The sequence below is a fragment of the Embleya sp. NPDC025285 genome, from assembly GCF_055558835.1.
In genome coordinates, this window is sequence record NZ_JBVHLU010000049.1 from 1 (window position 1) to 55,397 (window position 55,397).

Annotated in this window: 56 protein-coding genes and 2 tRNA genes (1 of these 58 running past the window's edge); 39 read left to right on the top strand and 19 right to left on the bottom strand. The window is 66.6% G+C overall.

Annotated elements, in window-relative coordinates; translation table 11 throughout:
* Nucleotides 1-129: 129 nt before the first annotated feature.
* Nucleotides 130-1,239 carry an ABC transporter ATP-binding protein gene (locus tag ACZ4FV_RS28740; RefSeq protein WP_395864331.1) on the bottom strand — a complete coding sequence of 370 codons (1,110 nt, stop codon included), beginning with the start codon at nucleotides 1,237-1,239 and terminating at the stop codon, nucleotides 130-132.
* Between the two features lie 235 nt (nucleotides 1,240-1,474).
* On the opposite strand from ACZ4FV_RS28740, the gene ACZ4FV_RS28745 reads away from it, so the two are divergent.
* Nucleotides 1,475-2,506, top strand: coding sequence for a LacI family DNA-binding transcriptional regulator (locus tag ACZ4FV_RS28745; protein WP_395864329.1), 1,032 nt, complete (start codon nucleotides 1,475-1,477; stop codon nucleotides 2,504-2,506).
* A 70-nt stretch (nucleotides 2,507-2,576) separates the two neighbouring features.
* Here the strand turns inward: ACZ4FV_RS28745 and ACZ4FV_RS28750 are convergent.
* Nucleotides 2,577-2,650 (bottom strand) — tRNA-Thr (locus ACZ4FV_RS28750).
* Between the two features lie 176 nt (nucleotides 2,651-2,826).
* On the opposite strand from ACZ4FV_RS28750, the gene ACZ4FV_RS28755 reads away from it, so the two are divergent.
* Both ACZ4FV_RS28755 and ACZ4FV_RS28760 read left to right on the top strand, forming a co-directional pair.
* A complete protein-coding gene (locus ACZ4FV_RS28755; protein ID WP_395864327.1) occupies nucleotides 2,827-3,090 on the top strand; it encodes a GlsB/YeaQ/YmgE family stress response membrane protein in 264 nt (87 codons plus the stop codon).
* Nucleotides 3,091-3,226: 136 nt separating this feature from the next.
* Nucleotides 3,227-4,102: an acyl-CoA thioesterase gene (locus tag ACZ4FV_RS28760; RefSeq protein WP_395864325.1), complete on the top strand. Its 876-nt coding sequence runs from the start codon at nucleotides 3,227-3,229 to the stop codon at nucleotides 4,100-4,102.
* A gap of 21 nt (nucleotides 4,103-4,123) precedes the next feature.
* Here ACZ4FV_RS28760 and ACZ4FV_RS28765 read toward each other — a convergent pair whose 3' ends face one another.
* Both ACZ4FV_RS28765 and ACZ4FV_RS28770 read right to left on the bottom strand, forming a co-directional pair.
* Complete coding sequence (locus tag ACZ4FV_RS28765; RefSeq protein WP_395864323.1) at nucleotides 4,124-4,654, bottom strand: flavin reductase family protein; 531 nt, start codon at nucleotides 4,652-4,654, stop codon at nucleotides 4,124-4,126.
* Between the two features lie 226 nt (nucleotides 4,655-4,880).
* Nucleotides 4,881-6,275, bottom strand: coding sequence for a class I adenylate-forming enzyme family protein (locus ACZ4FV_RS28770; protein WP_402239299.1), 1,395 nt, complete (start codon nucleotides 6,273-6,275; stop codon nucleotides 4,881-4,883).
* Between the two features lie 468 nt (nucleotides 6,276-6,743).
* Here ACZ4FV_RS28770 and ACZ4FV_RS28775 point away from each other — a divergent pair, with 468 nt between their 5' ends.
* Together ACZ4FV_RS28775 and ACZ4FV_RS28780 are read left to right on the top strand one after the other, a co-directional pair.
* Nucleotides 6,744-8,390: a diguanylate cyclase domain-containing protein gene (locus tag ACZ4FV_RS28775; RefSeq protein ID WP_395864319.1), complete on the top strand. Its 1,647-nt coding sequence runs from the start codon at nucleotides 6,744-6,746 to the stop codon at nucleotides 8,388-8,390.
* Nucleotides 8,391-8,847: 457 nt separating this feature from the next.
* The gene (locus tag ACZ4FV_RS28780) at nucleotides 8,848-9,597 is read left to right on the top strand and encodes a CBM35 domain-containing protein (RefSeq protein ID WP_395864317.1); all 750 of its coding nucleotides are present in this window, start codon (nucleotides 8,848-8,850) and stop codon (nucleotides 9,595-9,597) included.
* On the opposite strand, the gene ACZ4FV_RS28785 is transcribed toward ACZ4FV_RS28780, so the two are convergent.
* The 6 genes from ACZ4FV_RS28785 to ACZ4FV_RS28810 all read right to left on the bottom strand — a co-directional run bounded on the left by ACZ4FV_RS28785 (nucleotide 9,590) and on the right by ACZ4FV_RS28810 (nucleotide 15,433).
* Entirely contained in the window at nucleotides 9,590-10,360 is a 771-nt protein-coding gene (locus tag ACZ4FV_RS28785; protein ID WP_395864315.1) for an SAM hydrolase/SAM-dependent halogenase family protein, read from the bottom strand. The two genes, ACZ4FV_RS28780 and ACZ4FV_RS28785, sit on opposite strands and share 8 nt — an antisense overlap.
* A 9-nt stretch (nucleotides 10,361-10,369) precedes the next feature.
* Nucleotides 10,370-10,717 carry a thioredoxin gene (gene trxA / locus ACZ4FV_RS28790; protein WP_395864313.1) on the bottom strand — a complete coding sequence of 116 codons (348 nt, stop codon included), beginning with the start codon at nucleotides 10,715-10,717 and terminating at the stop codon, nucleotides 10,370-10,372.
* Nucleotides 10,717-11,220, bottom strand: coding sequence for a MerR family transcriptional regulator (locus ACZ4FV_RS28795; protein ID WP_465323603.1), 504 nt, complete (start codon nucleotides 11,218-11,220; stop codon nucleotides 10,717-10,719). Before ACZ4FV_RS28795 ends, trxA begins: the two co-directional genes overlap by 1 nt.
* Before the next feature lie 120 nt (nucleotides 11,221-11,340).
* Nucleotides 11,341-13,725 carry a glycoside hydrolase family 65 protein gene (locus ACZ4FV_RS28800; protein ID WP_395864309.1) on the bottom strand — a complete coding sequence of 795 codons (2,385 nt, stop codon included), beginning with the start codon at nucleotides 13,723-13,725 and terminating at the stop codon, nucleotides 11,341-11,343.
* Nucleotides 13,722-14,501, bottom strand: coding sequence for an HAD family hydrolase (locus tag ACZ4FV_RS28805; protein WP_402239295.1), 780 nt, complete (start codon nucleotides 14,499-14,501; stop codon nucleotides 13,722-13,724). Before ACZ4FV_RS28805 ends, ACZ4FV_RS28800 begins: the two co-directional genes overlap by 4 nt.
* Nucleotides 14,502-14,650: 149 nt before the next feature.
* The gene (locus ACZ4FV_RS28810) at nucleotides 14,651-15,433 is read right to left on the bottom strand and encodes an SDR family oxidoreductase (protein WP_395864305.1); all 783 of its coding nucleotides are present in this window, start codon (nucleotides 15,431-15,433) and stop codon (nucleotides 14,651-14,653) included.
* A gap of 414 nt (nucleotides 15,434-15,847) precedes the next feature.
* Here ACZ4FV_RS28810 and surE point away from each other — a divergent pair, with 414 nt between their 5' ends.
* Nucleotides 15,848-16,801: a 5'/3'-nucleotidase SurE gene (surE, locus tag ACZ4FV_RS28815; protein ID WP_402239292.1), complete on the top strand. Its 954-nt coding sequence runs from the start codon at nucleotides 15,848-15,850 to the stop codon at nucleotides 16,799-16,801.
* Nucleotides 16,802-16,905: 104 nt separating this feature from the next.
* On the opposite strand, the gene ACZ4FV_RS28820 is transcribed toward surE, so the two are convergent.
* On the bottom strand, nucleotides 16,906-17,637 hold the full coding sequence (locus tag ACZ4FV_RS28820) for an acyltransferase (protein WP_395864301.1): 732 nt from the start codon (nucleotides 17,635-17,637) through the stop codon (nucleotides 16,906-16,908).
* Nucleotides 17,638-17,832: 195 nt separating this feature from the next.
* Here ACZ4FV_RS28820 and ACZ4FV_RS28825 point away from each other — a divergent pair, with 195 nt between their 5' ends.
* Complete coding sequence (locus tag ACZ4FV_RS28825; protein WP_465323604.1) at nucleotides 17,833-18,876, top strand: alcohol dehydrogenase catalytic domain-containing protein; 1,044 nt, start codon at nucleotides 17,833-17,835, stop codon at nucleotides 18,874-18,876.
* A 167-nt stretch (nucleotides 18,877-19,043) separates the two neighbouring features.
* A complete protein-coding gene (locus ACZ4FV_RS28830; protein ID WP_395864297.1) occupies nucleotides 19,044-19,820 on the top strand; it encodes a YidB family protein in 777 nt (258 codons plus the stop codon).
* Here the strand turns inward: ACZ4FV_RS28830 and ACZ4FV_RS28835 are convergent.
* Nucleotides 19,798-20,769, bottom strand: a complete 972-nt coding sequence (locus ACZ4FV_RS28835; protein WP_465323605.1) for a cytochrome P450 — start codon at nucleotides 20,767-20,769, stop codon at nucleotides 19,798-19,800. The two genes, ACZ4FV_RS28830 and ACZ4FV_RS28835, sit on opposite strands and share 23 nt — an antisense overlap.
* 57 nt (nucleotides 20,770-20,826) lie before the next feature.
* Here ACZ4FV_RS28835 and ACZ4FV_RS28840 point away from each other — a divergent pair, with 57 nt between their 5' ends.
* The 28 genes from ACZ4FV_RS28840 to ACZ4FV_RS28975 all read left to right on the top strand — a co-directional run bounded on the left by ACZ4FV_RS28840 (nucleotide 20,827) and on the right by ACZ4FV_RS28975 (nucleotide 48,542).
* A complete protein-coding gene (locus tag ACZ4FV_RS28840) occupies nucleotides 20,827-22,419 on the top strand; it encodes a recombinase family protein (RefSeq protein ID WP_465323606.1) in 1,593 nt (530 codons plus the stop codon).
* 518 nt (nucleotides 22,420-22,937) lie between these two features.
* Nucleotides 22,938-23,012, top strand: a tRNA-Leu gene (locus ACZ4FV_RS28845).
* 70 nt (nucleotides 23,013-23,082) lie between these two features.
* Nucleotides 23,083-23,436, top strand: a complete 354-nt coding sequence (locus ACZ4FV_RS28850) for an HNH endonuclease (RefSeq protein WP_465323607.1) — start codon at nucleotides 23,083-23,085, stop codon at nucleotides 23,434-23,436.
* A 202-nt stretch (nucleotides 23,437-23,638) separates the two neighbouring features.
* A complete protein-coding gene (locus ACZ4FV_RS28855; RefSeq protein WP_465323608.1) occupies nucleotides 23,639-24,079 on the top strand; it encodes a phage terminase small subunit P27 family in 441 nt (146 codons plus the stop codon).
* A gap of 82 nt (nucleotides 24,080-24,161) precedes the next feature.
* Nucleotides 24,162-25,643, top strand: a complete 1,482-nt coding sequence (locus ACZ4FV_RS28860; RefSeq protein WP_465323609.1) for a terminase large subunit domain-containing protein — start codon at nucleotides 24,162-24,164, stop codon at nucleotides 25,641-25,643.
* Nucleotides 25,644-25,727: 84 nt separating this feature from the next.
* A complete protein-coding gene (locus ACZ4FV_RS28865) occupies nucleotides 25,728-27,026 on the top strand; it encodes a phage portal protein (protein WP_465323610.1) in 1,299 nt (432 codons plus the stop codon).
* Nucleotides 26,971-27,618: an HK97 family phage prohead protease gene (locus ACZ4FV_RS28870; protein WP_465323612.1), complete on the top strand. Its 648-nt coding sequence runs from the start codon at nucleotides 26,971-26,973 to the stop codon at nucleotides 27,616-27,618. Before ACZ4FV_RS28865 ends, ACZ4FV_RS28870 begins: the two co-directional genes overlap by 56 nt.
* On the top strand, nucleotides 27,615-28,778 hold the full coding sequence (locus ACZ4FV_RS28875) for a phage major capsid protein (RefSeq protein ID WP_465323646.1): 1,164 nt from the start codon (nucleotides 27,615-27,617) through the stop codon (nucleotides 28,776-28,778). The genes ACZ4FV_RS28870 and ACZ4FV_RS28875 overlap by 4 nt, the downstream gene beginning before the upstream one ends.
* A gap of 58 nt (nucleotides 28,779-28,836) precedes the next feature.
* Entirely contained in the window at nucleotides 28,837-29,202 is a 366-nt protein-coding gene (locus tag ACZ4FV_RS28880; RefSeq protein WP_465323613.1) for a hypothetical protein, read from the top strand.
* 8 nt (nucleotides 29,203-29,210) lie between these two features.
* The gene (locus ACZ4FV_RS28885; protein WP_465323614.1) at nucleotides 29,211-29,651 is read left to right on the top strand and encodes a hypothetical protein; all 441 of its coding nucleotides are present in this window, start codon (nucleotides 29,211-29,213) and stop codon (nucleotides 29,649-29,651) included.
* Nucleotides 29,652-29,655: 4 nt separating this feature from the next.
* Nucleotides 29,656-30,663, top strand: coding sequence for a phage tail tube protein (locus ACZ4FV_RS28890; protein WP_465323615.1), 1,008 nt, complete (start codon nucleotides 29,656-29,658; stop codon nucleotides 30,661-30,663).
* 3 nt (nucleotides 30,664-30,666) lie between these two features.
* On the top strand, nucleotides 30,667-31,101 hold the full coding sequence (locus ACZ4FV_RS28895) for a phage virion morphogenesis protein (protein ID WP_465323616.1): 435 nt from the start codon (nucleotides 30,667-30,669) through the stop codon (nucleotides 31,099-31,101).
* Between the two features lie 8 nt (nucleotides 31,102-31,109).
* Nucleotides 31,110-31,373, top strand: coding sequence for a hypothetical protein (locus tag ACZ4FV_RS28900; protein WP_465323617.1), 264 nt, complete (start codon nucleotides 31,110-31,112; stop codon nucleotides 31,371-31,373).
* Between the two features lie 206 nt (nucleotides 31,374-31,579).
* Complete coding sequence (locus ACZ4FV_RS28905) at nucleotides 31,580-33,898, top strand: phage tail tape measure protein (RefSeq protein WP_465323618.1); 2,319 nt, start codon at nucleotides 31,580-31,582, stop codon at nucleotides 33,896-33,898.
* A gap of 53 nt (nucleotides 33,899-33,951) precedes the next feature.
* Complete coding sequence (locus ACZ4FV_RS28910; RefSeq protein WP_465323619.1) at nucleotides 33,952-34,758, top strand: hypothetical protein; 807 nt, start codon at nucleotides 33,952-33,954, stop codon at nucleotides 34,756-34,758.
* 10 nt (nucleotides 34,759-34,768) lie between these two features.
* Entirely contained in the window at nucleotides 34,769-35,839 is a 1,071-nt protein-coding gene (locus ACZ4FV_RS28915) for a hypothetical protein (protein ID WP_465323621.1), read from the top strand.
* A 532-nt stretch (nucleotides 35,840-36,371) separates the two neighbouring features.
* Nucleotides 36,372-37,151 carry a peptidoglycan-binding protein gene (locus tag ACZ4FV_RS28920; RefSeq protein WP_465323622.1) on the top strand — a complete coding sequence of 260 codons (780 nt, stop codon included), beginning with the start codon at nucleotides 36,372-36,374 and terminating at the stop codon, nucleotides 37,149-37,151.
* 30 nt (nucleotides 37,152-37,181) lie between these two features.
* The gene (locus ACZ4FV_RS28925; protein ID WP_465323623.1) at nucleotides 37,182-37,364 is read left to right on the top strand and encodes a hypothetical protein; all 183 of its coding nucleotides are present in this window, start codon (nucleotides 37,182-37,184) and stop codon (nucleotides 37,362-37,364) included.
* 140 nt (nucleotides 37,365-37,504) lie between these two features.
* Nucleotides 37,505-39,154 (top strand): hypothetical protein, encoded by a 1,650-nt coding sequence (locus ACZ4FV_RS28930; protein ID WP_465323624.1) that lies wholly within the window; start codon nucleotides 37,505-37,507, stop codon nucleotides 39,152-39,154.
* A 124-nt stretch (nucleotides 39,155-39,278) separates the two neighbouring features.
* Nucleotides 39,279-40,115 carry a hypothetical protein gene (locus ACZ4FV_RS28935; protein WP_465323625.1) on the top strand — a complete coding sequence of 279 codons (837 nt, stop codon included), beginning with the start codon at nucleotides 39,279-39,281 and terminating at the stop codon, nucleotides 40,113-40,115.
* 78 nt (nucleotides 40,116-40,193) lie between these two features.
* The gene (locus ACZ4FV_RS28940) at nucleotides 40,194-40,895 is read left to right on the top strand and encodes a recombination directionality factor (protein ID WP_465323626.1); all 702 of its coding nucleotides are present in this window, start codon (nucleotides 40,194-40,196) and stop codon (nucleotides 40,893-40,895) included.
* A 20-nt stretch (nucleotides 40,896-40,915) separates the two neighbouring features.
* Nucleotides 40,916-41,773 (top strand): DNA cytosine methyltransferase, encoded by an 858-nt coding sequence (locus tag ACZ4FV_RS28945; protein WP_465323647.1) that lies wholly within the window; start codon nucleotides 40,916-40,918, stop codon nucleotides 41,771-41,773.
* Nucleotides 41,770-41,934, top strand: coding sequence for a hypothetical protein (locus ACZ4FV_RS28950; RefSeq protein WP_465323627.1), 165 nt, complete (start codon nucleotides 41,770-41,772; stop codon nucleotides 41,932-41,934). Before ACZ4FV_RS28945 ends, ACZ4FV_RS28950 begins: the two co-directional genes overlap by 4 nt.
* Before the next feature lie 218 nt (nucleotides 41,935-42,152).
* Nucleotides 42,153-42,428, top strand: coding sequence for a hypothetical protein (locus ACZ4FV_RS28955; RefSeq protein ID WP_465323628.1), 276 nt, complete (start codon nucleotides 42,153-42,155; stop codon nucleotides 42,426-42,428).
* Nucleotides 42,429-42,493: 65 nt separating this feature from the next.
* Nucleotides 42,494-43,012 (top strand): hypothetical protein, encoded by a 519-nt coding sequence (locus ACZ4FV_RS28960; protein WP_465323629.1) that lies wholly within the window; start codon nucleotides 42,494-42,496, stop codon nucleotides 43,010-43,012.
* Between the two features lie 90 nt (nucleotides 43,013-43,102).
* Nucleotides 43,103-45,493 (top strand): phage/plasmid primase, P4 family, encoded by a 2,391-nt coding sequence (locus tag ACZ4FV_RS28965; RefSeq protein ID WP_465323630.1) that lies wholly within the window; start codon nucleotides 43,103-43,105, stop codon nucleotides 45,491-45,493.
* Nucleotides 45,494-45,576: 83 nt separating this feature from the next.
* On the top strand, nucleotides 45,577-47,391 hold the full coding sequence (locus tag ACZ4FV_RS28970; protein ID WP_465323648.1) for a DNA polymerase: 1,815 nt from the start codon (nucleotides 45,577-45,579) through the stop codon (nucleotides 47,389-47,391).
* Between the two features lie 329 nt (nucleotides 47,392-47,720).
* On the top strand, nucleotides 47,721-48,542 hold the full coding sequence (locus ACZ4FV_RS28975; RefSeq protein ID WP_465323631.1) for a hypothetical protein: 822 nt from the start codon (nucleotides 47,721-47,723) through the stop codon (nucleotides 48,540-48,542).
* A 1,887-nt stretch (nucleotides 48,543-50,429) separates the two neighbouring features.
* On the opposite strand, the gene ACZ4FV_RS28980 is transcribed toward ACZ4FV_RS28975, so the two are convergent.
* From ACZ4FV_RS28980 to ACZ4FV_RS28995, 4 genes are all read right to left on the bottom strand, one after another.
* On the bottom strand, nucleotides 50,430-50,597 hold the full coding sequence (locus ACZ4FV_RS28980) for a hypothetical protein (protein ID WP_465323632.1): 168 nt from the start codon (nucleotides 50,595-50,597) through the stop codon (nucleotides 50,430-50,432).
* Between the two features lie 773 nt (nucleotides 50,598-51,370).
* Nucleotides 51,371-51,577, bottom strand: coding sequence for a hypothetical protein (locus ACZ4FV_RS28985; protein WP_465323633.1), 207 nt, complete (start codon nucleotides 51,575-51,577; stop codon nucleotides 51,371-51,373).
* On the bottom strand, nucleotides 51,574-51,777 hold the full coding sequence (locus tag ACZ4FV_RS28990) for a hypothetical protein (protein ID WP_465323635.1): 204 nt from the start codon (nucleotides 51,775-51,777) through the stop codon (nucleotides 51,574-51,576). Before ACZ4FV_RS28990 ends, ACZ4FV_RS28985 begins: the two co-directional genes overlap by 4 nt.
* Nucleotides 51,774-52,013 (bottom strand): hypothetical protein, encoded by a 240-nt coding sequence (locus ACZ4FV_RS28995; protein ID WP_465323636.1) that lies wholly within the window; start codon nucleotides 52,011-52,013, stop codon nucleotides 51,774-51,776. The genes ACZ4FV_RS28990 and ACZ4FV_RS28995 overlap by 4 nt, the downstream gene beginning before the upstream one ends.
* A 161-nt stretch (nucleotides 52,014-52,174) precedes the next feature.
* Between ACZ4FV_RS28995 and ACZ4FV_RS29000 the strand changes: the two genes are divergently transcribed.
* Both ACZ4FV_RS29000 and ACZ4FV_RS29005 read left to right on the top strand, forming a co-directional pair.
* Nucleotides 52,175-53,098 carry a helix-turn-helix domain-containing protein gene (locus tag ACZ4FV_RS29000; protein WP_465323637.1) on the top strand — a complete coding sequence of 308 codons (924 nt, stop codon included), beginning with the start codon at nucleotides 52,175-52,177 and terminating at the stop codon, nucleotides 53,096-53,098.
* Nucleotides 53,058-53,177: a DUF397 domain-containing protein gene (locus ACZ4FV_RS29005; RefSeq protein ID WP_465323638.1), complete on the top strand. Its 120-nt coding sequence runs from the start codon at nucleotides 53,058-53,060 to the stop codon at nucleotides 53,175-53,177. Before ACZ4FV_RS29000 ends, ACZ4FV_RS29005 begins: the two co-directional genes overlap by 41 nt.
* Nucleotides 53,178-53,200: 23 nt before the next feature.
* Here ACZ4FV_RS29005 and ACZ4FV_RS29010 read toward each other — a convergent pair whose 3' ends face one another.
* Nucleotides 53,201-53,485 (bottom strand): winged helix-turn-helix domain-containing protein, encoded by a 285-nt coding sequence (locus ACZ4FV_RS29010; protein ID WP_465323639.1) that lies wholly within the window; start codon nucleotides 53,483-53,485, stop codon nucleotides 53,201-53,203.
* Nucleotides 53,486-53,756: 271 nt separating this feature from the next.
* Between ACZ4FV_RS29010 and ACZ4FV_RS29015 the strand changes: the two genes are divergently transcribed.
* On the top strand, nucleotides 53,757-54,002 hold the full coding sequence (locus ACZ4FV_RS29015; protein WP_465323640.1) for a hypothetical protein: 246 nt from the start codon (nucleotides 53,757-53,759) through the stop codon (nucleotides 54,000-54,002).
* A gap of 234 nt (nucleotides 54,003-54,236) precedes the next feature.
* Here the strand turns inward: ACZ4FV_RS29015 and ACZ4FV_RS29020 are convergent, their stop codons facing one another.
* On the bottom strand, nucleotides 54,237-54,587 hold the full coding sequence (locus ACZ4FV_RS29020) for a hypothetical protein (protein WP_465323641.1): 351 nt from the start codon (nucleotides 54,585-54,587) through the stop codon (nucleotides 54,237-54,239).
* Between the two features lie 79 nt (nucleotides 54,588-54,666).
* Nucleotides 54,667-55,397 carry the 3' portion of an SDR family NAD(P)-dependent oxidoreductase gene (locus ACZ4FV_RS29025; protein ID WP_395864293.1) on the bottom strand. It continues 31 nt past the right edge of the window, so 731 of the gene's 762 nt are visible here — the last part of the coding sequence; its start codon lies off the right edge, out of view; its stop codon occupies nucleotides 54,667-54,669.

Here is a 55,397-nt window from a genome sequence, read left to right on the forward strand (position 1 = left end):
GTTTGGGTACCGGGGGAGGAAGGAGGGGCAAAAAACCCCCGGGGGGGGGGGGGTTTTTTTGGGGGGGGGGGGGGGGGGGGAAAAAAAAGGGTTCCCCCCCCCGAGCCGGCGACGAAGTCGCCCAACAAATCAGTCGTGCAGCCGCTCGCCGCTCTTGGTCGAGAACAGGTGGGTCTCGCCGACGGTCGGGACCACGTGCAGGACCCCGCCCTTCTCCGGCACGTCACGCCCGGGCACCCGCACGACCAGCGGCTTGGTCTCGCCGTCGATGGTGACCGAGCCGTAGACGAAGGCGTCCGAGCCGAGTTCCTCGACCACGTCCACCGACACCGCGAGGCCCTTGCTGTCCTTGGACAGCCCCTCGGCCGAGTTGATCTTCAGGTGCTCCGGGCGCACGCCCAGGGTCACCTTCTTCGCGCCTTCGGCGACGGCCGCCTCGCGCGCCTCGCGGGAGACCGGGACGACCGCGTCGCCGAAGCGGATGCCGTCCTCGGCGAGGTCGACCTCGATCAGGTTCATCGCGGGCGAGCCGATGAAGCCGGCCACGAACACGTTGGCCGGGCGGTCGTACATGTTGCGCGGGGTGTCGACCTGCTGGAGCAGACCGTCCTTGAGCACCGCGACCCGGTCGCCCATGGTCATCGCCTCGACCTGGTCGTGGGTGACGTACACGGTGGTGATGCCCAGGCGGCGCTGGAGGCCGGCGATCTGGGTACGGGTCTGCACGCGCAGCTTGGCGTCCAGGTTGGACAGCGGCTCGTCCATCAGGAAGACCTGCGGCTCGCGGACGATCGCGCGGCCCATCGCGACGCGCTGGCGCTGACCGCCGGAGAGCGCCTTGGGCTTGCGGTCGAGGTACTCGGTGAGGTCGAGGATCTTCGCGGCCTCTTCGACCTTCGCGCGGATCTGCTTCTTGTCGACGCCGGCGATCTTGAGCGCGAAGCCCATGTTCTCGGCGACCGTCATGTGCGGGTACAGCGCGTAGTTCTGGAACACCATCGCGATGTCGCGGTCCTTGGGCTCCAGGTTGGTGACCTCGCGGTCGCCGATGTGGATCGAGCCGCCGGTGACCTCCTCGAGACCCGCGAGCATGCGCAGGGAGGTGGACTTGCCGCAACCGGAGGGGCCGACCAGGACCAGGAACTCGCCGTCGGCGATCTCCAGGTCCAGCGCGTTCACGGACGGGCGCTCGGCGCCCTTGTAGGTACAGGTCGCCTGCTTGTAGCTGACCGTGGCCATGGTGATGTGTCCTTCCACCGGCAGGAACGTGCCGGACGATCCGAGTGGAGGGTGAGGTACCCGGTGCTGGGCTGCCTGGGCCGCCCCGGGCAAGTGGTCTAGTCCATTCACAATGGACTAGCGATCACCGTACCGGGGCGCACGGCATCTGTCAGCAGTCCCGATCGTCCGAAATGTTTTGCGCGGGCCGCAAGGCCCTGCGAAATCCTGCTGAAACTGTCACTAGGCTGCGGGCATGAAGGCTCGACTGGCGGACATCGCAACGCAGGCAGGGGTCAGCGAGGCGACCGTGAGTCGGGTCCTGAACAGCAAACCCGGGGTCGCGGACGACACTCGGCGGGCCGTCCTGACCGCTCTCGACGTGCTCGGCTACGAACGTCCCGCCCGCCTCCGGCGGCGCAGCGCGGGCCTGGTGGGGCTGCTGCTCCCGGAGTTGGACAACCCGATCTTCCCGGCGTTCGCGCAGGTCATCGAGCGGGCGCTGGCGCACCACGGCTACACGCCGGTGTTGTGTACCCAGACCCCGGGCGGCGTCACCGAGGACGACTACACCGAACTGCTCCTGGAACGCGGGGTATCCGGGATCGTGTTCGTCTCCAGCCTGCACTCGGACTCGGGCGCGGACCTGTCCCGCTACCTGCGCCTGGTCGAGCGCGGTCTGCCGATGGTGTTCGTGAACGGCTTCGCACCGGGGGTGGACGCGCCGTTCATCTCCAGCGACGAGGCGGTCGCGGTGGAACTGGCGATAGGGCACCTCGCCTCGCTGCGGCACACCGCGATCGGGCTCGCGGTCGGGCCGGAGCGCTACGTGCCGACCGCGCGCAAGATCGCCGGCTTCCGGCGCGGGCTCGCCGAGCGGTTCGGCGTCGAGGACGCGGACGGCTGGATCGAACGCTCGCTGTTCTCGGTCGAGGGCGGCCAGGCGGCGGCGGGCGCGCTGTTCGATCGGGGTGCGACGGCGATCGTGTGCGGCAGCGACCTGATGGCGCTCGGCGCGGTACGCGCGGCGCGCGAGCGCGGGTTGCGGGTGCCGCAGGACGTCTCGGTGGTGGGTTACGACGACTCGCCGCTGGTGGCGTTCACGGATCCGCCGCTGACCACGGTGCGCCAAGCGGTGCAGGCGATGGGCGCGGCGGCGGTGCGCGCGCTGCTGGACGAGATCGGCGGGGGTCGGGCGCCGCGCACCGAGTTGATCTATCGGCCGGAACTGGTGGTCCGCGGCTCGACCGGACCGGCTCCGGACCGCCGTCTTCGGCCGGGCGGATAGCGGCGCGAAAAGCGGATAGCGGCGCGAAAAAGGGCCGCCGGCCGCGTCCCCGCAGCCTGCGGCCCCATCGAGCCCCGAGTCGGGTTCGAACCGACGACCCCGCGCTTACAAGGCGCGTGCTCTGGCCAACTGAGCTATCGGGGCGTGTACCGGACCATTTTGCACCGTGGCCACCCGGCGGGCGCAACCACCTTAGGGCTTTGTGGCACGGGAGTGTTCGCGTTAACGCGCGGTGATCGTGGGGAACAGGAGACACCTGCCCGGAAACGTCCGGGTCGGCGGTACTTTGTACGGCTGTCGGATGGTCCGCTGGAGGAACCATGACGATCGTTTCCCTGATCATCGCGGGCATCATCATCGGCGCGTTGGGGCGACTCTTCCTTCCCGGCGACCAGAAGATCGGCTTCCTGGCCACGATGGCGGTCGGCATCGTGGGCACGTTGATCGGCTACGGCATCGCCGCGGCTCTGGGTGTCGAGGACACCAGGGGGATCGACTGGATCCGCTGGATCATCAGCGTCGTGGTCGCCGTGTTCCTGGTCTCGCTGGTGGTGAAGTTCACCGGAAAGGGTGCCAGGCGCTGATTCCGTCGCACGGCCGCTTCCCCCGCGCAGCCGATTCCGGCGCACGGGCGACGATGGGAGAGGCCCACCGCGGGGGCGGAGTCGATCGGCTCCGCCCCCGCGTCGTGCGTGTTCGGCAGGCTGCGATCATGCGCGCATGGCTGGTGGAGTGTCGATGTGGCCGAGTATCGCGACGGCCGACCTGGTGGACGCGCTGGACCTGACGCCGGTGGGCCCCGCGGACTCGGGCGGGCCCGGCGCGGTGGTCGGCTTTCGTGCGCGCAACATCGTGACCCGGATACCGCGCACGCTCGGCGCGCAGGTGTTGGCGCAGACCGTGGTGGCGGCCGAGCGGGTGGTTCCGCACATGGCGGTGCAGACGCTCCAGGGAGTGTTCCCGCGTGCGGGGGATCCGGCCGAGCCGGTGGAGGTGCGAGTCGAGCGGCTGCATCAGGGCCGGTCGGCGGCGATGCTCCAGGTGGGCTTTCGGCAGGGCGGGCACGAGCACTACCGGGCGTTCGTGACGCTCGGTGTGGTCGGGCCCGAACTGGTGCGACACGCGGACCCGTTGCCGGCCGAGGTGGTGGGGCCCGAGGACTGCTCCGAGCTGCCGGTGTCGATGTTGCCGTGGGAGGTGCGCACGGTGGGCGGGCCGGCCGCGTTGCACCCGGACCTGGCCGGGCCGCCGGGTCTGGACCTGTGGACGCGGTGTACCGGGGTCGCGGACACCGCGACGATGGCCCGGGCGATTCTGGCCTGGTCGACCGAGGGCTTTTTGGGCCCGGTGGCGCTGCGGCCGTATCCGCAGGCCGAGATCGAGCGGCGGGGCGGGCGGGCGATGTCGGTCGCGCTGGCCCAGAACATCACCTTCCACGAGGGCTTCTCCGCGCACGAGTGGCTGCTGCTGCGGTGCGCGAGCGAGTACGCGGGCGACGGGCGCATGCACGGGCGGATCCGGGTGTTCACCCGAACGGGACGTCTGGTGGCCTCGGTGACGGCGGACGGGCTGATGCGGCCGGGGCCGCGCCCGTAACCACCCGGATCGGCCCGGGGCTCAACCCAGGCTCCGGTACCCGCCGCGGAAGTGCAGCAGCGGCGGGCCCTCCGGGTCGGGCAGTCCCGTGGTCAGCACCTCGCCGACGTACAGGATGTGGTCGCCCGCCTCGACCACCTGGTGGGTGCGGCATTCCAGGGTGGCCAGTGCGCCGCCGACCAGCGCGGCGCCGGAGGCCGGGCCGCGATCGTGCGGGATGTCGGCGAAGATCAGCCGGTCGCTGATCCGGCCCGGGATCGCGAAGCGGGCGGCGATCCGGCTTTGGCTTCGGGACAGCAGCGACACCGCCCACAACGGCTGTTCGTCCAACACGTCGCGCATGCGCGCCTCGCGGCGCAGGCTGATCAGCACCAGCGGCGGGTCCAGGGACACCGACACGAACGCGGTCGCGGTCATCCCCACGTCGTCCACGGGACCCCCGTCGCCGGGGTCGCCCTCGACGGCGGTGATCAGCACCACGCCGGAGGCGAAACGGGACATCGCGGTCTTGAAGGCGGCTTCGTCGACGGGCTGCGGGGGTGGCACGGACACGGCTCCAGGGTATGCGGGCCGAGCGCCCGACCCGGGATCGGCCTCGCCGGGCGGGCGGGTCGGCGGACTCGTTCGGTCCCGTCGGCCGGACGGCACGCGCACGGGCCGCCTTGGTTGGAGCCCCGGGCCCGGACCCCTGCCCGGATCGCCCGGTCGTATCGGCGTCGGCCCCACACGGCTCGGTCCGATCCGGCCCGGCCCGGCTTGACCCAACGGCTCGCCCCGGTCACCGGTTGGCGGTGATCTCCCGGGTCAGGTCCTCGCGCCGGGTGGGTCCGGACGGGAGTTCGTCGGCGTGGAAGAACCGGACGGGATGTTTGTGCGCTGCCAGGCCGGCCTTGGCGCAGGCGTCACGCAGCGTGGCGGGCCCCGGCACCCGGGCGGGATCCTCGGCGACCACCACGGCACCCAGCAGTCGGCCGTCGGTGGGGTGCGGCAGGCCGATGACCGCGATGTCGCGGACGTCCGGGTGGTCCTTCAGGACTCGTTCCACCTCGCCCGGGCCCACCGCCTTGCCGTCGATCCGGATCAACTCGGCGGCGCGGCCGGTCACCGTCAGCACGCCGTCGGCCTCGTCGAGCACGGCCAGGTCGCCGGTGCGGTACCAGCCGTCGGCGAGCATCTCGGCCGTGGCCGCCGGGTCGTCGGCGTACCCGTCGAACAGCAGCGGGCCGCGTACGCACATCTCGCCGTCCGGGTCGAGCGCGACGTACTGCAGCGGGCCGGGGATCCCGCAGGCGCCCGGGTGGGCGAACAGGTCCGGGCCGGACAGCGCGGTGAGCGGGCCGGTCTCCGGCGTGTCGAGCACCACCCGTACGGTCGCGTTCGGCGCGATCCGGGCGATCTCCGCGAACACGGCGGTCTCGGTGGGTTCGGTGTCGGCGAACCGCAGTGTGGCCAGGGCCTCATCGTCGGCGGGCCGCTCGGGCGCAGTCTCGGCCAGCGCGCGCCACACGGCGGGCGCGGCGGTGAGCCGGGTCGCGGCGTGTTCACGCACCGCGGCGCGCAGCGCGGTCGGATCGCCGCCGGGCACCAGGACCAGGGTGTCCCGGGCGTGCCACTGGGCGAGTGCGAGTGTCCAGGTCCGGGCGTCGTCGAGGTCGGCCGCGAGCACGTGCGCCCCGCGCGACTCGGCGAGCGCGCCCGGGTGCGAGCGCAGCACCAGGACGCGGTGCGACAGCAGCGCGCCGCGGCGTCCGGCCGGCGCGATCAGGCACGGGTCGGTCTCGGCGGGCTCGATGTCCGACGGCTCCGGGAGGTCCTCGGGGTCCTCGTCGTCGAGGTCGGCGATCAGCGCGTCGGCCATCGCGGCCGAGTCCAGGACCAGGGCGGGCGCGTACGCGTCCGGGTGGGCGGGGTCGGCGGGTACGAGCACCGCGCCCAGTCGGGCGAGCGCCGCGAACAGCGGTACGGCCGCGATGCCCGGTCCGGTCGATACCGGCCCGCAGCCGACCCGGTCGCCGGCCTCGACGCCGAGCGCGAGCAGGCGGCGCAGTCCGAGTTCCGCCGCCGCGTCGACTTCGGCGAAGCTCAGCGAGCGTTCGCCGAGCACGATCGCGACCCGGTCCGCGGCGGCACGGGCCGCGTTGGCGAAGACCTCCCCGACGACCAGACCGGTCATGGGCCCAACCCCTGTCGCTCGACGCGCGATGTGTTCGCCGTATCGGCCTCCGCGACGCGCGCGCAAGATCGTACGAAGACCTGACGGACGTACGGTAGGGATTCCGTCGTCCGCTGGGAAGAGAGGTTGGCGATCATGCTCCGGATCGACTGTGCCTCAGCTCGCTGACGCATAGCGAACGGCCCGTACGGAATCTGATTGGTCGTCAGGTCGACGTGGCGAACCCTGGGTTGGTTCCCGAAAATGGGCTCCCGCCTCGTACGATGCGCGGTGGATGCCGGCGGAGGACGCGATTCCGGGGCGGCTCGGCGGTCCGACTCGATACGGTATGAAGCGTGAGGTGGCTCACAGTGACAGTCGGATCGATGACGGAACGTCGCCAATGCGAAGCCCGCTGTGATTCAGTTTCTCTGGTAAACGGACGATATCTGTTCAGAAGACACCGGCGTCGACCCCTGGGGGAGACCCATGACAGCCGAGACGGAGACCCACGTCCGGTTGGCGACTTTGCGCCTTTTGAACCGCGTCGTCGCCGACCTGAACGCCACGCGCGACCTCAAGGACACCCTCCAAGCCGTCGTCGACGGAGTGGTTTCGGGCCTCGGGTTCGGGGTCGCTGCGGTCAATCTCGTCCGCGCCGACGGCGACCTGGAGGTCGCGGCGGTGGCCGGCAACGACGAATTGCGCAAGGCGATGGCCGGCCAGATCGGCTCGCGCGAGGGTTGGGATCGCATTCTGGCCGCCGCCGAGCCGTGGGGTCCGCTGCGCTTCCTCGGGCACCGCTCGGGGCTGGCCGACGTGGGGGACGTCCCGAGTTGGATACCCGACCTGCCGATCGGCGATCACCCCGAGGCCTGGCATCCGCGAGACGCGTTGCTCGCGCCGCTGCACACGCCCGAGGGCGACCTGGTCGGCGTGTTGTCGGTGGACCTGCCGGTGGACGGCCTGCGGCCCGCGCCGTGGCGGCGCGAGGTGCTCGGCATGTTCGCCGCGCAGGCGGCGATCGCGGTGGACAACGCGCGGCTGCGCAGCGACATGCAGCGCGCGGTGGCCCGACTGGAGCGCGAGCAGTTGGCGCTGCGGGCCAGTGAGGAGAGCTTTCGGCAGGCCTTCGAGTACGCGCCCAGCGGCATGGTGATGACCGGGGTGCGCGGGCACGAGCAGGGCCAACTGCTGCGCGCCAACGACGCGTTGTGTCGGATGCTGGGCTACCCGGCGCCGGTGCTCAAGCGGCTCGGGCTCGGCGCCCTGGCGCATCCGGAGGACCGCCCGCTGCTCGGCGGACACCTGGGGGGCACGGTCCCGGTGGCGGGTTGTACCGAGCTGCGTCTGGCACGCAGCGACGGTACGTACCGCTGGGTCTCGTTGCGGACCTCGCAGGTCGCGGACGGACTCGGCGACCTGCGGTTCGGGTTGACCCACGTGGAGGACATCGAGGACCGCAAGCAGCGCGAACAGGCGCTCGTGCACGAGGCCAGCCACGACCCGCTCACCGGGCTGCCGAACGGGCGCGAGTTGCGCGCCAGGCTGGCCGCGCGGTTCGGCCTCGACCCCGGGATGCCCGCCGCCGACCCGGACGAGGCGGTCGCGGCGGTCGGCTCGGTCGGCGAGGTGCGCGAGCCGTACGCGGACGAGTGGGCGGTGCCCGCCGGCGCGATCCTGAGCGTTCCGGAGGGCGCGGTGGTGGTCGTGGACGAACCGCCCGCCGCCGAGCGCCGGGGCGTCGCGCTGCTGTTCTGCGACCTGGACGGGTTCAAGCACATCAACGACAATTTCGGCCACCACATCGGCGACGTGGTGCTCAAGGCGGTCGCCGAGCGGCTCACCGCCGCCGTGCGCGAGGGCGACACGGTGGCCCGGCTCGGCGGCGACGAGTTCGTGGTTCTCGCGGACGGAATCGGGCGCGAGGAGGCCGAGGAGATGGCGGTGCGGCTGCGTCGCGCGCTGTCCGTGCCGATCCCGGCCGAGGGCCTGGCGGTGCCGCTGGAGGGTGCGAGCTTCGGGATCGGCTGGGCGGAGGAGGCCGCCGAGCCCGAGGATCTGCTGCGGATCGCGGACGAGCACATGTACGCGAACAAGCGCCGTCGCGACCGGGCCCAGCGCCGGGCGGGCTAGGCCCAGGGTCGCCGCGGGCACCGTGCGGGCCGGCTCGGCTCGGGTGGGCGGCGGTCGGCGGTCCGGCCCTGGCGCGGGCCACCGCCATGGCGGTGGACGTATTGGGCGTCACGGGTGAATTCGGTCACCGAATCGATGGGTGGCTCGGGTCGGGTGACACGGGCGTGAACGGACCGGAAACGGGTCTGCGACCGGTCGCCATACGCATCAGTAGGGCCTTTTCGTGACAGTCCCGTCACTCGGACAACGCCACTTGTCCCGCCCATCGCCCGTTAGTGTGATGCCTGGTATTGACAAAGCTTGGCCTGGCGAACGTAGGGAGGACTACCCGATGACGGCGGGTACCAACGGTGAACCTGAAGACCCGTACGGGTACCTCTATCGGCCGGCGCCGGGTGAGGAAGCAGCCGAGGGGACAGGGACAACCGGTGCGTACGGTTCTTCCGCCAATCGGATGATGCCGCAATACGTGCAGGTCGGGCAGATGAGCTACCCGCCGCCCGCACACACGCAGCCCCAGGCGGCGATCCCGGCGCAGCACGAACACGGCGGCGCGCAGCCCCCGCCGCAGTCCCCGCCGCCGCGCGGCGGCAGTGGGGGCGGCGGACGCGGCGCGGTGATCGGCGCGGCGGTGGCGATCGTGCTCGTGGTCGCGGTGGTCGCGGCCGTGCTGATGACCCGCGGCGACGACAAGGACGACAAGGCGAAGTCGCCGACCACGCCCAGCGGCGGCCAGAGCAGTGCGGCCCCGTCGCAGACCGCGTCGCCCTCCAGCGCGCCGTCGACGGCACCCGGCGGCAAGTTCGCCGTGCTGGAGGCGGAGGAGGCTTCGCCCGGCGGTGGCGCGGTCCAGGTTCCCGGCGTGGCCAACTCCTCGGGCAAGGGCATGCTGGACATGTCGGCCTCGGGGTCGAGCATCACCTGGAAGGTGGAGGTGCCCAAGAAGGGCACGTACTACCTGGCCGTGAAGTTCCTCAACGCGGGCTCCAAGGAACAGAATCTGTCGATCCTGGTGAACGGCAAGGACACCACGAACAAGGTGAAGCTCAAGAACTACGGCACGTCGACCAGCGTCACCGGCACCTGGAACATGGTGCAGCTCAACGAGGGCTCGAACGACGTCTCCCTCGCGTGCGCGCCCGCGGACAGTTGCAAGGCGGCGCTGGACCAGGTCTGGTTCGAGAACCAGCAGCCGAACCTCAAGTAGCGGGCGAAACGCCGACCCGGTCGCCGGCCCGCAGGCCCAGCAGCCGGGCCGCGTCGCCGCCGTTGACCGAGATCGCCAGCAGTTCGGCGGAGTCCTGGTAGCCGACGAGTTCCCCCGAGGGCACATCGCCGAAAGTGCTCCGCAACGGGACCCGGTACGTGTGCCCGCCCACCTCGATCCGCAGCGCGTCGGCGCCGGCGAAGTCGGAGACCGCGTACGCGAGTTGCACATTGCCGAAGTGGTCCACCGCGAGCACCTCGCCGGGCATCGGCTCGGGCAGCCGGACCGGGTCGGTCACGACCGGGCCCACCTCGGCGACCGGCGTGCCCAGCGCGAGGTGGGCGGCCACCGGCGCGAACACATCGCGACCGTGGAAGGTGCGGGAGACCTTCGCCAGGGTGAGCGCGGGATCGGCGATCTCGCGGATCTCCCGCACACCGCCCAGCTCGCGCGCGGCCCACAGGAGCAGGCCGTTGTCCGGTCCCACCAGCAGGTGCCCGCCGGCGCGCAGCACGATCGCCCGGCGGGCGGTGCCCACGCCGGGGTCGACCACCGCGATGTGCACGGTGCCCGCCGGGAACCACGGCAGGGTCTGCGCCAGCACGAGCGCGCCGCGCCGCACGTCGCCGGGCGGCACCAGGTGGCTCACGTCCACGACGGGTACGTCCGGCGCGATGCCGGCGATCACGCCGTGGCAGGCGGCCACGAAGCCGTCGGCGAGCCCGTAGTCGGTGGTGAAGGTGATCCGGCGGGGGATGGCCATCCCCGGAATCTATCGAGCGGCGGCGGGGTTCTGCCCGAGCACGTCGGCGAGTTCGGCCAGGATCCGGCGCTTGGGCCGGGCGCCGACGAACTGCCGCACCGGTTCGCCGCCGCTGAAGACCATGAAGGTCGGCATGGACAACACTCCGTAGCGGGCCGCGGTGCCCGGGTTGCGGTCGACGTCGAGCTTGGCCACGGCCAGGCCCGGTTCCTCGATCGCGATCTCCTCCAGCACCGGGGCCATCTGCCGGCACGGGCCGCACCAGTCGGCGGTGAACTCGACCAGGGTCGGGCGGTCGGCGCCCAGTACGGCGGTGTCGAAGTCGGCGTCGGTGGCGTCGTGCACGTTCGTGGTCATCAGGACTCCTTGGTGAGCGGGCCGGCGGTCAGCGCGCAGCGGGGCTCCGGCGGGTCGGGCAGGCCGGCGGCGGCCGAGGCGGCCGGCGTCGGTGCCCGGTCGGCATACCGGCTCGCGGCATACGGGTTCGTGGCGTCGTCCATCGCGCCGTGCGCGCGCTCGGTCTGGTCGAGTTGGGCGGCCAGATGGGCCCGGATGCCCCGCATGCGGTCGATGCACGCGTCGAGTTCGGCGAGTTTGCGGCGGTAGACCGCCACCGACGCGGGGCACTCGTCGCCCGCGTCGTGCCCGGCGCGCAGGCACTCGACGAACGGACGGGTCTCCTCCAGGTCGAAGCCGATGCGCAGGAGCGCGCGGATCTCGCGCACCAGTCGGGCGTCGTCCTCGTCGTAGTCGCGGTACCCGCTGCTGTTGCGCCGAGCCGACAGCAGGCTGCGTTGCTCGTAGTAGCGCAGGGTTCGGGTGCTGGTCCCCGCGCGCTCCGCCAGTTCTCCGATGCGCATGTCCGAAACGGTAGACCTTGACGTGGACGTCAAGGCCAGGGGTGTTCGGCGCCGGCCAAGCCGGGAACGACGGACGCCGGGCCGGCGTCGGGGCCGGCCCGGCGTGTGCCGGGGGATCGGTCAGCTCGGGCTGGGGCCCGTGGGGTGGGTGTCGGGGGCGGTCTGGCGGTGCACCGGGACGCGGCCCATGGGCTGGCCGGGCGGCACGTCGCGGGCGAGCTGGGGGATGTCGAGCGTTATCGGCTTGCCCGGGACCAGCAGGTGCTTCTCGCCGTGGTGCAGTATCGCCAGTTCGTCGCCCTCGCGCAGCGTGTACGTGGTGTGATCGTGGGTGGTCTCCACCCGCAGCCGGGCGCCGCGCACCGACAGGGAGAAGGCCAGGCCGGTCAGGCCGACCGGAAGGCGCGGCTTGAAGGACATGCACTCGCCGTGGTCGCGCAGCCCGCCGAAGCCCGCGACCAGCGCCGTGCAGGTGCCCGCCAGGGAAGCCATGTGCAGGCCGTCCTTGGTGTTCTTGGCCAGGTCGTGCAGGTCCATCAGGGCGGCTTCGGCGGTGTAGTCCAGAGCCAGTTCGAGATGGCCGACCTCGGCCGCCATGACCGCCTGGGTGCAGGCCGACAGGGACGAGTCGCGCACGGTCAGCGCCTCGTAGTAGTCGAAGTTGCGGCGCTTCTGCTCGTCGGTGAACGCGTCGCCGCGCACCTGCATCGCCAGCACCAGGTCGGCCTGCTTGACCACCTGCTTGCGGTAGATGTCGAAGTACGGGTAGTGCAGCATCAGCGGATAGTGGTCGGGCGGGGTGTTCTCGAAGTCCCAGATCCGGTGCTTGGTGAACCCGTCGGCCTGCGGGTGCACACCCAGGTCCTCGTCGTAGGGGATGTACATCGCGTGCGCCGCGTCGCGCCAGCTCGCGGTCTCCTCGGTGTTCACCCCCAGCGCGCGGGCCTCGTGCGGGTGGCGCGCGACCGCGTCGGCCGCGGCGAGCAGGTTGGACTGCGCCATCAGGTTCGTGAACACGTTGTTGTCGGCGAGCGCGCTGTACTCGTCCGGGCCGGTCACCCCGTTGATCCGGAACAGGCCGGCCGCGTCGTGGTGGCCGAGCGAGCGCCACATGCGCGCCGTCTCGACCAGGATCTCCAGGCCGAAGTCGCGCTCGAAATCCCGGTCTCCGGTGGCGCGCACGTAGCGCGCGACGGCGACCGCGATGTCCGCGCCGATGTGGAACGCGGCGGTGCCCGCGGGCCAGTAGCCGGAGCATTCCTCGCCGCGGATGGTCCGCCACGGGAACAGCGCGCCCTTGAGCCCCAGTTGCGCCGCGCGCTCGCGGGCCAGCGGCAGCGTCGAGTGCCGCCAGCGCAGCGCCTGGGCGACCGCGTGCGGCAGCCCGTAGGTGAGCACCGGCAGGACGAACACCTCGGTGTCCCAGAAGCAGTGCCCGTCGTACCCGGGCCCGGTCAGTCCCTTCGCCGGGATCGCCCGCTCCTCGGCCCGGGCGCCGGCCTGGAGCACGTGGAACATCGCGAACCGCACGGCCTGTTGCAGCTCGACGTCGCCCTCGACCTCGATGTCCGAGTTGTCCCAGAATCGCTTGAGCCAGCCGCGCTGCTCGTCGACCAGACCGTGCCACCCGGTGTATCGCGCGGCGGTCAGCGCGGCGGCGACCTGGTCGCGCAGCGCGGGCAGCGAGCGGGTGGAGGACCAGCCGTACGCGATGTACTTGACGATCCGCAGCTTCTGTCCGCGGTCGAGCACCGTGGTCACGCTGAACCGGGCCAGGTCGGCGGAGCTCTCGGTCTCCACGTACATGCTCTCGGGACCGTCGATCTCGTGGTCCATGCCGACCGCGACCCGCAGGCCGCTGTGTTCGGTGCGGTGTACCAGGATCGCCTTGCTGCCGTTGTGCGTGTGCTCCTCGGGGCGCAGCGGTGCCTCCAGCACGGCGGCCGCGCGCGGATCGGCGTTGGGCAGCGGCAGTTCCTCGTTGGTGACCAGCTCCGACTGGAGCACGATCCGGGCCGGGCCGTCTATCGGCTCGATCTCGTACTCGATCGCGGCGATCGAGCGCTGGGTGAGCGAGACCAGCCGCTTGGAGGTGACCCGGACGGTGCGGCCGGCCGGCGAGGTCCACAACGCGCGGCGGTGCAGGACGCCTTCGCGGAAGTCGATCGAGCGCTCGTGGTCCTGGGTCTGGCCGTAGCGCAGGTCGAACGGCTCGTCGTCGACCAGGAGTCGGATGATCTTGCCGTTGGTGATGTTGATGACGCTCTGGCCGGATTCGGGGTAGCCGTACCCGGCCTCCGCGTAGGGCAGTGGGCGCAGTTCGAAGACACCGTTGAGGTAGGTGCCGGGCAGGCCGTGCGGCTCGCCCTCGTCGAGGTTGGCGCGCAGCCCGATGTGGCCGTTGGAGAGGGCGAACACCGACTCGGACTGGGGCAGGTGGTCCAGGTCGAGGGTCTGTTCGGTGATCCCCCACGGCTCGATCGTGTAGGGGTGTCCGGTCGTCATGCCGTGCCTTCCGCCGTGGTCCGCGTGCTCGACGGGTCGCCGGTCGCGCCGTCGAGCAGTTCGTCGAGATCCGATACGACCACGTCCGCGCCGTGCCTGCGCAGTTCCTCGGCCTGACCGACCCGGTCCACGCCGATCACGTGGCCGAAGTCGCCCGCCCGACCGGCCGCGACGCCGGCCAACGCGTCCTCGAACACGGCCGCGTGCGCCGGGTCCGCGCCCAGGGCCCGGGCGCCTGCCAGGAAGGTGTCCGGCGCGGGCTTGCCCTTCAGGTGGTCGCGTTTGGCCACCACGCCGTCCACGATCGCGTCGAACAGGTCGTGGATGTCGGCCGCACGCAGCACGTCCTCACAGTTCGCGCTGGAGGACACCACGGCGCACGGGAGTCCCGCCGCGCGCGCGGCGTGCACGTAGCGCACCGAGCCGGGGTAGACCTCGACGCCCCGGTCGTGGATCAGCCGCAGCACCAGATCGTTCTTGGCGTTGCTCAGCCCGTGCAGGGTGAACGACCCGGGCGGATCGCCCTCGTCGCCCTCGGGCAGTTCGATGCCGCGCGACTCCAGGAAGGAACGGGTGCCGTCCAGCCGCGGCTTGCCGTCCACGAACGTGTCGTAGTCCCGTCTGGGGTCGAACGGGGTGAAGCCGGCGCCTTCGCGTTCGCGCAGGAAGTGGTCGAACATCTCCTTCCAGGCGACGCCGTGCACCTTGGCGGTCTGGGTCAAGACCCCGTCGAGGTCGAAGAGAAGCGCGTGGATGGTGTTCGGCAGCCCCAACATGGCGGATCTCCTGCCCCCGATGTGGGGTGGTTATCCGTGCGGTGATCTTTTCGGATGACACCCGGGACGAGATGGCGTGTCACGTGTGGTGCTTGAGCACGTTTTGACCGAAATGATGTTGAATTCCACACGTGGCACGCGTGGGGCGGCTACCGGACCACATGGCCCGCATTGACCAGAAGCATCTGGCCGGTGATGGCCTTGGCGCGGTCCGACAGGAAGAAGACGACGGCCTCGGCCACGTCGGCGTCGGTGGCCATTTCGGGCAGGGCCATCGGCGCCACCAGGCCGGCGAGGACGTCGGCGGCCGGGACACCCGACGCCTGCGCCCGGTAGTTCACGAAGTTCTCCACCGGCGGTCCCCACATCCAGCCCGGGGCCACCGAGTTGACCCGGATCCGGTACGGACCGAGTTCGTGGGCGAGAGCGTACGTGGCCGAGGTGAGCCCGCCCTTGGACGCGGCGTACGCCATCTGCGGGGCCTGCGGTGGTGGGACCAGTTGGGACTGGGTGGCGATGAAGACCACCGCGCCGCCGGCGGCCTTGAGCGCGGGCAGCGCGGCCTTGGTCATCGCCAGGCTGCCGACCAGGTTGACCTCGACCACGTGGCGCAACTCGGCGAAGTCGGTCGCCTCCAGACCGCCGAACACGGTGTCCAGGGCGGCGCAGTTGACCAATCCGTCCACCGCGCCGAACCGCCGCACCGCGAGCTCGACCAGCGCGTGACAGGTCTCGTGCTCGGTGATGTCGGTCACCGCCCACGCGACCCGCTCGCCGGTGGGGTCGACCTCCTCGGCGGTCTTGACCAGGTTGGCCTCGGTGCGCGAGCCGAGCACCACGTTGGCGCCGTCCCGCGCGGCGGCCAGGGCCACCCGGCGGCCCAGTCCCGGCCCCACGCCCGAGACGATCACCGTTTTGCCGTCCAGGATCATCCGGAGCTCCGCCCACTCGACCCGGCCGAGCCGGACGGCTTGGCTGATGCTTCGTCAGATTACGTTCGGTGCAAGGGCCTTGGCCAGACCCGGGCGGCGGGGCGGGCAAACGGGGCCGGGGCGTGTCCCGGATCGCGCATCCGGACGAAACCACCCGGCTCCGCCCATTGCAATGTCCGACCGATGACCCTATTTTCGCTATCCGCCGGCTGACACGTGTCGAATCGCAGGGTGCATTCCGTCCGATTCACCCCTCCGTACACGTTGTTCGACCCGAATTTCACCCGCCGCCCGGTTGGGTCGATAACGGGTTCCGCGCGGTCGGTTCCGCTTCACGCACGAGACCCGAGGTGTCGAACCCGCGTGGTTCGACGCTCCTCGGCGTGCGGACCTTCTTGCCTACGGAGGACGAGAATGGCCATGTTCGGCAGGAAACACGTGTTCACCCTCGCGGCCGGCGCCACCGCCGCCGCACTGCTCGCGGCGAGCGCGCCCGTCGCTGCGGCGAGCGACGACGCGCGAGGCACCCAGGCGCCGCGCAAGCTCAGCATCCTGATGGGCAACGACGACGGACATCAGGGCCCGTTCATCCGCGCCCTCCAGCGGGCGCTCAAGGCGGCCGGGCACGACGCGGTGATCGTCGCGCCCGCCACCGACCAGTCCGGCAAGGGCACCGGCATCAACGCGACGCCCGGTTCGATCGTCAAGGCGGGTGAGGTCGAGCCCGGCATCTGGTCGGTCGAGGGCACCCCCGCCGACGCGATCTCCTTCGCGCTGGCGAACGTGTACCGGGACCGCAAGCCCGACCTGGTGGTCACCGGCGTCAACCCGGGCCAGAACATCGGCGTGACCACCAACCACTCGGGCACCGTCGGCGCCTCGATCACGGCCGCGGAGAAGGGCATCCCGGCGGTGGCGTTCAGCGCCGAGTACAGCACCGCCGATCCGCGCAACCCGTTCCCGCAGATGGCGCAGGCGATCACGTTCGCGACCCGGCTGGTGGACCGGCTCGCGGCCACGACCAAGCGGAACGGGCCGGTGCTGCCCGCGCACACCACGCTCAACGTGAACTATCCGGCGAAGCCGACCGGCCGGGTGGAGATGACGAACGTGGGCGAGGCCGACGCGTTGTCCGTGAGCTACGTCAAGGACCCGTCCTGCGACACGTGCTACAAGCTGAACCTGGGCCTGGCGCCCGGCGCGACCGAGCCGGTGCGCAACGCGGACACCACCGCGCTCGGCAGGGGGTCGGTGTCGATCTCGATGCTGGACGCGGACTGGACGGTGCCGGGCTGGCAGTGGGGACAGCAGACGCGCGTGTTGGACGCGGTCGGCGTGCAACTGCGCCTGTCCGGCCTGAAGGCGTGAGGTCGCGCTGATCCCGGTGGGTGGGGTCGGCTCCGGGCGACCCCACCCCCGTACGGCCGGCGCCGATCGGGCGCCGGCCCGGGGTTTCACGTGGAACCCGGGGGCTACTGGCCGCCGGAGGCGTCGTACTCGGTGAGCAGGGCCACCAGTTCGTCGTGGGTGATCCCGTCCGGGAGCGGCGTGGGAGTGTGTCGCAGCGGCGGGTCCCAGCCGGACTCGGTGCGCCGGCGGACCACCTTCGCGGGTACGCCCGCGACCACACTGTGGTCGGGGACGGTGCCGCGGACCACGGAGCCCGCGGCGACCACCACGTTCCGGCCGAGCTTGGCGCCGGGCAGGATGATCGCGCCCGCGCCGATCCAGCTTCCCGGGCCGATCTCCACGGTGTCGTTGATCGGCCACTGGGTGCCGATCGGCCGATCCGGGTCGGCGTAGCTGTGGTTCTGGTCGGTGATGTAGATGTACGGCCCGGTCCACACATCGTCGGCGATGGTGATCGAGCGGTGTCCGACGATGTGGCTGCCGCGACCGATCGTGCACCGGTCGCCGATGGTCACCACCGCCGCCGTGCCCAGGTCGTGCCCCGGGGCCAGCCCGGCGGACAGCGTGACGTGCTCGCCGATGATGCAGCCCGCGCCCACCGTGATCCACTGCTCGCCGAACACCGAGCCGACCGGGAAGGCGAGCTTGCTGCGCGCGCCCAACCGTCGGAAGCGGTACGGGCCGGGCTGCTCCGCGGTGATCGAGGCCGCGCGTTGCAGCGCGCGCCAGCCTCGGTGCGCGGCGCGCGACACGGCGCCCCGGGCGTGCCCGCGCAGGGCTTGCGACAGCGACATGGAGATCACGTTACCGACGCGTGCGCGGACGTCGGCCGGGCGTGGGACGAACGTCACGCCGGGCCCATCAAGGCCGCTCGGGGGTTGGCTTCCGACGGCTTCTGTAACAGTGTTACCGACGCCGGTGGCCGTGTCGCCGGCAAACCGCGCCGGTGCTTCCCGGCGTCGGGTGGGCGAACCAGTCAGGGAGTGGACATGCGCGCCGTCGTCATCAACGGAACCCGGGACGTGAGTGTGGAGACGGTCCCGGATCCGGTGCTCACCGGTCCGGACGGGGCCGTCGTGCGGGTCGAGGCGAGCGCGGTGTGCGGCTCGGACCTGCACTTCTACGAGGGCGAGTTCCCAGCCGCCGGGCTGCGGCTGGGACACGAGGTGGTGGGCACGGTGATCGAGACCGGCGCCGACGTGAGCCGGATCGCGGTGGGCGATCGGGTCCTGGTCTCGCCGGTGCTGGGCTGCGGACGGTGCGCGGGCTGTGCGGTGGGCAACCCGATCGACTGCGTCGGCGGGGGAGTGCGGGTGCTCGGTGGTGACCTCGGTCTGCCCGGCGGACACGCCGAGGCGGTGGCGATCCCGGCCGCCGACGCGTGGTTGTTGCCGGTGCCGCGGGATCTCGCCGCGGACCACGCGGTGCTGCTCACCGACGCGCTGCCGACCGGCTGGACGGCGGCGACCCGGGCCGACATCACGCCGGGGGCGACGGTGTTGGTGATCGGGCTCGGGCCGGTCGGGCTGTACGCCCTCCAGGCCGCGCAGGTGCTCGGCGCGGGACGGATCCTGGCCGCGGACCGGGTGCCCGAGCGGCTGGCGATGGCCGAGCGGCTGGGCGCGGAGCCGATCGACGGGACCCGGGGCGACCTGGTCGAGCAGGTGATGGCGGCGACCGGCGGGCGGGGTGCGGATGCGGTGATCGAGGCGGTCGGTCAGGACGCGACGCTGGCCGCCGCGATCTCCTCGGTGCGTACCTCGCGCACGGTCTCGGTGGTCGGCGTGGACGCCAACTTCGCGTTCCCGCTCGCGGTTCCGCTGCTGATCATCCGCAACGTCACGCTGCGCTTCAGTACGGCGCCGGTCGCCGCCACCTGGCCCACGCTGATCCCGCTGATCCGGCACGGGCGGCTGGTGCCGGTGGACGTGTTCACCCACCGGCTGCCGCTGACCGAGGCGGCGAGTGGATATCGCACCTTCGCCGACCGCACGGACGGCTGCCTCAAGGTGTTGTTCGACCCGACCCGCTGACGTGCGCCCCCGGCCTCGCCGGTGGGCCGGGTGGGGAGCCCCGGTCCGCCGGAGAGGGTGCCTTCGTGCCCCCGATGGGTGTACCGCCGACGTGCCCACCGCGAAGTAGTGTCCTATTTACCCCACTATGAGAGCCGGATATGGCGACCTGCGCAGGGAGTGGACGGATGAGCGGCGGCGGAATGGACGTTCCCGGTGGACTCGACGGCCTGCTGGGCGGGCTCCTCGGTGGACGGGGCGGCAGCGGCCACCAGGGACTCGTACGGGTCGTGTTGGGCATGCTGACCAAGCAGGGCGACTCGGGCGGCCTCGGCGCGCTGATGCAGCGCCTTCAGGCCGGCGGCCTGGGCGACCAGGCCAAGTCCTGGGTGGAGACCGGACGCAACCAGCCGGTGAGCGGCAAGGAGATCACCGACGCGCTCGGCGAGGACGAGATGGTCCGGCTGGCCGGCGAGGCGGGGATGACCAAGGAGGAGACCGCGGCGGCGCTCGCCGCGACGTTGCCCGGGGTGGTGGACGCGGTGACGCCGGAGGGCGAGTTGCCGGCCGCCGAGCAGATCGACGCGTTGATCGATCCGACGGCTGCCGCGGCGGGTTCGGGGTCGGTGCCTCCGGCTCCGGCGCGGGGCTCGGCTTCGGCACCGGTGTCGGTCTCGGGTGAGACCGCCGGCTCCGAAGACGAGTCGGCGGGAGAGCCGGAGTCGGGGGACGGGCCCGGGGTGGAGAGCGAGTCCGAGGCGGAGGCCGCGTCGAAGTCGGATGCCGAGCCCGGGTCGGCCGAGGCCGGGACCGCGTCGGATGCCGAGGTGGATGCCGCACCCGACGCCGAGTCGGAGTCGGGTGCGGAGTCCGGCTCAGGCTCCGGGGCGGGCTCCGGGGCAGGCGAGGAGCCCGGCTCGGGCGCCGAGCCCGGGTCGGCGGTCAAGCCCGAGAAGCCGGTGTGAACTCGCAGTCCATGTGTTTGATGCCGTTGATGAAGCTGGAGCGCAACCGCAGCGGCTCGCCGACCACTCGGATGTCCGGCAGCCGGGTCAGCAACTCCCGGAACAGCAGCGTGATCTCCCGGCGGGCCAGGTGCGCGCCCAGGCAGAAGTGCGGCCCGCGGGCGCCGAAGCCGACGTGCGGATTCGGGTCGCGGGTGACGTCGAACCGACCCGGGTCGGCGAACACGGCCTCGTCGCGGTTCGCCGACCAGTAGTACAGCAGCAACTTGTCGCCGTCGCGCACCCGTTTGCCGTTGAGTTCGGTGTCCCTGGTGGCCGTTCGCCGCATCCACACCACGGGCGAGGCGAGCCGGACGATCTCCTCCACGGCGGTCGGCGCGCACCGCTCGAAGTCGCTGAGCCAGAGCCGTTGTTGGTCCGGATTCCGGGTCAGCAGCCACAACCCGTGCGAGATCGCGTTGCGGGTGGTCTCGTTGCCGGCGGTGAGCAACAGGATGAAGAAGGAGGCGAGTTCGTCCCCGGTCAGACTCTCCCCGTCGATCTCCGCGTTCACCAGCGCCGAGGTGACGTCCTCGGTGGGTGTGCCGCGCCGGAACTCGGCCAGGTCCTTCATCAGTTCGGCGAGTTGGGCGCCCGCGGTGAGCAGCGCCTCGATGTGGCCGCCGCCCTCCTGTGGGACGTACTCCGGGTCCGCGACGCCCAGGATCACGTTGGAGCGGTCGAAGACGAACCGGTGGTCCCGCTCCGGCACGCCCATCATGTCGCAGATGACCCGCAGCGGCAGTCGGGCCGCGACGTCGGTGACGAAGTCGCACGAGCCGCGTTCGGCCACCTCGTCGACGATGGTGCGGGCGGTGCGGTCCACGTCGTCCGCGAACTTCTTGATCATCCTGGGCGTGAACGTGCGCGCGACGATCCGGCGCAGTCGCTGGTGCCGGGGATCGTCCATCTCGGTTGATCGTGCACCCCTCTAACTCCCCTGACACCGATCAGAGGAGCGCACACCATGACCAGCACGCCTACCGAGTGCCAGGCCGATTGGCCCGAAGTCGATTTGCTCTTGCGCAAGAGCAAGGTAGTGGAAGAGGGCACCCGAACCCTTTCCATTCGTGCCCAGGAAGACAGGGGCCGTTCATGGGCCGCAGAGCACGGCTACCGAGTCCGCAAGATTTGGAAAGAGAACCTGTCCGCTTGGATGGACGTAAAGCGGCCGAAGTATGACGCTGCAATGCAAGCGGTGCTAGCTGGGGAAGTGCCGGCGCTTTGGGTATTCGCACTCGACCGGTTCAGCCGCAAAGGGGCCGAAGCAGTAGTTCCCATCCTGGGCAAGGCGCGCATCATCTTCGATTGGGAACAGCTCGACAGCATGAATGAGCGCGATAGGCGCTGGATCATCGACCGTGCGGAAGAGGCACGCGCCTTCAGCCAGAGGCTTTCCCACAACGTCCGTTCCGCACATGCCCGGACTCGTAAAGAAGCGCGGTGGGTCGGGAAAGCACCATACGGCTTGGCCGTACAGCGCAAGACGCGCAAACTAATCCCAGACCGTGAGTTGGTGCCTGACACCAACTACAGCCCCTGGGATATCGTCCTTCGGATATTCACGGAAATGGCGACCGGCAAGACCTCATCGCGTCAGATTGCGCTTTCACTGAACGCAGACGGCGTAACTACGGCGCGCGGAAGTGAATGGCGGGGTGGAACAGTCCGCTACATAATCCACAGCCCGGCATACGAAGGTTGGCAAACAGTCATGGGTGCCGACAGGCTAGGCCCCGTGCGCAGCCGCGACGAAGACAACGAACCCATTTGGGCCGGCGCAGAGGAAGAGCGGGACAACTTCATTCCTGCCAAACTTGCCGCCCGTGCGCGCCGTGTCCTTGCCGGCAATCAAATCTTGGATGCCACCCCAATTCCGGGGCGCGTCTCGTCGCTCCTGACCGGGCGCACAAGGTGCGCAGGCTGCCAAGACTCGGCCATGCTTACGGGCGCGTCGTACCAATGTCCCCGAAAGCAGTCGGGAGCTTGCTGCGCGAATCCCGCATCCGCGCGCCGCGTATCGCTCGAAAAGTACGTCGTTGAGTGCTGGGCGGCACGCCTCAAACACGCGAAAGCGGATGATCCCATCCTGATTGCTGTTGCCGACCGTTGGGCGGCCGTACAACACCCGGACGAAACCGAAAAGGCCGCCGACGCCAAAGCCGCTCTCAAGGCCGCGCAAAAGGCACTCGATCGGTTTCACGAGGCACACCGAAGTGGCTTCTACAGTGGACCAAGCGCCAAATACATGCTGCCGGCCAAGCGAGAGGCCGAAGACGCCGTAACGGTGGCACAAGAGCGCGTTGACAGTCTCGGGATAACAAAGGTCGATATCACGTTCCTACGCGAGGGCAACCCCATGGAAGCATTCGAAGCCGCCGACAACACCTTGCAGCGCGAGTTGCTTGCCCTGGCCATTGACGCCGTGTACATCACGAAGGGTCCAGTCGGCTCACGATTCGCCGGGCCACGGCGCGTCACGATCGAGTGGGCCAAGCCGGACGCGGACGGCCAAGACGAGGCGGACGAGGGCCAGGCCGCCGACAAGGCCGCCGCGTAGCTGAGCTGTACGGCGCCAGGAAGGGCCAGGTGTCCCACGGGGTGCCTGGCCCTCTCTCGTGCCCGCAGACGGCGCGTGGCGGCCTCTCTCATTTGCCCAACATCAACCGAACAGTTGTCTATCCCCAGAGCGAACAGCGGGGATGATGTCGAATGTCGTTCAGTACCCCGTTTCTAGATTCCCTTAGAGATGTCTAAGAGAAACCAGAAACGGGGTACTGAACGACATTCGACATACCCACACCGCCAGGGCTCGATTTCGGCTCTGCCCCCCTCTAATACATGTAGGAGGGGGCGGCCACGCGCTGAGTGCGGATGAGCCTGCCCCCTCTCGCGAACTCGCATGCGCGGTGTGCGCGCACTCCGGACGCCTAGTACCGCCCTTTGCGAGGGCGTGAAGCCCGCCGGTGGTGACGGTTGGAATCCGTCCGCATGTGCCCTGGCTAGACAGTCGCACAGTCGATGTCGGGGGTAGACCTCTCCGCCGTACGTGTCCACGCCGTACGGCGGAGAGTGCCAGGCCGTCTAGCCCAATCAGGTAGAGGCGCGCGCCTTAGGAGCGTGAGGTTCCGGGTTCGAGTCCCGGGGCGGCCACATGACCACCTACTAGGCACTAGTAGGTGACCCCTCAAAGGGGGTAGGGGGTATCGGCTAGGGGGTGGCTATGCGCACGCGTTGTCTGGAGTGTCGGGCGTGGGCTACCCATCGTGGCCGCTGCTCCGAGCATTGGCATGCCTACGAGGCCGGCCGCTCTGTCCAGTCCCACCGCAAGCGCCGTGAGGCCATTGCCCGTGGGTCCGATGCTGCGGCCAGGCTACGCGCTGCGATCAACGCTGCGGGCCAGGCGACATGCGCCAGGTGCGGCCTCGTCTACCTGTCCAGTGCGGTGGACGTTGACCATGTGATGCCCCTGGCGCGTGGCGGAGAGGACGAGCCAGGCAACGTACAGGCGCTCTGCAAGCCGTGCCACAAGCTCAAGACGCGGACCGACTTCGGCCACAAGACCGCGCCGTTCTGATTGCTTGCTTGTCACGCTCCGTGGCGGAGGGCGCGTCAGAAGTTCCCAATTCGGACATTTGGCGATCCCGTCCCAAGGCGGGGTTACGCGCACTGGGTGTCGGCTCGTTTTGGGCCACCGCAAGCCGCTGACCTGCGACGATGCTCTGTAGGGCTCTGAGAACGGCCCTGCGAGTGGCCCCGTATTAGGTCTAGGGGGTTCCATGACACGCGCTAAGGCAGCCTCACAGCGGACCGGCCATGCCAGTAGCGCCGCCGACGAGGCTGCGCCTGTGGTCCACGAGGGTCGGGCGCCGCGTGTGCCTGCCCACCTGGCGGCAACGGGGCGTGAGGTGTGGCGTGCCGTGTGGGCTGCGGGCGCCGGCGCCTACTCGCCTGAGACAGACCGCCACCTGATCACGCGATACGCAGAGCTGTACGACCGACGCGCCGTGCTGCTGGCCACAATCGAGAGCGACGGACTGATGTCCGTTGGCTCTACCGGACAGCCGGCCATTCATCCGGCCATGCGGTATGTCGAGTCGACAGAGCGTGAGTTGCGCGCGATCGAGACTGCCATCGGCTTCACGCCGGAAGCCCGGTTGCGCTTGGGCCTCGTCGCTGCGGAAGCCCGCCGAGTGAGCGCCGGCCCGGCCGACTTCTAGGGGGTGCCGCATCGCTGATCTCGACAAGGTGATTGCGCGACACATCCCCGCAGACGCGCCATTCCCTTCCGAGGGCTACCGCGTGGCCAACTGGATTGAGACGTTCTGTGTCTTGACAGGCTCGTTCGCGGGCCGGCCGTTCAAGTTGCTGCCCTGGCAACGACAGCTCTTGATTGACGTGTACCGCTTGCGCCAGGACGAGGCCGGCCGTTGGGTGCGGGTGCATCGCGTGGCGGTTGTCTGTGTCGCTCGCAAGAACGGCAAGTCAACGTTGGCCGCAGCGATCATGCTCTATCACCTCGTTGCCGATAAGGCCGATGCTCAGCGTCAGATCATTGCCGCCGCGAACGACAGGCCGCAGGCCCGAATGGTATTCGACGCTGCCAAGTCGATGGTTCGGGCAAGCCCGAAATTGTCCGCCGTCTGCCTCGTTCACCGTGACGTCATCCGGTACGGGGAATCGACCTACCGGGTCGTGTCCGCCGACGCAGGCCGACAGCAAGGACTCAATCCAAGCGCCGTATCCCTTGACGAGTACGCCTTTGCGAAGTCGCCCGATCTATTCGACGCGCTGACCCTGGGGTCGGCGGCGCGGAATCAGCCGATGTTTTGGGTGATCTCGACTGCCGGCCCCGACCCCGATGGCCCGTTCGCGCTGCTCTGCCAGCAAGGGGAGCAGAAGAACAGTGGGGAACTTCAGGATCCCACGCTGTTCTATCGCTCGTGGGGGCCGCGCATTGGGGACACGGTGGACCACACCGACCCTGCCGTGTGGCGTGCGTGCAATCCCTCGTACGACATCCTCAACGAGGCTGACTTTCATGCAGCCTGTCAGCGTTCGAGTGAGGCGTCATTCCGGATCTACCGGCTTTCGCAATTCGTGCGTGGTGGGTCTACGTGGCTGCCTCATGGGCTTTGGGATTCGCTCGCAGTGGACGATGTTCTATTGCCTGGCGAGTCGATCGTGTGTGGCTTTGACGGCGCTTGGGGTGGCGACAGTACGGCCCTTGTGGCTACCCGCGTGCGTGACCTACGGGTGTTCGTGCTCGGTCACTGGGAGGCGCCGGCGGATGACCAGCATTGGCGTGTTCCCATGGCCGATGTGCGCGCCCGCTTGCGGGAGGTGTTCGAGACGTACAACGTGCGCTCTCTCGTGGCGGACCCGTATCGCTGGGAGGAAACGCTTGACAATCTCGAACACGAGGGTTTCCCCGTAGAGGCATTTCCCACCAACAGTCTTACGCGCATGGTGCCCGCGACGCAGGCCGTATACGACGCTTGCCGAGATGGGCGACTGTCGCATGACGGCAGCCCGGCCCTGGCCCGACACATTGGTAACGCGGTGCTGCGGGTGGACCGACACGGCGCCCGGATTACCAAAGAGTACGGCCGGACGCGCCGCAAAATTGACCTTGCGGTCGCCATGATCCTCTCGGTTCACGGCGCTGTCATGTATCGGGAAGACAACCCCGATTGGGCTCACTCGCCAATCGTTGCGGCATGGACCGACGAGGCCGGCCAGGAATACGCGTACGGGCATCCGATTTCGGATGACGAGGACTAGGCCACCTACTAGCGCCTAGTAGGTGGTCGGTAAGGGGGTGAGCGCTTGGGGTTCTGGACACGATGGTTTCGGGGTCATCCGCCCGTGCAAGAGCGGGCCATGTGGGAGCACGCTGGGGAGCTGTTTCCCTATCCCGGTGTGGTGTCGAATGCGGGGGAACGGGTGGACGCTTCGTCCGCCCTACAGGTGTCGGCGGTATTCGCGTGCCTGCGGCTTCTCTCCGAGACGATTGCCACGCTGCCGGTTGCGACGTACACAAAGCGCGGGGGAGTGCGCAAGGCGATTGTCTCGCCTGTCTGGCTGGACTATCCGACTGCCGAGCCTGGCGGACTAGGGCGCATTGATCTGCTTTCGCAGATCGTCCTATCCCTCTTGCTTGAGGGGAATGCGTACCTGGCGATTACCTGGGAAGGGCCAACGATTGTTGGCCTTGACGTGCTCGATCCTGCCAAAATCGACACGCACACGGTGACCGTTGACGGCCGGCGACGCAAGGTTTTCTACGCGAGTGACATTGACGCGGATGGAAACGAAGTTGCGATCGGCTGGTTCGGCACTCGCGAGATTCTGCATATCCCGGGCATGATGTTGCCTGGCGCGTTTACGGGCGTCAGTCCGATTGCGTATGCGCGTGAGTCCATTGGCTTGGCTTTGGCGGCGCAGAAGTACGGCGCGCGGTTCTTCTCCAATGGTGCCGTTCCCGGTGCTGTGGTTGAGGTTCCCGGCGCTATGTCTGATGACGGCCTCAAGCGGGCGCGGGAAGCCTGGCGCCTGGCGAATTCGGGAGTCGACAACGCTCATCGCGTTGCCTTGCTGACCGAAGGTGCCAAGTTTTCCAAGATTGCGATGACGCCGGATGAAGCCCAATTCCTTCAGACCCGGCAATTCCAAGTTCCCGAGATTGCGCGCATCTTTGGCGTGCCTCCGCACCTGATTGCGGATGCTAGCGGTAGTACGTCGTGGGGCAGTGGCCTGGCCGAACAGAACATCGCATTTGCCATGTTCAGTCTGCGGCCATGGCTCGAACGCATAGAGGCCGGGCTTACCCGTTTGCTCTATGCCGAGACTGCCAACCGACAGCTATTCGTCAAGTTCTCTCTTGACGGAATCCAGCGCGGTGCGCCCGTTGAGCGCATGGGGATCTACTCGATCGGGCTTCAGCAAGGCATTTACTCGATTGACGAAGTGCGCGCGGCGGAAGATCTCGAACCACTCCCGGACGGCCAGGGGGCAGTACACCGTGTGCCGCTCAACCTGGCTGCCGTAACGGACGAGCCGGCCGACGAGGACGAGGGCCAGGACGACGCGCCCGACGAGGGCCAGGACGATGAGGGGGAATCCACTGACGACGTTGGAGCAGAGGAGTCTGACGCAGGCGCCTAGCCTGCGGACGGACGAGGGCGCGGCGCCCGTGCTACGGGGATACGCGTACCGATTCAACGAATTGAGTTCAGATCTTGGGGGGTTCCGGGAACGCATTCTTCCCGGAGCGGGCGCGGCCTCGTTGGTCCAGAACGACGTTACGGCGACGTTCAACCACGACCGCAACCTAGTCCTGGGGCGCATGTCCGCCGGCACGCTGCGGGTGGGTGAGGACGCCGCTGGCGGTTGGTACGAGGTGGACCTACCGGATACGTCGGTTGGCCGGGACCTGGCCGTGCTTGTCGGGCGGCGCGATGTCGCGGGCGCATCGTTCACGTTTGCGCTGAACGAGGGTGGCCACCGGCTTGCCGACGAGGCCGACGAGGGGACTGGCCTTCCGATTGTCGAGATCACATCCATGGATGTCCGTGAGCTAGGTCCGGTGCTGAACCCGGCCTATGCGACCACGAGCGCCTATCTGCGGTCCCTTGAGGCCGCCCTAGCCCCGACACCCCACGCGCCCGGCGATAGCGCCGCAGAGCGCCACACAGACACGCACGTACACACACGCGCCCTCGTGCGCGCACTGATCTTTAGGAGCGATGCCGTATAGACGCAACCACGCTAAGCGCGAATTTCGAAGCACGCGAAAAGGCCACCCTCGAACTACGCTCCCTGACCGACGAGTACGCGGGCAAGGACATGCCGGCTGAAGTGCGCGAAAAGGAGGCGCGCATCCTTGAGGCGATCGCCGACTATGACGGCCGGGTTCGTCGGGGCATTGAGGCCGTCAAGGCTTCCGAGTCCACGTCCGCGCTACTGGCCGCCATGGGTGGCCGCCAGGACGACCGCCAGGCCGATAACCTTGAGGCTCAGCTACGTAGCCTGCCGGCGGGCGGCGCGCTTGACCTGGCGCCGCAGAAGCGCGCGGTTGACACGACCACGGGCAAGCCTGTCATTGCGCGTGGGCTGTACGAGCGCCTTCTTGCGGAAGCCGTTGAGCGGTCCACCGTGATGCGTTTCGGTGCCACCCCGATCAACACCGCCGGCGGGGAGCCGATTGACATTGCGGTCGTGACCGGCCGCAGCGTCGCAACCATCACGGCGGAGAACGGCACCATTCCGGAGTCGAACCCGACCACCGTTCTACGGCCTCTGTCCTCGTACAAGTACAGCTATGCGTCGATCATTTCCAGTGAATTTGTTACTGACCAGACGCTTGACTTGATTGCCTTCCTCGTTGCCGACGCCGGCCCGGCGCTTGGGCACGGTATGGGACTTCACTTCCTTACTGGCACTGGCACGGGGCAGCCCAGGGGGATTGTTACTGCTGCGTCGCCGGCGGTTGCCACCTGGCAGGACGGCGCAAAGGACACCGTTGTTACCGATGCGCTGATCGATCTGCACTATGAGCTTCCTCGCTCGTACCGTGGCGCGGCTACCTACGTCGTGGCCGACAAGAACGCTGCCGTTCTGCGGAAGGCGAAGGACACCACGGGTCAGTACCTTTGGGTGAACAGCACGGTGCTTGGCGCGCCTGACTTGTTCAACGGCCGGCCGGTTACGACCGATGAGGGCATGCCCGCGAACAAGATCCTCTTTGCTGACCTCTCCCGGTACATGGTTCGTATGGCCGGCCCGCTTCGCATTGAGCGGTCCATTGACTACAAGTTCCTGAATGACCAGGTCGTTTACCGGTTCCTTCAGAGGGCCGATGGTCTACTCACGGACGAGCGCGCCGCGAAGGTCTTGACGATTACTCCCAAGCCGTAAGTCTCGACATCACAGGGACCACCTACTAGGCGCTAGTAGGTGGTCCCCTTGGGGGGATATGACGTACGCACTCATTGCTGAGGTTCGCGCGCTTGACGGCCTGGCGGACGCCACGCTGTTTCCCGACGAGACAATGACCGTGGCCATTGCCTACGCGGTCGAAACGGTCGAAACCTATACGGGCCAGAAATGGACGAGCGCGGATCCTCCGCCGGAAACAATTCGATGGTGCGTTCGCACCCTGGCTCGTCAGTACTGCCTAGACCTCGTAAGTCGAATTCCGGACCGGGCGCTACAGCTCGCGAGTGAATTCGGATCCATTCAGCTTTCGCAGGCCGGCGGCACCTGGCGTCCGACGAGCCTTCCTGAGGTCAATGCGCACCTGAATCGCTATCGCGTTCGGCTTCCGTTCACGTTCCTGTAGGGGGTCGAATGTCGTTGATCTTTGCGGCAAAGGTGGCGCTCTATGAGGCTATCAAGGCCGCTGTGCCGACAGGGGTTCAAGTCACCTACGCGGCCACGGGGAAAGCCGACCGGCGCGAGCAAGTGTGGCTAGGCGACACAACCGACGAGGACCTACAGCCCGTTGCCATGCGCCAGGGCGTACACAAGCCCACGGGCATTAGCGGGTACGTCGACGCGTGCGCGCTCGTCGTCACACCTGGCGACCCGATCCATGCTGAGCGCGCCGTGTACGTCCTGCGGGATCACATCGTAAGCGCCGCCGCAGCGATCGACCGGGCGGCCATTTCTGGGCTCGTGGACATCCGCCCTGAGTCCTCCACTTGCGAGACGGCCGAGACGACCGATGGCGCCTATGCGGCGCTCACAGTCCGCGTGCGGGTGCGCGGGCGCACCACTAGGGGAGAGTGATCATGTGGCGCTAGACGCCTCTATCGGCATTGGTGCCGAAACTCAGTACGGTACGGCGGCCACTACCACTCTCGGGTACGAGGGCAAGGCCGACTCTTGGAAGACATCCCGCGAATTCATCGAATCCGTGGGCTTTCGACCGGGAATGCAAACGGCTCGTGCCGACCGCCGCAACATCATCAATATGGGCGGGGAAGGCGAAATCGAGTGTGACCTACTCGACGCCGGCGCCGGCCCGCTCTTGTCCGCAGCATTCGACAAGGTTGTCAAGACCGTTGACAACGCGACCGGCATTACCAAGCACGTCCTGACTACGGCATCGACGTCTGCGTCGCCCTCATGGACCGCGCAAATGGTTCGCCCGACCATTGAGGGCACGAAGGTTGCCTACCAACATCTTGGATGCGTGGCGACGAATTGGTCTCTGTCGGCGGAAGTCGAGAACGCAATCGGCCTCACGGTCGGATTCGATTTTCGGGATGTTCTCCAAGTGGGTGACCCGGCGGGCGTTCTCCCGGTTGTGTACCCGGCCGTTGCGCACGTTTACGACTGGAGTCAGGCATCCGTCAAGCTGATCGTTGAGGGATCCGACATTCCGATCGATGCGAGCAAGCTTGAGTTGTCGGGGGATCTAGGTCTCAAGACCGATCGGCGATTCCTTCGGGGTGAAGCCCTCAAGAAGGTGCCCGTTCGCGCTGCCGTCCCGACGTACGAGGGCAGCCTAGAGGGTGAGTTTGACGCCACCTCGTTGACGCTCTACGGGCTGTTCATTGCGGGCCAGGTGGCCGGGCTGACTGTGAGCCTGGCGGGCGCTATCGCCGGAACGGGCGTGGACATCGTGTGCCCCGCCATTCAGTTCACGGGCGAGTCGCCTACCGCTTCGGTTGACGACATTACGACCATGGCACTGCCCTTCCGCGTGCTAGACCCCGGTACGGGAGCGCCCGCAATTGCGCTCACGTACAAGGAGCGCACGCCCGGATGGACCGCGCCATTTGCCGGTAAGAGCTAGCGCATGCCCGCGCGCCGCAGTGAGTACACGCTGCAAGTCGACGGCCTGAGAGAGCTACAGCGCAGCATTCGACAGCTCCGGGACAAAGAACTTGGCAAGGCAGTACGCGGCGCCAACAAGAGCGCCGCCGAAGTCGTTGCGCCCGTTGCCAAGCGTGTTGCTCCTGAGCGTAGGCGCTCACCAAAGGACAGCAAGTCGTACAGGCCCGGGAAGCTTGCCCGTTCGATTGGCGTGGTCGCGTCTGCTAAGGGCGCCGCCGTCAAGGCCGGTTCAGCCGCTCGTGTTCCGTACGCGGCTGCCATCCACTTCGGATTCCCCAAGCGCAACATCAAGCCGAACCGGTTCCTGTACCGGGCCCTGGCCAGGACGAGCGATGACGTGGCCACCGTGTACGAAACCGCCATTACCCAAGTCATGCGCGACCATCTCGAAACCTAGGAGTCCCATTGTCTGAAGACCTGAATGCAGCGGAACTGCTGTCGCTCGATATCGACTCCCTGACGCTGGACGAAATCGACGTCATTGAAGAGATCATCGACGCGCCGCTAGACAGCCTGTCCAAGCCTGGCGCCCGCAAGGGAAAGCTCCTGCGCGCCATGGCGGTAGTGGTCAAGCGTCGCACGAATCCCGGTTTCACTGTTGAGGACGCCGGGCGTCTGCGTATCAGCATGAAGAACGCACCGGTGGACCCTACCGCGCGCAACGTGTAGTCACGTGCGCCCGCCTTGTTGGCCATTTCACGGGGCTGACCTGGCGGGACGTGCGGGAAATGCCGTTGCGGGATTTCAATTCGCTCGTGGATCAAATGCGGGCCGACATCAAGGACCAGCAGAAGGCGCAAGGCCGCAGTCACCGTGCGTCAAGCCGCGGGGGGTCCGGTGAAATTCGCCGCCCGGTTATGACGTAGGGGGAACGTTTGGCACGGCCTATTACGATCTCCGTTCTCGGGGATACCGAAAACCTTGAGCAGTCCATTGACGACACGGGCAGCAAGCTTGATGACTTTGCACAGAAGCTAGGCGGATGGGGTGCCATTGCCGGCGCCGGCCTGGCCGCCGGGCTTACCGCCGGCATCATGGAAGGGCTCGACCAGGAAAAGGGAAATGACCTCCTGGCGGCGCAAGTCGGGGCGACGCCCGAAGAGGCCGAACGTCTTGGAAAGGCCGCAGGGAAGATCTACGCGGCCGGCTTGGGCGAGAGCATCGCCGACGCCAACGAGGCGCTTAAGGGGGCATTGCAACAGGGCCTAGTACCTGCTGGCGCCACGGCCGATGAGCTTGAGCGGGTTGGCACGGCGGCTATGGATGTGGCCTCCATTATGGGGGAGGACGTTGGCCCTCTTACCGCGTCCGTTGGCACGATGCTCAAGAATGGCATGGCCAAGAATGCGACTGAGGCATTCGACCTTTTGGCGCGTGGGCAGCAGCTTGGTATCAACAAATCCGAGGATTTGCTAGATACGTTTAACGAGTACTCGGTCCAGTTCAAGAAGCTGGGACTTGACGGCCCCACTGCTTTGGGCTTGATGAATCAGGCGCTACAGGGCGGCGCGCGGGATGCCGATACAGCGGCCGATGCCCTCAAGGAATTCTCGCTTCTGTCGATCGATGGCAGCCAGGGCGCCCGCGACGCATACAAGGCATTGGGCCTTGATGCCGACGAGATGATCTCCAAGATTGCGGCCGGTGGTCCCGGTGCTGCGGCGGCCACTCAGCAAGTCTTTGATGCTCTCAAGAACCTGACCGATCCGGTCGAGAAGAACACGGTAAGCGTCGGCCTCTTTGGAACCAAGGCAGAGGACCTTGGTTCGGCATTGAATGCCATGGACCCGCGTACGGCGGTTGCCACTCTGGGCCAGGTCGACGGTGCGGCGGCTAAGGCCGGTGACACGCTGCATGACAATGCGTCCACGCGGCTCACGGCATTCGGTCGAAACCTCAAGACACACGCCGTTGACATGATCGTTGAGCACGTTCTACCGGCCGTCAACGCGCTGAGTGAGAAGCTGTCCCACGCGGGTGAGATTGTGCGGGATGTTGGCGGATGGATTGAGGACAACAAGACGCCACTGATTACGACTGCCGCAGTGATCGGGACGCTTGTCCTGCCTGCTCTTGTCTCATGGGGTGTGTCTGCCACGGTGGCGGGGGCTGCGAATGTTGCCGCGTGGGTGACGAGCACGGCGACCGCCGGCACAAGTTCGGCGACGCAGATTCTTGCGCACTGGGCAGTCATCGGCGGTTGGATCAAGTCAGGCGCCGCTGCCCTGGCGGCCGGGGCGACCGTGGTCGGACAGTGGCTCTTGATGGGCGCACAAGCCATTTGGAATGCCGCTCGGGTGGCCGGAGCGCAAGCCCTTGTGGTTGCGGGCTACGTGGCTGCCGGTGCCGCTGCTCTGGCCGCCGGCGCGGTAGTGGTCGGGCAGTGGGTTCTGATGGGCCTACAGGCAATGCTAGGCGCCGCCAAAATGGCTGCCGCGTGGCTTATCGCAATGGGCCCGATCATTCTCGTGATTGCGGCAATTGGCGGCCTGGTCTACCTCGTTGTCAAGTATTGGGACGAGATCACGGCGGCTACCGGCGCGGCATGGGATTGGGTCTGGTCAAAGATCAAATGGTGCTTTGATGCGCTCGTTGACCTGTTCCTGAATTTTACGGGCGTCGGCTTCATCATCAAGCACTTCGATGATATCCGCCGTATCTGCGGAGAGGCTTTCGACTGGATCGTTGACAAGGGTCGAAAGGCCCTTGATGACCTGCTGTCGTTCTTCACCGACATGCCCGCGAATATTGGGCACGCGGCGATTGCGATTGGTGAGGCCGCCAAGGGTATTGGGTCCGGCATCGTCACGTGGCTCGTTGACGGTCTGCGGAATTCCGGAGCGTTCGCGGCGGGCGTCGGTGACGCAATGTTGAACGCGAGCAAGAGCGCGATCAACAGCGTGATTGACATGCTGAACGACGCGATCCCCAATTCGTTCGGCTGGGGTCCGGTGTCGATTGACATTCCCGATGCGCCGATTCCGAAGGTCCGCGCAATGGGTGGGCCGGCGTCCGGCTGGACTCGGGTTGGTGAACGGGGGCCGGAAGTGGTCAATCTCCCGAGCGGTTCCACTGTGGTTCCGAACCACTCAATAGGAAGCGGCGCCGGATCCGTCACGGTGAATGTAACCACGAACGCGGATCCGTACGCGATCGGCCGGGAAGTCGCGTGGGCATTGCGCGTCGGACGGTAGAGGACGGACCACCTACTAGGCGCTAGTAGGTGGTCCCCTCAGGAGGGAGATCAATGGCTGAACTTGACCCATGGACCATGGAATTCAACGGCCTCGTCATGGGTGCCGCCGGGTCGCCCATCTCGATTGTCCAAGTCGACGGGTTGCTGTCGCTGCCGGACGTGCGCTCATCCGACCTGGCGCTTATGCAGCGCAACGGTGTGCATCCGGGGGAGGATTACCTAGGCGGCCGGGTAGTGACCCTGACGCTTGAGATTTACGGGCGCACCGATGCCGATTACCTGGCGGCGCTCAATCTAGTTATGGCCGCATTCACTCCGCGACGCGACCGGCCGGCCTCGTACGAGGAAAAGCTACGGTTCCGATTCCCGCAGGCTTTCGGCGGCCTCACGGCATACGTGAATGCTCGCGTGCGGAAGCGGAGCGCACCGATAGACCTCAACTTCACCTATCGCGTGTCCAACATCGTGATCGAGTTGTTCGCGTCTAGCCATGAGGTTCGCAGCGATGCACCGCGCGCATTGGACGTGCTGAGCGGTGTGGGTTCTCCTGCCCCCGATCGTTGGTTCACCTTGCGCCAGGACGGCGCGGCCATTGCGCCTATGGGATGCGTCATTACCGGTGCCACGGATCCGCTCCTCAAGGGAGTGACCGACCGGGGCGTGTGGTCCATTGCTATGACCGGGACCGGCCTGATCATCGTGGACTTTGTGAAGCAGACGAGCACGGCCACGACGACTACGGCCGTCAACGGCTTTTGGCCGGACTTCAAGCCGGGAGAATTCCCCGTTGCCTTGCGCCATGCCGTTGGAACAGTAGAGGCAAAGGCCGCCTACCAGTGGATCTCGATATGGGTCTAGGGGGTGCACAGTGGCCGCCTATCAAGTGCTGACGTACGCCCTCAAGACCGGGACGATTACCGGCACACCCTTGGACGTGTCGACGCTGTCATATGCGGACGTGCTCAATGCGGCCGGGTCGTGCTCGATCGTGATACCTCTCCTGACCTCGTCGGCCTTGTCGGCACGGCTACTGCCTGGCGGCGCGGGAATCTGTGTGGTCCGCAACAGTCAACCGACATGGATCGGGTTTGTGCGTGGCCTGCGTGCCGACCTGGCCGCCGACACTCTCACGGTGGATGCCGTTGGTATCCACGCTCATTACGAGGGCGTACACCTACTCAACAACTACGGCCGGCTTGGTTACCAGGGGCAAATGCTTCGGGACTGGTACGCCTATGCCAATGCCAACAACGGCATCGGGACGGAGTACTCGACAATCCCGGACACTGACCGGCCGGCATTTCGGATGTGGCATCCAACGGAATTCAAATCGATTGGATCCGCCGTCGCGGAATTGGCGGAGGACAACGGCGGATTCCTGTTCCGGTATGAGCCGTTCTATGCGCCCGGAGACACCACACGGATACGGCATCGCGTTGTTGTGGTCCCTCGTGCAACCGGCGGCCTTTATCCGACCTGGCTAGAACATGGCGTCAATTGCGACGTGAGTCAGGTGACGTACGACGGCGGACCCATGGCCACCAACGCATATGCGATCGGCGGGCGCGTCGATGGCCAGGACTACCCGGCATATGAGGGCGTGCGCAATGACGCGCTGTTGGCCACAATGCCGGCGCGCGATGCCGTTGCCACCTATCCCGATACAACCGACACCGGCACCCTCAAAGCCAAAGCTGAGGCCGCCCTCAATCTCGGTCGTGCTCCGGTCATGATTCCGACCATGACCCTTTACGACGGGTCAGTCTCGCCGGCCGCTCTACCTCCGGGCATGAACGTGATGGTTCGAGTCAAACGCGGAATCGTCAACGTAGAGACCATGCTCACTGTAACCGAATGCGCCGTGTCGCTCGATATCAACGGGCGCGAAACCATCGGCCTGTCACTCGCAAATCGGGGTGCTTTTGTCAATCCAAGCTAATGCATATCCGCCTTCCCTACAGGCCGATCTGCGGGCCCTTGAGGCGCGCTTGACGGCCCTCGAACGGGCGGCGCGCAAACCGCGTACAAGCGCCACGTTTGCGGTTGCCACAGACGCGCCGGCGGCGCCCGACGAGGACGACGAGGGGGAATAGATGGACTTGACTCGCTACCTCGTCAGCATCGAAATTGTGATCCCCGTTCTCGTGGCCGTGGCGGTTTCGCTGTCCCGATGGCAGGCCGGCATGCGTGCCTCATGGAAGGAAGAGGCCGAAGCACAATCGGCCAGGGCGGCGCGCCTTGAGGTACAGGTAGCCGAACTGAGCGAAGAGGTTCGACAGCTTCGGGCGCTCAACGCAGCGCTACAGGCGCAGCTAGCCGAACTACTGGACCGACCACGTTGGTCCTGGCTCACTCGATCCCAGGGGCGACCACCTACTAGGCACTAGTAGGTGACCTGCGATTCGCAAGGTACAGCCCTGAGCCCTACCGGTAGGCCGGTGGGGCTTTCTCATGCCCTAGGAGGGGTTAGCATGCAGTTCGTATCACGCGCCGATTGGGGAGCGCGGGCGCCGCGCAATGGCCACGCTCGTGTATCCAGCAATTCCGGCGTCAAGGTTCACTATCTTGGCACTCCCTACAGTGCCGGCGAGCACTCGACTTGCGCGCCGTACATGCGCCGCGTACAGGCGAGCCACATGGATGGCAACGGGTGGGCCGACTTCGCTTACAACCTGGCCGTCTGTGAGCACGGCTACGTGTTCGAGGGGCGAGGCCGCAACGCTCAGAACAGCGCCAACGGCAACACGACCCTAAACCGCGCGCATTTCGCGGTCCTGGCGTTCGTCGGCTCGTCCGGCCACACCGCACCGACCGATGCGCAGATTGCCGGAATCCGAGATGCCATTGCCTATCTGCGGGCCAACGGCGCGGGCAACGAAATCCGGGGACACCGGGACGGCTACAGCACGGATTGCCCTGGCGCGTCGCTGTACGCCCTGGTGCGGTCCGGAGGGCTTGAGCCTGGCGCCAGCAATGGCGGGAACCCTGGCAACGGCGGTAGCGGCCTTGAGCCGTTCCCGGGCGCCTCGTGGTTCAGCATCGGGCGGCGCTCCCCGATCATCACTGCCATGGGCAAGCGGCTCGTGGCGGAAGGATGCTCGGCCTACCAGGAAGGGCCCGGCCCCGTGCTGAGCCAGGCCGACATCAGTTCCTACCGACTGTGGCAGCGCAAGTGCGGCTACACCGGTAGCGATGCGGACGGCATCCCTGGCCCTACCTCGTGGGGCAAGCTACGCGTCCCCAAGTCGTGACGTGAACTACCCATCTACGAAAGGCACTTCATGAAGTTCACCGCCGTACGTCTCCATGCCATCGCTGCGGCCATCGTGGCGCTCGTCGCGCTGTATGTGACCAGCCTGCCCAGTGAGGCCGTGCTAGCCCTCGTGGCTGCCGTGCTTGGTACGGGTGAGGCCGCACAGCGCATAGAGGATCGCAAGACCAGCACCGCCGGCCAGGCCGAGTAGCAGACTGCCCCCACTTCGGTGGGGGCTTTTTGCATGGGTCACCTACTAGTGCCTAGTAGGTGGTTGTGCCGGGTGGCCAGGCCCGGCATAGTCGCTCTCGCAGGCACCGCAACGAGCGGGCCAGGGCAAGGGGGAGTGTCATGGACGCGATGTTCGAGGTTCTTCAAGTAACGGACGAGACAAGGAATCGCAAAGTGGCCCCCAAAGCCTTGACAGTTGCTGATATCCAGTTCCCGGGAGAAGTTACGGCGGGGCTCGTGGGTAAAGCCGCGACGCCTCATCTGTCCACCGTGTCGGATGTGACTCTTTGTGGTCGCTCTGTCAAGATGCATCTCGGACCGCTTTACACCCTCAAGCCCGACGCCGTTATCTGCGGGGCCTGCGGGCGCAAGGCCAACAAGCTCGGCCTCAACCTTCACAAGGAGACACTTACCGTGCCTAAGGGAAACAACTTCTACTCTGAGATTCGCCAGACCACTGACCGGCCCGAAGCGTTCGACGCTGCGATTCGCACCGAATTCGACTTGACGGAAGAGCAGTTCGCACCGGTCCTGCGCTCCAAGACGAATTCCGGCGGAGCCCTGGCTAAGGCCGTTGGCATGCCGACCGGGCGTGTTGAGTTGCTGGTCGGCGACGTACGCGACCGGCTCAAGGCCGCCGACGGGGCCGTAACCCTGGAATCCCTGGCGAATGCGGCTGCCACGATCGACGCTGCCCGCGAGCGATTCGAAGCACACCCGGAGAACAGTTACGCCCTGGCTCATGCCGACCTGTCGGAGTCGTCGCGAGAGAAGTTCCTTGAGTACCTGTCGGACGAGCACGAATCGGCCGACAACGTTGACTACCAGGGCCCTCTGTCGGCAGAGCGCAGCACGGAAGCCCTGGCCGAGAACGTTGGCTTTGGCGCGAGCGAAGTGCACGAGAACGTCTTGAACGTTTGGGAACCGCTCAAGCGCCAGGACATCCAAGAGGATGCGCCGCTTGAGGGTGTCATCCAAACGGCGTCCGAAGTGGCCGCCGAGACGCTGTCAGAGGACGAAGTCCAGAGTGCGTACGCTGCGGCGGATGCGTTCGTTGCGGGTGTCCAGCTTCAGCGGTCGTCCACTGAAACCGCGCGTGACATTGTGCGGGCGGGAATCGTCGCGCGCCTTCACATGCGGGATGGTGACAACAAGGTTGACATTCACGGGAAGTCGAACAAGGCCAAGCTTTGGAAGACGGCGCTTCTCGACTTCGCACGTGAGCGCCTTACCGGTACTGAGGACGAGGTACGCGACGCACTGAACACGTACAACAAGAGCCTTCAGAACCAGTCCAGGAACGTCCTGGTTGAGATGGTGCGCGCGCTGGACCTGGCGCCGGAACAACTGCCCGAAGCGTGGCGTGACGACATCAACGAATTCCGCACGGTCATGCTTGCGGAGGGCGTCATCAAGGACGGCTCGTCCCACGCTGCGGCTGTTACGGAAGCGTTCGCCATTCCGACCACTACCAAAGACGAGGTCGACAGGGAGAACCGCCGGAAGCGCTTGGAGCGCACGCGCCAGGCAAAGGAGACCGGCAAGACGGTTCAGCAGATTGCCGCCGAAGAGGGCGACATTGAGGCCGGCACGGCGGCTACCACTCTCAAGGCAATCAACAAGAAGATCTTGGCGTTCGGGCGAAACATCCCCGTCCTGACCGATGAGGAAATGCAGGAGTCCAACGAGGACCTTGACAACCTCGAAGAACTCATCCGCATGATGAAGAAGCAACTGAAGGCCGCACTGAAGGAGCGCGCCGGCAACTAGCCCCGCTCGACCTGGCCCCATCCTTCCGCAGCACTGGGAGGGTGGGGCTTTGTCATGCCCCGTCACGGGCTTTGGCGCCCCCTAGGAGAGGAGTAAGAGCGCCTACCCCTTGAGAGGTACCCCAATGTCCGAGCAAGTCCGTACGGTCCAGCGTGGCGGATCGCGTTGGTACGTGCACCCCACGACCGCCGACAAGCTTCCCGGCGTGACGTCGATCATCGGCATGCTGCCCAAGCCGTTCCTGACGTTCTGGGCAGCCCGCATGGCCGCAGAATGCGCCGTTGACAACCTGGCCGCAGTGACCAGTATCGCCAGTAGCGATCGCGCCGCCGCCATCGATTTCATCAAGAATGCAAGCCGGCGCTACACCAAGACCCGAAGCGATGTGGGGTCCGCCGCGCATGATCTGTTCGAGCGCATGATTCGCGGCGAACGCATTGGCCGTGTCAGCACGGACCTTGAGCCGTACCGTGCCGCATTCGCTGAGTTCCTGGATGTTGTCCGCCCTCGTCTGGTCATGGCGGAAGACGTCGTTTGGTCGGACGAGTACGGCTACGCGGGTTCGTTTGATGCCGTTCTCGAAATCCTCGTGGACGAGGCCGGCCGCCTCGACCTGGCCGCCGGTGAGCCCGCGCTCTTGATGGTGGACTGGAAAACCAGCCGCGCCATTTACCCGGAAGTGGCCCTGCAAATGGCCGCCTACGCGCACGCCGAATCCGTCATCGCTGCGGACGGCACAGTAAAGCCGATGCCGGCCGTGAGCGGCGCTGCCGTGCTGCATGTGACGCCGGACGGTTGGGACCTGCGACCGGTCCGAATCGATGAGGAGGTGTTCGCGGCCTTCCTGACGCTGCGGCGCGTCTTCACTTGGGACCGGGAGACGTCCAAGACCGTACTCGGCCGTTCCCTGGCCGCCGGCATGCGCCGCCTTGTTACGGGCACTGAGCGCCGCGCCCGTTAGGGCTCTGCCTCACTCGGTAGCAAGAGAAGGCAGACCACCTACTAGGCGCTAGTAGGTGCCACCAGATGAGGGAGATACATGGTTCGCATTTTCGAAACCGACCCGGACGCGATGCCAAAGGCGCGTGCGTCGTACGCCGATGAGGACGCGTTCAAATTCCGCTCGGGTCGCAAGGTCGGTACTCAGCCGGTATCGCTTTCCGAGTGGCGCGTGACCACGGGTGATCCGGCGGTTGCTGCGGCCATTGCTCAGCTCTACGGCGGCACTCCTAAGGAGTGGGAGACGAGCAAGGAAGACCACATCGAAATTCTGACGGATGCCGTCACGGCCCCCATTGTTCTTTCCGGGGCGGACGCCATTCGCAGCAAGATGGTTCTCTGGGGATTGCAGGGGCCCATCCACGAGTGCGACGGGGTTGACTTCCTGTCACCCGAAGAGGACTTCGGGAAGCCGTGTGGCTGCCCCCCGCTTCTGGCCGACCGCCAGGCATTGGCCCGCAGCAAGCGCGGACCGGCGCCGCACTCCACGGTCAAGTTCCACCTGGCGGACGACTACGCCCTAGGCATGGGCTCGTTCACTTCGACCTCTTGGGAATTGCTCAAGGTCGAACACGAGGTTATGAACGCTCTCGACGCCATCGACGGGGAAGCGCTCTGTGAGCTGTCCCTTGAACTGGTCGAGTACGTGACCAAAGCGGGCAAGGAAGTCTCCTACCGCAAGCCGGTGATCACCGTAATCAAGGCGTGGAACGACGCAATCAGCGACGAACCCCCGTACTGAGCAAGGGACTTGACGTGACCGTGCTCGAACTGTGCGCGGGGTATGGCGGGATGGGGATCGCGGTAGGGCGCCTGACTGGACAAGACGTTTCGTACGTCGCTGAGTCCATGCCGGCGCCCTCTCGCATCCTGGCCGCCAGGTACCCGCACGCGCCGAATATTGGCGACATCACAAAGGCCGATTGGCGGCCACTGGCAGGCAAGATCTCGACCATTACGGCCGGCTTCCCCTGCCAGGACATCTCATACAACGGACGGGGGTTGGGGCTTGACGGACCGCGTAGCGGAATCTGGCGACACGTCGTTGAGGCGATTCGCGTACTTCGACCGGCACTTGTGTTCTTGGAGAACGTCAGCGCCATACGGTCGCGAGGTTTGGCCGGAGTACTCCGGGACCTGGCCACGATGCGGTATGACGCACGATGGACGTGCATACGAGCGAGTGACGTCGGGGCAGCGCATCACCGTGACCGTTGGTTTTGCATTGCCTATCCGCAAGATCGGCCCCCTGTTGCCGACGATTACCGCTTCGGATGGGACGGGCGGGCCGGGCATGTCCACGGGTGGTCACCGGGGCCTGAATCTGCGTACGGCCCTCACTCGTCTGCCTGGCAGTGGGGGGAACATGCCGACGCCATCCGCCGACACGAATTGATGATTGGCCGGCCGGCGCCCGCAGCGACCGACACCGGACCACGAGGCGGAGTGAGGCAGACACCGGAATACGCCGAGTGGTTCATGGGCCTTCCGGGCGGATGGATCACGACCGTTGACGGCCTTACGCGTGGCGAGATGATTCGCGCCGCCGGCAACGGCGTAATGCCGCAACAGGCGTATGCCGGCTATGCGTCGCTCGTCGCGGGGGAGTGGTCGGTATGACCTTCAAGCCACATCTGAACCCCTTTCGTGAGGCGAGTGACGAGCACCTTGCCACTCCGCTTTGGCTGTTCTCGCCGCAATACCGAATGGAAGTCCTGTCCGCCCGACTCTGGCGTTTCGGGTGGGATTACAACGAGGGGGAATCCGATGGCTACCGCTGAAACGATCGAAGTGAAGCACCTTGTGTTGACCCTGGCCCCGGACGAGGCTGACACCCTCTCGGCGATCCTGTGTCTCGTCGGCGGATCCCCATACCAGTCCCCCCGCAGGCACACGCAAGCAATTCTCAAGGCACTCTCCGGGGCCGGTTACGACTGGCAGCATGCCCGCGCACGGGCAGAGGGCGGGATAAAGTTCCCCGATGACAAGGATGGTGTGAATGTCTAAGCGCGGAGTCGTCACCGACTACGCCGGCGAGGAACTGTATAAGGGTGACCTCGTCTCCTACGCGGCCAGGCAAGGCAATCGAGTGCGCCAGGCCGATGCTGTCATTCTGCGGGTAACCACGAGGCTCGAATACGGGCGCGTTCGCCCCATGCTGCTTGTCCAACCGACCGGCATCGAATCCGGATTCGCCAAGCGCCGCACCATGCGCCGGGTCTGGATTTCCGCCGAACACGTCCGGCTGCTTCGGCAAGCGGTCGCCAGTATCTAGCCGCGACATAGGGCCGATCATCCATTGCGGGTGGTCGGCCCTTTCGCATGCCCGGAAAGGGAAACATGGTCAACCGCAACAAGCAGATCGGGACCGATTGGGAAAGCGCGGTTCGGGACTACCTGAATGGCGCCCTGGCGCTCGTGGACGACAACGGGAAATGGATCGACTGGCGTAGCCCATGGAATGTCAAGCGGCCGGCTCAAGAGGGTAAGAACGACGTAGGCGACATTCACGCGCTGCCATTCATCCTTGAAGCAAAGAACGTCAAGACCATTTCCATTCCGGCCTATCTGCGCCAGGCCAGACGAGAGGCCGGACACGCCGGCTATCCGCTAGGCGTCGCTGTCGTCAAGACACGAGGCAAGAACGTACGGCGCGGCCTCGTCCATTTCGATATCCACATGTTCACGGCGGCGCGTCGTATGGCCGGCCTATCCACGCGCCAGACACGCGAGCGATACGCACTCACAGTGACGGCACGAGGGCGCGACTCGTCGCACTGGCGCGTGTCCATGGACCTTGAGACGTTCGCGGCCTTCCTGGCTGAAATCCGCCGACGCCTCGTCAATGACTCACAGTAGCCCGCGGCGGTACATACAGTAGCCAGCGGCCTCACTCTCCGTGATCCGGCTTTGGCCCTCTCAAGCCCTGGCAAGGAAGGGAGACACCCCATGGACACCACAGATCTACTCGCGCGCTTCCGCCAGGTGGCCGAAGAGCCGGACGGCGGATACCTGGCGCTGTGCCCGGCGCACTCCGACTCGCGTCCGTCGCTGCGGGTGTGGATCGGGGACGACCGCAAGGCGCGTTTGACGTGCCGTGCCGGATGCCAAACCGAAGCGGTCGTTCGTGCCGCCGGCCTCACCTGGCGCGACCTGTTCGACGTGACAGGCCAGGGCCCAACGGTCGCAAGCGGGCGCCCTGCGCTCGTCGGCATCGGGGCAACGGCGGCGCTCACCACGTACATCGACGCTCGCGCCCTGGCCCTCGTTGTCGACGGCAGCGACCTGGCCACCGCAGCGCGTGACTACCTCGTCAAGCGGTTCGGCCTGTCCATCGACATGGCCGCCGACCTGTCCATTGGTGTGGACCTGGCCGACGAGGACGAGCCGTTCCCGTACCTCTCGCGCTCGTACCGGGCGCACCCTCGCATTGTTGTTCCGCTGCTGGGATTCGATGCCGTGCCACGCGGTGCTCAGGGGCGGGACATCACGGGACTGTGCCCTCGTCGGTGGGTGTCGCTCACCAACCCTGAAGGCCACCGTTGGGCCTCGTACGGGGTTCTACGGGGCGACGGGGGATACGGAACCACCATCGTCACGGAAGGGCCGGGAGACGGCCTCACAGTGGCCGCTGTGGGCTATGACGCGGTTGTTGTGCGCGGCGCCTCGTTGGCGAACAACCCTGCCTTGATCGCTGAGCTTGCTGTTGGTCTTACGGGTCAACGCGTGTTGGTCGCGGGGGACCAGGACGAGGCCGGGCGTGCGTTCAGTGAGCGTCTGGCGGACGGCCTACGCGGGCACGGTCTTGACGTCGCTGCCCTCGTGATCCCGGATGAGGCGGAAGACCTCACGGCCTGGCGAGAGGGCGATCCTGCCGGCTTTCCCGATGCTCTCCGCAGCGCGATCAAGGCTACGCGCAAGGTTGCTCAGACGATTGACCTAGGTGTCGCCACGAGCGGCCAGGGTCAAAACGCTGCGCACATCCTTGTCGAGTTGATCAAGGAGTACGGCGAATCCGATGCAATGAACGCCCATGCTCTCGTCGCATGGTCGGAAGGTCGAATTCGTTATGCGCCAGGCCTTGGCTACCTCACTTGGGACGGCCGGGTATGGCAGCGCTCCGACACCCGAGTACGGCAGGAAATCCACCGCATGGGGGCGGCGCTCGTCCTGGCCGGCGAGAACCAGAAAGCACGCGGATTCACCATGTCCACACGCATTGACGCTCTGATGACTGAGCTTCGATCGGTACCCGGAGTCCTCACGGATGCAAGTGAATTCGACAATCGGCCCGACCTGTTGAGTTTTAGGAACGGTACGGTCAATCTCCGGACCGGGCACCTACGGGCGCACGAGGCCGGAGACCTATTGACGTACTGCCTTGACATCGACTACCGGCCCGATGCCCCTTGCGGCCGATGGACTGCTTTCCTGGCCGAAGTGTTCCCGACCAACGCGGACATGCCCGGCTATCTGCAACGGCTCATCGGCTACGGCATTACCGGCCACGTGTCGGAGCAGTGCTTTGCTGTCCTCTGGGGAAAGGGGGCGAACGGCAAATCGGTTTTCACCGACACTTTGACACACGTATTCCGACCGATCACCAAAACCACACCGTTCGCGACGTTCGAGGAACGGTCCGGCGGGGGCATTCCGAACGACGTGGCGGCGCTGCGATCCGCCCGGCTCGTCATGGCGTCGGAGGGTGAAAGCGGCAAGGCAATGGGGGAGGCCGTTCTCAAGCGGGTGACCGGAAAGGACATGATCGCTGCCAGGTTCCTGCACCGGGAATTCTTCGAGTTTCGGCCGTCATTCCTGCTGCTCTTGGCAACGAACCACAAGCCACGTTTCAAGTCTCAGGACGAGGGGCTTTGGCGGCGCGTCAAGTTGATCCCCTTCGCCCGATGGTTTGCGCCGGAAGAGCGAGACCACACCCTAGATGCCACCCTCCGCGTCGAAGCAGAGGGAATTGCGGCATGGGCAGTGCGCGGCGCCGCCGACTGGTTCCGGGAAGGCTTGCGCGACCCTACCGTCATCCTCCGGGCATCAAGGGAATATCGAGAGACGAGCGACCCTTTGGCCGGCTTCCTACCTGGCGTTCTCGAACGCTGCGGGGATGACCAGTACGTGACCGGCGCTGACGCGTTCAATGCGTATAGGGACTGGTGTGAAGCAGAGAACCTTCCCGCCAAAGAGATTTGGACGCGCCGCATGTTCTATGCGGCTATGGAAGAACGAGGCGTGACGAAGCACCGGCGTCCGGCTGGAATTGTCCTCATGGGCCTACGCGTCGGGTCTGGCCCTCTCGAATCAGGTGGACCCGGAATTTTCGGCACCTGACACCGTGACCACCTACTAGCGCCTAGTAGGTGGTCATGCGAGGGGGAACCTTGCGCACCTACGTACACACCCTGGCCGGCGACATGGTCACCGTGCGGGTACCCGAGACACGCACCGACCTAGACGCGTTCGCCCGATGGTGGATGCAAGCCGGTGGACGAGGGCCCGTGGCCGTCGACACGGAAACGACTGGCCTACAGATCTACTCGCCTGGCTACCGTCTGCGGACCGTGCAATTCGGGGATGCGCGCGACGCGTGGGTCATTCACTGGGAGAGGGGAGGGGGATTCCAGCGCGCCGCCGGGCATGCCCTAAGCAGTCTCCCGGAAATGCTCATTCACCACGCTGCCTTTGACTGGCTCGTGCTTGACAGGCACGCGGGTATCTCCCTTGAATCCCTCGCGCCGCGCACAATCGATACCAAAGTCCTGGCGGCGCTCATCGACCCCCGGAAGCCCCAAGAGAACGGCATCGGGACCGGCCTCAAGCCACTGAGCGCGCACTATATCGACCCCAATGCGCCGGATACACAAGAGGGCTTGACGGTGGTCTTTCGGTCCATGGGGCTGAACAAGGCAAATGGGTTCGCTCGCATCGACTTGGACGACCCCACCTACAACCTGTACGCCGGCCTTGACGTTCTTCTCACGGCTCGTCTGGCGCCCGTGCTGCGGGCGGAACTGCGCCGGCTAGGTGTACCGGATCGCCTCGTGCAATTCGAACACGCCATTGCCCGCGTGTGCGCACACATGCAACGCGCCGGCCTCGTGCTCGATCGCGACTACACACACCACCTTGACGAGCGCCTTGCCGACGAGGCCGACTCGTACGCCATGGCCGCCTCTCGATATGGCGTCCGCAGCGTCAACAGCACGGCTCAGATCAGCACCGCCCTGGCGGGCATGGGGGAGCGTCTGACGGCTCGTACGGCATCCGGTGCGCTGCGGGTGGACAAGACGGTTCTCCTCAGCCTGGCGGACCTTGACAGGGGATGGGAACGGCTCAACGTCCGCGCTCCGAATCCCCTGGCGGATGCTGTGCTGAGGAGCAAGCGGGCCGGCAAGTGGCGAACGACGTACGCGGCCACCTTCCTGGAAACGGTGGACGAGGTTGGCAGGGTGCACCCGTTCATTCACACCCTGGCCGCCAGGACCGGCCGCATGTCCATTACCGGCCCGGCCCTTCAGACGCTTCCCTCGTCAGATTGGGTGATCCGCCGCGCCCTTTTGGCCGACGAGGGACACGTCATGATCTCGACCGACTTCCAAGCGGTTGAAATGCGCGTCCTGGCCGCCCTGGCGGATGTCAAGAAGATGAAAGAGGCCATTGCCGCCGGCTTGGACCTTCATGCCTTTACGGCCGGCCTCGTCTACGGCGACGCATTCACGTACGGGCAGCGTGGCATTTGCAAGGGTGTCGGATTCGGCAAGATCTACGGCGGGGGAGCGGGCGCAGTAGCCGAGATGACCGGCGCACCCCTGGCCGACGTACAGCGCGCAATGAGCGCCTATGACCGCGTGTACCCGGAAATCAAGCGCGCGGCCAACCGGTGGCTCTGGGAAGCCAAAGACAACGGCAATGTATGCGTGTCGCCCACCGGCCGCCGCATGCCGCTCGACCGTGACCGGGGCTATGCCGTTGTCAACTACATGTGCCAGAGCGTTGCCCGCGACGCCTTGTGCCAAAGCCTCTTGGACATGGAATCGGCCGGGCTTCTGCCCTATCTCCGTCTGCCGATTCATGACGAGGTGCTTGTGTCCGCGCCGCAGCACGAGGCCGCCGACATTGCGCGGGAGGTCGCCAGGTGCATGACGTTCGATTTGTACGGCGTCCCCATTGAGGCCGACTCCGAAATTGGCGGTCGCTCATGGGGTTCCCTCTACGGGGCCGACTACTGATTACGGCAATGTCTCGAAAGCCGGTGAATGTCGACACGGCTCCGCCCTGCGGATGATCTAGCCGGCCACCTCTATATCGATGCCAACCGCCACATCGGACAAACGTCTTCATAGGTGAGTAACACCGTTGCCGCTGTCTGTGAGCAGTGCCACGGTCGATCTCACCTCGTAAGGCGGCGCCGCCGGACGAGTCCCGGATTGGGCATTCACGTGCCCTCGTCGTGACTCAGCCCGGCTAGCACAGCGCGCCGCCTCGTACACGCATGCCCATTTCCGGGTTTTGCCTCTCCCTATCCGCCGGGAGAGCAAACCTCCCGGAAGGCAAACCCGTGTACGTCACGCCTGAGCAAGTCCTTTCTGCCCAAACCGGCGACCTGGCCGCATGCGCCGCAGTCGTTGAGGCAACGGAACCGATTATCCAGAAGTTGGCCCGCAGCACAGCACAGCGCGTCGGACGAGGCGCCGGCCACGTCGCCACCCTGCAAGACGAATTCGAGGGAATCGGCCGACTCGCCGTGTGGGAATTGGTCGCCAAATTCGAGGGCATGACGGCCGGCGCGCAATTCACCACACTGATTCACCGCACCCTCGAAGGCGTCATGCTCGGCGCAATTCGAGACCTGATCGCGCCAGGCGTGGACCATGACGCACTCAAGGTGTTCGTTGCGTGCCTCAAGGCCGCCAACGGTGATCCCGCATTGGCCGTCAAGCTCTGCATGACCTACCCGGATGCCAAGCGCCGCCTAGGGGCCGACAGGGCCTTTGCCGCACGCCAGGCATGGGAAGGCACCGTTTCCCTTGATGCACCCGTCGGCGGCCAGGACGACGGCGGCGCCCTCACCACACTGGGCGACGTCCTTCGAGAAACGCATGACTTCGGTGTCCCCGCTGACCTCGTAACCAGCCAGGAACAAGGCGCGCTCGATCGAAAGGCACGGGCGACTTACGTCAACGTCACCTTGTCCACGCTGTCAAAGCTCAAGCGGAACATCCTCAAAGCCCGCAACGGATTCGACGGCTACCCGGATAATGTCGAGCCGCAGGATATCCCGCACATGTTCGGCATTTCGCAGGTAGAGGCTAATCGCGCCTATACGCGAGGATGCGCCGAATTCCGGGACATCTTCCCCATCGAAATTGCCTACGCATGATGCAGTGGCGCACTTGGGACGGCGGCACCATCACGGTGACTCGCCAGGGACGCATGCGGGAAATGCAGCTCATCACGCCGGACGGACGCACGATCGCGACTGTGCACCTGGCGGAACACGAGGCCGCAGAACTCATCCGAGCACTCATCCAACAACAGCGAGGGGTCTAAGCATGGCAACCATCCGAACTACCCACGAAACCAAGGGAGTTCTCGTCACCGACAACGGCGGGCGCGTCCTTGCCTGGCGCAACGATCAAGAGCCCGGCCTCATCAGTTTGGCCGTTCCGGGCGACCGAGCCAGGCTTACCGGAACAGAGGCGCGTGCCCTGGCCCGATGGCTCGTGGAAGTGGCCGAACAGGGCTCACCGGGTGCGAGTCGCAATGCTCCTCACCTGGCCGCCGGCGGATCGCTATTCGGCCGGTAAGGCTTGCCTGACGGATGCCTAGCAGTTGTGCAGGCGTACTATGCCCCCGCTTCGGCGGGGGCTTTCTGCTTTCCCGACTCGTTAATAAGTGGACTTCGGTCTTCCGCCTAACGATCGTTTGGCCTACTCTCTGTGGTCCGTCGTTTGCAGGGGGCGAACGAAATGCGCTGCCATGTGTCGTACACATGTGCGAACGTGGCCTGATGTACCAGAGGGTGGGAGTCCTGAGCGAACCAACTGTGCGGTTTGATACGCGTGTGTTGGCTACAAGCCGAAGCACGCAGTGGGTTGCACCGGCACTCGTCGCCGGCGTTGAGTTGAAACAAGATCACGCTGTCTATGCCGATGATCTCCGGGACTGCCACGAACTTGAGCGAGCACTGCTCATCTACGGCGCGATGATTGGTCGGATCATCCCCGAACGCACGTGCCCGGGAATTCGTTTGTCGGCCACGGCCATTGCATCCGGCGTCGCGGTTGGCATGGTCACCTGGCGACGTCACGGGGCAAACACCGGCCGGCCGGAACTGCTGCTTGCCTGCGGATGCGATGCCGCATCGCGCGCACGAGCTGCTGTCTGTCTGAGCTATGCCGAGTGGGTCTACCCCGCTTCGTGGGGCATGACCGACGAGGGCCAGGCCGCCGACGAGGCAATAGCAAGACAGCCTCACGCCGGCGGGTACTGGCCTCAGCCTCTCAGAGTCGGATCCCTCCGGTACCTGCGTAGCCTCAGCACCGGACTAGGCGCCGCCGCACAGTGGGTCACCAAGTAGAGACGTGACTCAGCCCCGACTCGGAAGGGAGACCGGGTCGGGGCTGAGGTACTACGGGCGTGGCTCTGGGATTGCCGACGAGCGGAACCAACATCCCGAACATGTGTGGGACGTCTCGCTGGCACTGACCCACCGGTGCGGTGTGCCGTCCGTGTGTTCGTACGAGTTCTTCCACACCTTCCGGAATACGGGACTGCTACTCAGCGACGGACGACCGTTTCTTGCACTTGCCGCAGACCCATGATCCGGATCCGGTGGCGGTCTCTTCCCAGTCATGCGTCCCACCTTTCGGGCACGGCTGATCTCCCATATCAACACCTCCTCATTACCTTGTCACAACTGTGGGCAATTCCCCAGGAACGCAGCGAACTTGCGTCTAGGGGAAGACTCGAATCCCGCCGTATTGCTGCGGGGCAATCGCGCCAGGGGGCGACGGGAACGGGCGCAGGTGCTTGGGCCGTGCCCCGTCCTGCGGATACCAGATCCCGTCATCGGCCACGACGTCCGCCAGGGCGACAGTCCACGCCGGCCGCTCCAGGTCAAACGGCTGAACCGTGAGTTGCCCGGCGTCCGTGTCGACAGCGGTAATCACGCCAGGTGGACAATCCCCCCGCTGATCATCCTGGCCGTGCTGGACTCTGTCTCCGACAACGTGACGGGAGCGGACTGCGTCGTCATCGGCCACGATCAGCCCTCCGACCGGACAGTCACCACGATGCCATCCGGGCAGTAGTAGCGGCGCTGCGCGGGCACCCTGGGCGGTGTGGCCGCCTCGTCGCCCTGGCCCTCGTCGGTGGCCTCGTCCTGGCGCTCGTCCTGGCGGCGCGTCCGCTTGAGGCCCACACCGATGATCACGTCTGTTCCTGGCGGATACGGGGCAGTCATGTCAGCCCCTCGCCGGAGCAAACGCACGCCAACCGGGGTCGGCCTTGTCCTGGCACGCACCCGGTGAGAACCCAACTCCTAAGGAGTCCAGTGGACGCCTTCCCGTGCGCCTGCCCTCAAGCGCGCCGGCGGGGATCACCGGAGTAGGGGGGATGTTCAAGCACTCCCTCAAGGCGTCGCGCATATCAATACGGTCGGTGTCCGCTTCGATGTCCGCCATCGGGACAGTCCACGTCCGCAGGCGCGTCACGTGGGGCTGTACCGTCCCGGCGTCGCCCTCAACACTGACGAGCACACCCGGCGGGTACGCGTCGCGGTGAGTCCAGTCCTGGCGGTGCATTACGAAGTCTCCAGGCGTGGGCACCGTGGCGTTACCCTCCGATACCGCGGCGCCCGGTCTGGCCGGTACCTTTTTCACGAGGTGACCTCTCATCTCGATAGGGCTCAGGAACCGGCGGATCACTGCCAGGCGAGCGCCGGTTCCTGGGCGGTATGTGGGCCTAGTAGTCGCCGGCCTCTACCGTGGTGCCGCAACGGGAGCACGTAGCGGTGCCGCCCGAAACGGTGCCTGGCGAGTGTGAGCCGTGCTGCTTAAGGCACTGCTCCGGCGTCATGTTTGCCATGTCGTCCTCTGTGATTGATGTGATGGGGCGGACTCTCCCTGCCGACCGGACCATGGGAAGGCAGGGAGAACTAGCGCCGCGCCGCCGGCCACGACCAAATGAACGCAGCGGCACGGCAGATCAGGGACGTCGGGGCGGCTTCACACCGACAAGCGTCTGTTCGCCACAATCACGACAGGTCTTGCGATCCACGCCATCAGGCAGCCGCTCGACCCGTTCCGCCCACCAATGCCCGCCATCGATTCGGACGCATGCGGCCGGTGAAACGCGGTACAGGGTTCCGTCTGCCTTGCTGCGGCGCTCCGTGCGCGGGCGGTTGTCGATCATGCGGCATCCTCCGGCGGCTTGACCTGACGCACGCTGCCGGACGGCATCGCCCACATCGCGGTTCCGTCGAACGGCAACACGGTGAGCTTCTGGCCATCGTCGGGAAGTGCCTGCGCCATGAGGATCTGCCCGGGGTGGCGCACTGCGCGGTGTGCCTCGTCCGCCGGCTCGACGTAGTCACCCACGCGGTACGTACTCATGGCGTGGACAAGGACGAGGCCGCCTCGTCGCCCTGGCGCTCGTCAACAACGGCCAGGCGCTCGAACGGAATGCGAAACTCCATGCTGCCCAGCAGCGCCACGACGTGCCGACGCTCGACCCGGTAGAGCGTGCCCACACATCCGCTGCGGACGTCCTTCACCTGTACCTCGTCCGACTTCGTCAGGCGCCGGCGCATCTCGGCTTCTGTGGGCGGGGGTTGGCTCGTCACGGTCATGGGCATGCCTGTACCTCTCGCGCTGCGGTGGGTAGGTATCCGGCCACTCTGCGGACACGAACTGTCTATCCCAGGATCAACCCGTCGCCGTACGATTCGGCCAGGCAGGAACCTGATTTGCGCAGCTATCAGGAATAGATGATCTTGAGGGATTAAACGACTTGGCCGAAGCGATCGATCCAACGAAGTCGTCTGCAAATCTGTTCGCAACGCGAGTAACGAAGCTGCGCAAACAGCGCGGACTGACACAGGCCCAGCTAGCCGACCTGATCCACGTACACGACACCCGTATCACCCAAATCGAACGGCGCACAGGAAGCCCGCCCACATGGGATCAAGCGTGCCGCCTAGACGCTGCGCTTGAGGCCGATGAACTGCTGATCGATCTATGGAAAGCGATTCAGCGGGAACGTGTACCGGACTACGTCCGGGCGTACATGGACCGGGAACTCACTGCCACCGCGCTTCGTTTTTACACTGCGCAGATTGTTCCTGGGCTGCTTCAGACGGAGGGGTACGCCCGTGCGACTCTGCGACTCGGGCAGAAGCTCACGAGCGAAGACGAGCTACATGAACGAATCGCGCGCCGATTGGACCGCCAGGTACGCATCCTGAGCGGCAGCCATCCGCCCCATATACGAGTCATCTTGGACGAGGCAGTCCTAGCCCGCAGCGCAGGCAGTCCGATGGTGATGCGCGATCAAATGGCGCGGCTGTTGGAAGCAGGGAGCACGGGGGTTGCAGAGATCCAAATCTTGCCGTTCAGGGTTGGTGAACACGCGGCCATGGGCGGATCACTGACACTCATGCAGATGCCAGACGGCACCAAGTCCGCCTATACCGAAGGCGCGTTCGATGGGCGACTCTGGGAGGGGTCGGAGGAGGTCACGAGTCTTGGCTTAACCTTCGAGCACCTGCGGGCTGCGGCTCTGTCGTCTCGCGAGTCTGCCGTCATGATCAAAAACGCCATGAAAGGTACCCACCGTGATCCCCTTCACCGGTTGGCGAAAGTCCAGCTACAGCAACCAACAGGGCGCGGAATGCGTGGAAGTCGCTACGTCCCAAGACGTCGTCCCCGTGCGTGACTCCAAAGACCCGAGCGTCGGCCACCTCGTGATTGGTGCGGCCTCGTGGGAAGCCCTCACGGCAGCGCTGCGCGGCTAGCTCAACGAGTCTGCCCCGTCCGGTCATTCGTGGCCTGGCGGGGCTTCTTGCTGTCCGGGGTCGGCCTCGTCCTGGCGGTGGGCCACGAAGCGCCCGCGCCCTGGCCGGACTACAAGAAGCCCGCGCGCACCCAGTACGTCAAGCGCCCGCCGGACGGTTTCCCGGGCAACGCCGTACTCGGCAGCAAGGACACGCTCGCTCGGCATCCGCGCACCTGGCGCCATGCCCGAAATGACGTCGGCCAAGCGGTCGGCCACCTGCTCAAAGGGGAAGTCGATCGAGTCGCGATCGATCGGGGTTTCGGGCATCCCCGAACTGTAGACAACCCGCCCAGGCCAGGGCATTAGCCAGACCTCAACGGACCGACCTAGACCAGCATGGACCGCCCGGCATACAGTGGGTGGCTCAACTAAATGAAGGTGCCCGGCGACCGTTCCACCGGTCCCGGGCTTTGGCCGAAAGCTTGGGAGAGCGATCGACATGACCAATGCTATTGCCTGCCTACTCGCATGGTGCGCCCGGATGCTGGTCCCCTCGCGCGGACGGCACCCTAAGCCGGCACCCGTAATCACCATCCCCGTGAGCATCCCTGCCATTGCCCGGGATTGGCAGCCCAAGACGCTGCGGCGCCGGGACGAAGTCACCCCCGACGAGGGCGCGTTCATCCGGCCGTTCATGATCGCTGCGGAGGAACGCCGGCGCCTCGTGGCCGAAGAGGAGGAGCGGCACCAACAGGCCGAGCGCCGCCGGATCCTGGCGGAAGCCATCGGGGCACCGGTCAACGACTGGACCGTTGCAGCACGCGCCGCAGGAATCGCAGCATGAGCGCCGGCCCGACACGCCTGTACCGGTGCATCCGCTGTGGCACCCTCACGGCCGGCCCGGTGCGCATCGGCCATGTGGAGACCTCAAGCGGGCCAGGACACACCCTGTATGCCTGCCAGGACTGCTACGGGCCCGTGGCGCACCTGATAGCCCCGCTGTCCACGCAAGCCCCGTAGACCCGCTCGCAGCCCCGTCAGGCGTCTGACCTGGCGGGGCACCCTTAGACCCTTCGAGTTAGCAGGGTGGCCGACTTCCCTCGATCATCGATCCGAAGAACTCGCCGAACCCCGGTGGGAAGTCGGGGATGTGGGTCGCGCCGCGGCTCGAGCAGAAGTCCTCCGGGCGGCGGGTCGCCTCCGCGACGTCCGCGTGTCGGGTCAGTGCCCAGAAGCCGGGGCCGGGCTCCAGCGGGCTCTCCGGTTCCGGGTAGTACGGCATCGGCCACGAGTCGCGCAGCCGCGCGAAGCCCGCCTCGCGGTCCGCCAACGGGCCCGACCAGAAGTCCAGATCGGCGAGCGGGACCTCGGTGGGCCAGGTCCTGGGGTTGGGGTCGGTCGTGCTCGGTCCAGCCGCCTCGGCTGCCATGCCGTCACTCCGATCACGCGTTGTTACTCGCGGGTTCGGATATCAGTGCAGCACACATGCGTCCGCCGATCCAGGGCTCTCAGGTGGTGATCGCGCCGCCGTTCACCTGGATCGTCTGGCCGGTGATCCACGCGGCCTCGTCCGAGGCGAGGAAGACGCAGGCCGCGCCCGCGTCCTCGGGGGTGCCCAGCCGGCCCACCGGGATGTGTGCGGCCTGGTCGGCGGTGTGCGCGAGTTCGCGGCCGCTGGGGCGGGGGTCCATCAGGCCCAGCGCGATGGTGTTGGCGGTGACGCCGTCGCGCGCGCTCTCCATCGCGAGGTGACGCATGAACGCGATGGCGCCGCCCTTCGCGGCCCCGTACAGCGAGATGCCGAATTTCTGCCCGCTCACGCCGGCGGCGGAGGCGATGGTGATCACCCGGCCGAAGCGGCGTGCGCACATCCCGTCCAGTACCGCCTTGGTGCAGGCCATCACGCCGAACAGGTTGACGTCGGCGAAGCGTTGCCAGTCCTCGGGCACGCTTCGGCGGAACACGGTCGGGCGGAAGCCCTCGGCGCCGCCGTTGCCCGCGTTGTTGACCAGGATGTCGATCGGCGCGACCGCCCGCTCGAAGGCCCGCACGGCGGCGAGCGCGGCCCGGGCGTCGGTCACGTCGAACACCGCGGCGAAGGCGCGACCGTCGGCGGCCCGGATCGTCTCCGCGGTGTGCTCGGCGCGCTCGGCGTCCAGGTCGTTCACCGCGACGATCGCACCCTGTGCGGCGAGCAGACGGGCGATGCCCGCGCCGACGCCTTGGCCCGCGCCGGTGA

What these genes read in the sequence shown, in the direction of transcription:
- ACZ4FV_RS28740 (WP_395864331.1), bottom strand. Translation starts at nt 1,239, where the DNA reads ATGGCCACGGTCAGCTACAAGCAGGCGACCTGTACCTACAAGGGCGCC.
- ACZ4FV_RS28745 (WP_395864329.1), top strand. Translation starts at nt 1,475, where the DNA reads ATGAAGGCTCGACTGGCGGACATCGCAACGCAGGCAGGGGTCAGCGAG.
- ACZ4FV_RS28755 (WP_395864327.1), top strand. Translation starts at nt 2,827, where the DNA reads ATGACGATCGTTTCCCTGATCATCGCGGGCATCATCATCGGCGCGTTG.
- ACZ4FV_RS28760 (WP_395864325.1), top strand. Translation starts at nt 3,227, where the DNA reads ATGGCTGGTGGAGTGTCGATGTGGCCGAGTATCGCGACGGCCGACCTG.
- ACZ4FV_RS28770 (WP_402239299.1), bottom strand. Translation starts at nt 6,275, where the DNA reads ATGACCGGTCTGGTCGTCGGGGAGGTCTTCGCCAACGCGGCCCGTGCC.
- ACZ4FV_RS28775 (WP_395864319.1), top strand. Translation starts at nt 6,744, where the DNA reads ATGACAGCCGAGACGGAGACCCACGTCCGGTTGGCGACTTTGCGCCTT.
- ACZ4FV_RS28780 (WP_395864317.1), top strand. Translation starts at nt 8,848, where the DNA reads ATGCCGCAATACGTGCAGGTCGGGCAGATGAGCTACCCGCCGCCCGCA.
- ACZ4FV_RS28785 (WP_395864315.1), bottom strand. Translation starts at nt 10,360, where the DNA reads ATGGCCATCCCCCGCCGGATCACCTTCACCACCGACTACGGGCTCGCC.
- trxA (WP_395864313.1), bottom strand. Translation starts at nt 10,717, where the DNA reads ATGACCACGAACGTGCACGACGCCACCGACGCCGACTTCGACACCGCC.
- ACZ4FV_RS28795 (WP_465323603.1), bottom strand. Translation starts at nt 11,220, where the DNA reads ATGCGCATCGGAGAACTGGCGGAGCGCGCGGGGACCAGCACCCGAACC.
- ACZ4FV_RS28800 (WP_395864309.1), bottom strand. Translation starts at nt 13,725, where the DNA reads ATGACGACCGGACACCCCTACACGATCGAGCCGTGGGGGATCACCGAA.
- ACZ4FV_RS28805 (WP_402239295.1), bottom strand. Translation starts at nt 14,501, where the DNA reads ATGTTGGGGCTGCCGAACACCATCCACGCGCTTCTCTTCGACCTCGAC.
- ACZ4FV_RS28810 (WP_395864305.1), bottom strand. Translation starts at nt 15,433, where the DNA reads ATGATCCTGGACGGCAAAACGGTGATCGTCTCGGGCGTGGGGCCGGGA.
- surE (WP_402239292.1), top strand. Translation starts at nt 15,848, where the DNA reads ATGGCCATGTTCGGCAGGAAACACGTGTTCACCCTCGCGGCCGGCGCC.
- ACZ4FV_RS28820 (WP_395864301.1), bottom strand. Translation starts at nt 17,637, where the DNA reads ATGTCGCTGTCGCAAGCCCTGCGCGGGCACGCCCGGGGCGCCGTGTCG.
- ACZ4FV_RS28825 (WP_465323604.1), top strand. Translation starts at nt 17,833, where the DNA reads ATGCGCGCCGTCGTCATCAACGGAACCCGGGACGTGAGTGTGGAGACG.
- ACZ4FV_RS28830 (WP_395864297.1), top strand. Translation starts at nt 19,044, where the DNA reads ATGAGCGGCGGCGGAATGGACGTTCCCGGTGGACTCGACGGCCTGCTG.
- ACZ4FV_RS28835 (WP_465323605.1), bottom strand. Translation starts at nt 20,769, where the DNA reads ATGGACGATCCCCGGCACCAGCGACTGCGCCGGATCGTCGCGCGCACG.
- ACZ4FV_RS28840 (WP_465323606.1), top strand. Translation starts at nt 20,827, where the DNA reads ATGACCAGCACGCCTACCGAGTGCCAGGCCGATTGGCCCGAAGTCGAT.
- ACZ4FV_RS28850 (WP_465323607.1), top strand. Translation starts at nt 23,083, where the DNA reads ATGCGCACGCGTTGTCTGGAGTGTCGGGCGTGGGCTACCCATCGTGGC.
- ACZ4FV_RS28855 (WP_465323608.1), top strand. Translation starts at nt 23,639, where the DNA reads ATGACACGCGCTAAGGCAGCCTCACAGCGGACCGGCCATGCCAGTAGC.
- ACZ4FV_RS28870 (WP_465323612.1), top strand. Translation starts at nt 26,971, where the DNA reads ATGAGGGGGAATCCACTGACGACGTTGGAGCAGAGGAGTCTGACGCAG.
- ACZ4FV_RS28880 (WP_465323613.1), top strand. Translation starts at nt 28,837, where the DNA reads ATGACGTACGCACTCATTGCTGAGGTTCGCGCGCTTGACGGCCTGGCG.
- ACZ4FV_RS28885 (WP_465323614.1), top strand. Translation starts at nt 29,211, where the DNA reads ATGTCGTTGATCTTTGCGGCAAAGGTGGCGCTCTATGAGGCTATCAAG.
- ACZ4FV_RS28895 (WP_465323616.1), top strand. Translation starts at nt 30,667, where the DNA reads ATGCCCGCGCGCCGCAGTGAGTACACGCTGCAAGTCGACGGCCTGAGA.
- ACZ4FV_RS28910 (WP_465323619.1), top strand. Translation starts at nt 33,952, where the DNA reads ATGGCTGAACTTGACCCATGGACCATGGAATTCAACGGCCTCGTCATG.
- ACZ4FV_RS28920 (WP_465323622.1), top strand. Translation starts at nt 36,372, where the DNA reads ATGCAGTTCGTATCACGCGCCGATTGGGGAGCGCGGGCGCCGCGCAAT.
- ACZ4FV_RS28925 (WP_465323623.1), top strand. Translation starts at nt 37,182, where the DNA reads ATGAAGTTCACCGCCGTACGTCTCCATGCCATCGCTGCGGCCATCGTG.
- ACZ4FV_RS28930 (WP_465323624.1), top strand. Translation starts at nt 37,505, where the DNA reads ATGGACGCGATGTTCGAGGTTCTTCAAGTAACGGACGAGACAAGGAAT.
- ACZ4FV_RS28935 (WP_465323625.1), top strand. Translation starts at nt 39,279, where the DNA reads ATGTCCGAGCAAGTCCGTACGGTCCAGCGTGGCGGATCGCGTTGGTAC.
- ACZ4FV_RS28940 (WP_465323626.1), top strand. Translation starts at nt 40,194, where the DNA reads ATGGTTCGCATTTTCGAAACCGACCCGGACGCGATGCCAAAGGCGCGT.
- ACZ4FV_RS28950 (WP_465323627.1), top strand. Translation starts at nt 41,770, where the DNA reads ATGACCTTCAAGCCACATCTGAACCCCTTTCGTGAGGCGAGTGACGAG.
- ACZ4FV_RS28955 (WP_465323628.1), top strand. Translation starts at nt 42,153, where the DNA reads ATGTCTAAGCGCGGAGTCGTCACCGACTACGCCGGCGAGGAACTGTAT.
- ACZ4FV_RS28960 (WP_465323629.1), top strand. Translation starts at nt 42,494, where the DNA reads ATGGTCAACCGCAACAAGCAGATCGGGACCGATTGGGAAAGCGCGGTT.
- ACZ4FV_RS28965 (WP_465323630.1), top strand. Translation starts at nt 43,103, where the DNA reads ATGGACACCACAGATCTACTCGCGCGCTTCCGCCAGGTGGCCGAAGAG.
- ACZ4FV_RS28970 (WP_465323648.1), top strand. Translation starts at nt 45,577, where the DNA reads ATGGTCACCGTGCGGGTACCCGAGACACGCACCGACCTAGACGCGTTC.
- ACZ4FV_RS28985 (WP_465323633.1), bottom strand. Translation starts at nt 51,577, where the DNA reads ATGATCGACAACCGCCCGCGCACGGAGCGCCGCAGCAAGGCAGACGGA.
- ACZ4FV_RS28990 (WP_465323635.1), bottom strand. Translation starts at nt 51,777, where the DNA reads ATGAGTACGTACCGCGTGGGTGACTACGTCGAGCCGGCGGACGAGGCA.
- ACZ4FV_RS28995 (WP_465323636.1), bottom strand. Translation starts at nt 52,013, where the DNA reads ATGACCGTGACGAGCCAACCCCCGCCCACAGAAGCCGAGATGCGCCGG.
- ACZ4FV_RS29010 (WP_465323639.1), bottom strand. Translation starts at nt 53,485, where the DNA reads ATGCCCGAAACCCCGATCGATCGCGACTCGATCGACTTCCCCTTTGAG.
- ACZ4FV_RS29020 (WP_465323641.1), bottom strand. Translation starts at nt 54,587, where the DNA reads ATGGCAGCCGAGGCGGCTGGACCGAGCACGACCGACCCCAACCCCAGG.